Annotated in this window: 57 protein-coding genes, 4 tRNA genes and 1 pseudogene (1 of these 62 cut by a window edge); 25 read left to right on the forward strand and 37 right to left on the reverse strand. The window is 65.4% G+C overall.

Annotated elements, in window-relative coordinates; all coding sequences use genetic code 11:
* The 4 genes from A5785_RS04005 to A5785_RS23205 all read right to left on the reverse strand — a co-directional run.
* Positions 1 to 1401, reverse strand: a 1401-nt coding sequence (locus A5785_RS04005) for a hypothetical protein (RefSeq protein WP_064864680.1), incomplete at its 3' end; no start/stop codon positions are given.
* Positions 1395 to 1742: a hypothetical protein gene (locus A5785_RS04010; protein ID WP_064864682.1), complete on the reverse strand. Its 348-nt coding sequence runs from the start codon at positions 1740 to 1742 to the stop codon at positions 1395 to 1397. The genes A5785_RS04005 and A5785_RS04010, both read right to left, overlap by 7 nt.
* Entirely contained in the window at positions 1743 to 2315 is a 573-nt protein-coding gene (locus A5785_RS04015) for a hypothetical protein (RefSeq protein WP_064864684.1), read from the reverse strand.
* Positions 2312 to 2518 carry a hypothetical protein gene (locus A5785_RS23205; protein ID WP_156525439.1) on the reverse strand — a complete coding sequence of 69 codons (207 nt, stop codon included), beginning with the start codon at positions 2516 to 2518 and terminating at the stop codon, positions 2312 to 2314. The genes A5785_RS04015 and A5785_RS23205 overlap by 4 nt, the downstream gene beginning before the upstream one ends.
* A gap of 100 nt (positions 2519 to 2618) precedes the next feature.
* On the opposite strand from A5785_RS23205, the gene A5785_RS23210 reads away from it, so the two are divergent.
* On the forward strand, positions 2619 to 2882 hold the full coding sequence (locus tag A5785_RS23210) for a hypothetical protein (RefSeq protein WP_156525438.1): 264 nt from the start codon (positions 2619 to 2621) through the stop codon (positions 2880 to 2882).
* A gap of 53 nt (positions 2883 to 2935) precedes the next feature.
* On the opposite strand, the gene A5785_RS04025 is transcribed toward A5785_RS23210, so the two are convergent.
* On the reverse strand, positions 2936 to 3124 hold the full coding sequence (locus A5785_RS04025) for a hypothetical protein (RefSeq protein ID WP_064864691.1): 189 nt from the start codon (positions 3122 to 3124) through the stop codon (positions 2936 to 2938).
* A gap of 111 nt (positions 3125 to 3235) precedes the next feature.
* Here A5785_RS04025 and A5785_RS04030 point away from each other — a divergent pair, with 111 nt between their 5' ends.
* Positions 3236 to 3766 (forward strand): helix-turn-helix domain-containing protein, encoded by a 531-nt coding sequence (locus A5785_RS04030; RefSeq protein WP_082938004.1) that lies wholly within the window; start codon positions 3236 to 3238, stop codon positions 3764 to 3766.
* Positions 3753 to 4859, forward strand: a complete 1107-nt coding sequence (locus A5785_RS04035) for a tyrosine-type recombinase/integrase (RefSeq protein ID WP_064864695.1) — start codon at positions 3753 to 3755, stop codon at positions 4857 to 4859. The genes A5785_RS04030 and A5785_RS04035 overlap by 14 nt, the downstream gene beginning before the upstream one ends.
* A gap of 58 nt (positions 4860 to 4917) precedes the next feature.
* Here A5785_RS04035 and A5785_RS04040 read toward each other — a convergent pair.
* The 4 genes from A5785_RS04040 to A5785_RS04055 all read right to left on the reverse strand — a co-directional run bounded on the left by A5785_RS04040 (position 4918) and on the right by A5785_RS04055 (position 6502).
* Positions 4918 to 5008: transfer RNA gene (locus tag A5785_RS04040), tRNA-Ser, on the reverse strand.
* An 81-nt stretch (positions 5009 to 5089) separates the two neighbouring features.
* Positions 5090 to 5299 carry a CsbD family protein gene (locus tag A5785_RS04045; RefSeq protein ID WP_049700151.1) on the reverse strand — a complete coding sequence of 70 codons (210 nt, stop codon included), beginning with the start codon at positions 5297 to 5299 and terminating at the stop codon, positions 5090 to 5092.
* A gap of 172 nt (positions 5300 to 5471) precedes the next feature.
* A complete protein-coding gene (locus A5785_RS04050; protein WP_049700152.1) occupies positions 5472 to 5741 on the reverse strand; it encodes a hypothetical protein in 270 nt (89 codons plus the stop codon).
* 122 nt (positions 5742 to 5863) lie between these two features.
* On the reverse strand, positions 5864 to 6502 hold the full coding sequence (locus tag A5785_RS04055; protein WP_049700153.1) for a TetR/AcrR family transcriptional regulator C-terminal domain-containing protein: 639 nt from the start codon (positions 6500 to 6502) through the stop codon (positions 5864 to 5866).
* A gap of 337 nt (positions 6503 to 6839) precedes the next feature.
* Between A5785_RS04055 and A5785_RS23875 the strand changes: the two are divergent.
* Positions 6840 to 7175 (forward strand): annotated as a pseudogene (locus tag A5785_RS23875) (NAD-dependent epimerase/dehydratase family protein); the annotation flags it as partial.
* Positions 7176 to 7656: 481 nt separating this feature from the next.
* On the opposite strand, the gene A5785_RS22795 reads toward A5785_RS23875, so the two are convergent.
* Entirely contained in the window at positions 7657 to 8118 is a 462-nt protein-coding gene (locus tag A5785_RS22795; RefSeq protein WP_082938012.1) for a nucleoside deaminase, read from the reverse strand.
* 50 nt (positions 8119 to 8168) lie between these two features.
* Positions 8169 to 8711 (reverse strand): tRNA adenosine deaminase-associated protein, encoded by a 543-nt coding sequence (locus A5785_RS04070; RefSeq protein WP_005208124.1) that lies wholly within the window; start codon positions 8709 to 8711, stop codon positions 8169 to 8171.
* A gap of 115 nt (positions 8712 to 8826) precedes the next feature.
* On the opposite strand from A5785_RS04070, the gene A5785_RS04075 reads away from it, so the two are divergent.
* On the forward strand, positions 8827 to 9831 hold the full coding sequence (locus tag A5785_RS04075; protein WP_082938005.1) for a prephenate dehydrogenase: 1005 nt from the start codon (positions 8827 to 8829) through the stop codon (positions 9829 to 9831).
* Between the two features lie 4 nt (positions 9832 to 9835).
* On the opposite strand, the gene A5785_RS04080 is transcribed toward A5785_RS04075, so the two are convergent.
* The 5 genes from A5785_RS04080 to A5785_RS04100 form a co-directional block, all read right to left on the reverse strand.
* Positions 9836 to 10384, reverse strand: a complete 549-nt coding sequence (locus A5785_RS04080) for a putative glycolipid-binding domain-containing protein (RefSeq protein WP_049700292.1) — start codon at positions 10382 to 10384, stop codon at positions 9836 to 9838.
* Positions 10385 to 10535: 151 nt separating this feature from the next.
* A complete protein-coding gene (locus A5785_RS04085) occupies positions 10536 to 11285 on the reverse strand; it encodes a hypothetical protein (protein WP_049700293.1) in 750 nt (249 codons plus the stop codon).
* A gap of 134 nt (positions 11286 to 11419) precedes the next feature.
* Entirely contained in the window at positions 11420 to 12181 is a 762-nt protein-coding gene (aqpZ, locus tag A5785_RS04090; RefSeq protein WP_049700155.1) for an aquaporin Z, read from the reverse strand.
* Positions 12182 to 12391: 210 nt separating this feature from the next.
* Positions 12392 to 12467: transfer RNA gene (locus A5785_RS04095), tRNA-Arg, on the reverse strand.
* A gap of 40 nt (positions 12468 to 12507) precedes the next feature.
* A tRNA-Ser gene (locus tag A5785_RS04100) sits at positions 12508 to 12599 on the reverse strand.
* A gap of 189 nt (positions 12600 to 12788) precedes the next feature.
* Between A5785_RS04100 and hisC the strand changes: the two genes are divergently transcribed.
* Positions 12789 to 13862 (forward strand): histidinol-phosphate transaminase, encoded by a 1074-nt coding sequence (gene hisC, locus A5785_RS04105; RefSeq protein ID WP_049700156.1) that lies wholly within the window; start codon positions 12789 to 12791, stop codon positions 13860 to 13862.
* A gap of 215 nt (positions 13863 to 14077) precedes the next feature.
* Here hisC and A5785_RS04110 read toward each other — a convergent pair whose 3' ends face one another.
* Complete coding sequence (locus A5785_RS04110) at positions 14078 to 15124, reverse strand: alpha/beta hydrolase (RefSeq protein WP_231894224.1); 1047 nt, start codon at positions 15122 to 15124, stop codon at positions 14078 to 14080.
* Between the two features lie 276 nt (positions 15125 to 15400).
* Here A5785_RS04110 and A5785_RS04115 point away from each other — a divergent pair, with 276 nt between their 5' ends.
* The gene (locus A5785_RS04115) at positions 15401 to 15859 is read left to right on the forward strand and encodes an acyl-CoA thioesterase (RefSeq protein WP_049700158.1); all 459 of its coding nucleotides are present in this window, start codon (positions 15401 to 15403) and stop codon (positions 15857 to 15859) included.
* A gap of 11 nt (positions 15860 to 15870) precedes the next feature.
* Here A5785_RS04115 and A5785_RS04120 read toward each other — a convergent pair whose 3' ends face one another.
* Positions 15871 to 17112 carry a hypothetical protein gene (locus A5785_RS04120; RefSeq protein ID WP_049700159.1) on the reverse strand — a complete coding sequence of 414 codons (1242 nt, stop codon included), beginning with the start codon at positions 17110 to 17112 and terminating at the stop codon, positions 15871 to 15873.
* Between the two features lie 73 nt (positions 17113 to 17185).
* Positions 17186 to 18307: an acyltransferase family protein gene (locus A5785_RS04125; RefSeq protein ID WP_049700160.1), complete on the reverse strand. Its 1122-nt coding sequence runs from the start codon at positions 18305 to 18307 to the stop codon at positions 17186 to 17188.
* Positions 18308 to 18377: 70 nt separating this feature from the next.
* Here A5785_RS04125 and A5785_RS04130 point away from each other — a divergent pair, with 70 nt between their 5' ends.
* Both A5785_RS04130 and A5785_RS04135 read left to right on the forward strand, forming a co-directional pair.
* The gene (locus tag A5785_RS04130) at positions 18378 to 19481 is read left to right on the forward strand and encodes a magnesium transporter CorA family protein (RefSeq protein WP_049700161.1); all 1104 of its coding nucleotides are present in this window, start codon (positions 18378 to 18380) and stop codon (positions 19479 to 19481) included.
* A 99-nt stretch (positions 19482 to 19580) separates the two neighbouring features.
* Positions 19581 to 20180, forward strand: coding sequence for a hypothetical protein (locus tag A5785_RS04135; protein ID WP_049700162.1), 600 nt, complete (start codon positions 19581 to 19583; stop codon positions 20178 to 20180).
* Here A5785_RS04135 and A5785_RS04140 read toward each other — a convergent pair.
* Positions 20156 to 20443 (reverse strand): hypothetical protein, encoded by a 288-nt coding sequence (locus tag A5785_RS04140; RefSeq protein ID WP_156525437.1) that lies wholly within the window; start codon positions 20441 to 20443, stop codon positions 20156 to 20158. The genes A5785_RS04135 and A5785_RS04140 overlap by 25 nt on opposite strands.
* A gap of 8 nt (positions 20444 to 20451) precedes the next feature.
* A complete protein-coding gene (locus A5785_RS04145) occupies positions 20452 to 20916 on the reverse strand; it encodes an Rv2732c family membrane protein (RefSeq protein WP_049700163.1) in 465 nt (154 codons plus the stop codon).
* Between the two features lie 110 nt (positions 20917 to 21026).
* On the opposite strand from A5785_RS04145, the gene A5785_RS04150 reads away from it, so the two are divergent.
* Positions 21027 to 21386 (forward strand): ArsR/SmtB family transcription factor, encoded by a 360-nt coding sequence (locus A5785_RS04150; RefSeq protein ID WP_197494539.1) that lies wholly within the window; start codon positions 21027 to 21029, stop codon positions 21384 to 21386.
* A 4-nt stretch (positions 21387 to 21390) separates the two neighbouring features.
* Positions 21391 to 21876 (forward strand): SRPBCC family protein, encoded by a 486-nt coding sequence (locus tag A5785_RS04155; RefSeq protein WP_049700164.1) that lies wholly within the window; start codon positions 21391 to 21393, stop codon positions 21874 to 21876.
* Positions 21877 to 21884: 8 nt separating this feature from the next.
* Here the strand turns inward: A5785_RS04155 and A5785_RS04160 are convergent, their stop codons facing one another.
* From A5785_RS04160 to A5785_RS04180, 5 genes are all read right to left on the reverse strand, one after another.
* On the reverse strand, positions 21885 to 22241 hold the full coding sequence (locus A5785_RS04160) for a hypothetical protein (RefSeq protein WP_231895423.1): 357 nt from the start codon (positions 22239 to 22241) through the stop codon (positions 21885 to 21887).
* A gap of 129 nt (positions 22242 to 22370) precedes the next feature.
* Positions 22371 to 22455, reverse strand: a tRNA-Ser gene (locus A5785_RS04165).
* Between the two features lie 56 nt (positions 22456 to 22511).
* Positions 22512 to 23486 (reverse strand): NAD(P)H-quinone oxidoreductase, encoded by a 975-nt coding sequence (locus tag A5785_RS04170; RefSeq protein WP_049700165.1) that lies wholly within the window; start codon positions 23484 to 23486, stop codon positions 22512 to 22514.
* Positions 23487 to 23529: 43 nt separating this feature from the next.
* Positions 23530 to 24000 carry a MarR family winged helix-turn-helix transcriptional regulator gene (locus A5785_RS04175; protein WP_049700166.1) on the reverse strand — a complete coding sequence of 157 codons (471 nt, stop codon included), beginning with the start codon at positions 23998 to 24000 and terminating at the stop codon, positions 23530 to 23532.
* Positions 24001 to 24082: 82 nt separating this feature from the next.
* Positions 24083 to 25279: a cysteine desulfurase-like protein gene (locus A5785_RS04180; protein WP_049700167.1), complete on the reverse strand. Its 1197-nt coding sequence runs from the start codon at positions 25277 to 25279 to the stop codon at positions 24083 to 24085.
* Positions 25280 to 25417: 138 nt separating this feature from the next.
* Between A5785_RS04180 and A5785_RS04185 the strand changes: the two genes are divergently transcribed.
* The 5 genes from A5785_RS04185 (at position 25418) to A5785_RS04205 (ending at position 29781) form a co-directional block, all read left to right on the forward strand.
* Positions 25418 to 25975 carry a bacterial proteasome activator family protein gene (locus tag A5785_RS04185; protein ID WP_049700168.1) on the forward strand — a complete coding sequence of 186 codons (558 nt, stop codon included), beginning with the start codon at positions 25418 to 25420 and terminating at the stop codon, positions 25973 to 25975.
* 76 nt (positions 25976 to 26051) lie between these two features.
* Positions 26052 to 26921, forward strand: coding sequence for a galactan export ABC transporter permease subunit Wzm/RfbD (wzm, locus tag A5785_RS04190; RefSeq protein ID WP_049700169.1), 870 nt, complete (start codon positions 26052 to 26054; stop codon positions 26919 to 26921).
* A 3-nt stretch (positions 26922 to 26924) separates the two neighbouring features.
* On the forward strand, positions 26925 to 27764 hold the full coding sequence (gene wzt, locus A5785_RS04195; RefSeq protein WP_049700170.1) for a galactan export ABC transporter ATP-binding subunit Wzt/RfbE: 840 nt from the start codon (positions 26925 to 26927) through the stop codon (positions 27762 to 27764).
* Positions 27761 to 28708, forward strand: a complete 948-nt coding sequence (glfT1, locus tag A5785_RS04200) for a galactofuranosyltransferase GlfT1 (protein WP_049700171.1) — start codon at positions 27761 to 27763, stop codon at positions 28706 to 28708. The genes wzt and glfT1 overlap by 4 nt, the downstream gene beginning before the upstream one ends.
* 194 nt (positions 28709 to 28902) lie before the next feature.
* Complete coding sequence (locus A5785_RS04205; RefSeq protein ID WP_049700172.1) at positions 28903 to 29781, forward strand: TIGR03619 family F420-dependent LLM class oxidoreductase; 879 nt, start codon at positions 28903 to 28905, stop codon at positions 29779 to 29781.
* A gap of 127 nt (positions 29782 to 29908) precedes the next feature.
* Here the strand turns inward: A5785_RS04205 and A5785_RS04210 are convergent, their stop codons facing one another.
* From A5785_RS04210 to A5785_RS04230, 5 genes are all read right to left on the reverse strand, one after another.
* Positions 29909 to 31465 carry a glycosyltransferase family 39 protein gene (locus A5785_RS04210; RefSeq protein WP_082938008.1) on the reverse strand — a complete coding sequence of 519 codons (1557 nt, stop codon included), beginning with the start codon at positions 31463 to 31465 and terminating at the stop codon, positions 29909 to 29911.
* On the reverse strand, positions 31452 to 33356 hold the full coding sequence (locus A5785_RS04215) for a glycosyltransferase (protein ID WP_049700173.1): 1905 nt from the start codon (positions 33354 to 33356) through the stop codon (positions 31452 to 31454). Before A5785_RS04215 ends, A5785_RS04210 begins: the two co-directional genes overlap by 14 nt.
* Before the next feature lie 248 nt (positions 33357 to 33604).
* Positions 33605 to 35032, reverse strand: a complete 1428-nt coding sequence (locus A5785_RS04220) for a phytoene desaturase family protein (RefSeq protein ID WP_049700174.1) — start codon at positions 35030 to 35032, stop codon at positions 33605 to 33607.
* Between the two features lie 2 nt (positions 35033 to 35034).
* Positions 35035 to 35541 carry a GtrA family protein gene (locus tag A5785_RS04225; RefSeq protein WP_082938009.1) on the reverse strand — a complete coding sequence of 169 codons (507 nt, stop codon included), beginning with the start codon at positions 35539 to 35541 and terminating at the stop codon, positions 35035 to 35037.
* 35 nt (positions 35542 to 35576) lie between these two features.
* A complete protein-coding gene (locus A5785_RS04230) occupies positions 35577 to 36407 on the reverse strand; it encodes an aldo/keto reductase (RefSeq protein WP_049700298.1) in 831 nt (276 codons plus the stop codon).
* A 167-nt stretch (positions 36408 to 36574) separates the two neighbouring features.
* Here A5785_RS04230 and A5785_RS04235 point away from each other — a divergent pair, with 167 nt between their 5' ends.
* From A5785_RS04235 to A5785_RS04245, 3 genes are all read left to right on the forward strand, one after another.
* A complete protein-coding gene (locus A5785_RS04235; protein ID WP_049700175.1) occupies positions 36575 to 38245 on the forward strand; it encodes a phytoene desaturase family protein in 1671 nt (556 codons plus the stop codon).
* Between the two features lie 45 nt (positions 38246 to 38290).
* Complete coding sequence (locus A5785_RS04240) at positions 38291 to 39736, forward strand: FAD-binding oxidoreductase (RefSeq protein WP_049700176.1); 1446 nt, start codon at positions 38291 to 38293, stop codon at positions 39734 to 39736.
* Between the two features lie 99 nt (positions 39737 to 39835).
* Positions 39836 to 40597, forward strand: coding sequence for a decaprenylphospho-beta-D-erythro-pentofuranosid-2-ulose 2-reductase (locus A5785_RS04245; RefSeq protein WP_005208185.1), 762 nt, complete (start codon positions 39836 to 39838; stop codon positions 40595 to 40597).
* 27 nt (positions 40598 to 40624) lie between these two features.
* Here A5785_RS04245 and A5785_RS04250 read toward each other — a convergent pair whose 3' ends face one another.
* The 4 genes from A5785_RS04250 to A5785_RS04265 all read right to left on the reverse strand — a co-directional run bounded on the left by A5785_RS04250 (position 40625) and on the right by A5785_RS04265 (position 43757).
* Entirely contained in the window at positions 40625 to 41041 is a 417-nt protein-coding gene (locus A5785_RS04250; protein WP_049700177.1) for a VOC family protein, read from the reverse strand.
* A 66-nt stretch (positions 41042 to 41107) separates the two neighbouring features.
* Positions 41108 to 41464 carry a helix-turn-helix transcriptional regulator gene (locus A5785_RS04255; RefSeq protein WP_053117514.1) on the reverse strand — a complete coding sequence of 119 codons (357 nt, stop codon included), beginning with the start codon at positions 41462 to 41464 and terminating at the stop codon, positions 41108 to 41110.
* A 59-nt stretch (positions 41465 to 41523) separates the two neighbouring features.
* The gene (locus A5785_RS04260) at positions 41524 to 42762 is read right to left on the reverse strand and encodes a glutaminase (RefSeq protein ID WP_049700179.1); all 1239 of its coding nucleotides are present in this window, start codon (positions 42760 to 42762) and stop codon (positions 41524 to 41526) included.
* 299 nt (positions 42763 to 43061) lie between these two features.
* Positions 43062 to 43757: a lysophospholipid acyltransferase family protein gene (locus tag A5785_RS04265; RefSeq protein ID WP_049700299.1), complete on the reverse strand. Its 696-nt coding sequence runs from the start codon at positions 43755 to 43757 to the stop codon at positions 43062 to 43064.
* A 36-nt stretch (positions 43758 to 43793) separates the two neighbouring features.
* Here A5785_RS04265 and A5785_RS04270 point away from each other — a divergent pair, with 36 nt between their 5' ends.
* The 4 genes from A5785_RS04270 (at position 43794) to A5785_RS04285 (ending at position 48956) form a co-directional block, all read left to right on the forward strand.
* Positions 43794 to 44342 (forward strand): TetR/AcrR family transcriptional regulator, encoded by a 549-nt coding sequence (locus A5785_RS04270; protein ID WP_064864700.1) that lies wholly within the window; start codon positions 43794 to 43796, stop codon positions 44340 to 44342.
* A gap of 52 nt (positions 44343 to 44394) precedes the next feature.
* Entirely contained in the window at positions 44395 to 46101 is a 1707-nt protein-coding gene (locus tag A5785_RS04275; protein WP_231894227.1) for an HNH endonuclease signature motif containing protein, read from the forward strand.
* 108 nt (positions 46102 to 46209) lie between these two features.
* Positions 46210 to 48207 (forward strand): galactan 5-O-arabinofuranosyltransferase, encoded by a 1998-nt coding sequence (locus tag A5785_RS04280; RefSeq protein WP_064864702.1) that lies wholly within the window; start codon positions 46210 to 46212, stop codon positions 48205 to 48207.
* Positions 48204 to 48956, forward strand: a complete 753-nt coding sequence (locus tag A5785_RS04285) for an MBL fold metallo-hydrolase (protein WP_049700182.1) — start codon at positions 48204 to 48206, stop codon at positions 48954 to 48956. The genes A5785_RS04280 and A5785_RS04285 overlap by 4 nt, the downstream gene beginning before the upstream one ends.
* A gap of 67 nt (positions 48957 to 49023) precedes the next feature.
* Here A5785_RS04285 and A5785_RS04290 read toward each other — a convergent pair whose 3' ends face one another.
* Positions 49024 to 49884 carry an SAM-dependent methyltransferase gene (locus tag A5785_RS04290; RefSeq protein ID WP_049700183.1) on the reverse strand — a complete coding sequence of 287 codons (861 nt, stop codon included), beginning with the start codon at positions 49882 to 49884 and terminating at the stop codon, positions 49024 to 49026.
* Entirely contained in the window at positions 49884 to 50345 is a 462-nt protein-coding gene (aroQ, locus tag A5785_RS04295; protein ID WP_049700301.1) for a type II 3-dehydroquinate dehydratase, read from the reverse strand. The genes A5785_RS04290 and aroQ overlap by 1 nt, the downstream gene beginning before the upstream one ends.
* Positions 50346 to 50473: 128 nt before the next feature.
* On the opposite strand from aroQ, the gene A5785_RS04300 reads away from it, so the two are divergent.
* Together A5785_RS04300 and A5785_RS04305 are read left to right on the forward strand one after the other, a co-directional pair.
* Entirely contained in the window at positions 50474 to 53839 is a 3366-nt protein-coding gene (locus tag A5785_RS04300) for an arabinosyltransferase domain-containing protein (protein ID WP_049700184.1), read from the forward strand.
* 63 nt (positions 53840 to 53902) lie between these two features.
* Positions 53903 to 56197: the 5' portion of an arabinosyltransferase domain-containing protein gene (locus A5785_RS04305; protein ID WP_082938013.1), read on the forward strand. 1071 nt of this gene lie beyond the right edge of the window; 2295 of the gene's 3366 nt are visible here — the first part of the coding sequence; its start codon is at positions 53903 to 53905; the stop codon falls past the right edge of the window.

Genomic DNA, 56197 nt, shown 5'->3' on the forward strand with positions numbered 1-56197 from the left:
GAGGACGTGGAGCGTCTGCGGCTCGTGTGGGTGAGCCACAGACGCCTGACTTTCTGTTTTTTCGGGGGGTCCATCGTTGTTTTTGGGTCCATCGCCTCTGACCTGCGGTTTTGGGGGTCCATCGTCTGTGGCTGGACCTGCCGATGGACCCCTGTTTTCGCTGGTCAGGGGCGATGGACCGGGGTGGACCTCGATGGACCCCCCTGCTAACCGATATCGTGTGCCATTCGTCACAGAGATTTCGATGACCGAACCGTCGGCGATGAGGTCGGCAAGTGCGGGCGTGAGAGCGTCTCGCCAGTCCGATCGGGCGCGCATTCGGAGGTCTCGGGTGGCGAGTTCGCCGTCGCGTTCGAGCCATCGGAGGATGGCCGCGCGGGCGCGTTGCAGCTTGCGGTCGGCGATGACTTCGTCGCGTTCGGCGGCCGCGATCGCGCGTGCCTCGTTGACCTTGCGGGCGACCGCTCGCGCCTCCCGTTCGATGCGTGCGCGGGTGCGATCGGAGACCCGCATCAGCACGCCCGCGAGTTCCCAGTCGTCGAGGCTCACGGTGTGCATCCGGCCGTCGAGCACCATGAGTGCGGACGCAACTTTCGCCCGTATGAGCAACGCGTGACCGTCGAGTGGGTTGACGTCCGGGTCGTCGCGGAGCTTGCGGAGGTGATGAGTTTCCATCGCTCGGACGGCCTCGTCGGGCAGGGCGAGGCGAACCTGGCGGTCGGCCGGCACGAGGGTGCGGGGCACGGTCCACCGTTCAGGCTCGGTAGGTCGGGTGTCGGGTGCGTCGGGGTCGGCGACCGGGAGCCACAGGAACCGTTGCGCGGTGCCAGCGAGATCCGACAGCAGCGGCGCGGCGCGCTCGGGCTGCACTCCGACTGACAGGACGGCGCGGTAGGAGTGGGCCGGCACGATCAGGCGTGTGTGCTTCTGTGCGTTGGCTCCGCCGATCGACTCGCCGGAGTAGAGCTGACGAAGTGCCGACATGATGGTGGCGCCCTGGCGTGAGCCGAGAGCGGCAAGGCCGTCGACCTCGGACGCGGTGAACATGGCCCTGTTGGTCTCACGCTTGCCGTCTGCGTCGGCCGCGAACGTCCGTGCCAGCCCTTCACCGGACCCGATGGGAAGCTCGGGGAACTGCGGCAGGTTCGTCGCGTCACGCGCGGCAGCTTCGGTGGCGCCTTTGCCGTGACCCGATCGGCCGACGAACGCGACGAACACGTTGAGGCTCGCCACACCGCCGATCGTGGGTGGCAACACGACAGTCGGGTCCAGAGATGCGTTGGCGCGCAGGATCAACGAGCCGAGCAGTGCCCACGGGCCAACCATTCGGGCGCGGGCGAACGCGAGGATGTGGGCCAGGACGGGCCGGGAGTTCCAGAACTCGTCGGCGTCGGTCAGCATGCGGGTCTCCTTCGAAGGTCGGGGTGTTCGCGGTCGAACTCGGCGCGATCGCGGATCACCTTGGCTTTGGATGCCCAGCTGGTCGCGGCGGATAGGTCGTGACTCATCTCGCGCAGTCGTTGGCGGGCGAGTTTGTCGTCGGCGCGGAGCTGATCGGCCAAAGTCTCTGCCAGAGTGTGTGTTTCGTACGCCCAGGCGAGGGCGGCTCGCGCGATCGACGACCGCCAACGTGGGTCGGCGGGGTCGAGGTCGAGCCAGCCGGGGGTGGCGAACTGGGGCGAGGGCACCAGCAACCCGGCCCGCACGATGAAGGACCGGGTTGCTGGGTAGTTGACAGCCATCTACTGCGAGACCGCCAGTTTCGCGGCCGCAGTGAGGACGTCAGCGAGTTGCCGAGCCTCGTCGACCGTCAACGACACTCCGACATGCCCTCCGGCCTCAGTCGCCGGTTTCGCGAGCGTCAGCCCGACCATCGCGACGCCGTTGCCGAACAACTTGGCCGACACGTTGACCCGGGCGGTCACCCACTCTTGGTCATCCAGGAAGCTCCAGCCGACCGCGTGAGTCACCGGAACCGATGCGATGGTCGATCGGTAGCAGCTACCGGTCAGACTGGTGCCGATCTGATCACGTTCCCGATCCGCCCAGGTTGGCCGTGGCAGCGGCATCATCTTCTCGAGGTCGCCGCCATGCTTGATGAGCGTCTGGCTGTCTCCGGCCTTGGAAAGATGCGTCCACTCGGTCAGCTCGGCAGGCTCACCGCAGTGCATGTGTGCGGCGTTCCAGTCCTCGACGATCTGGTCGATGTCGTCGGCGGTGTCGTCGGGCCAGGCGCCGACGATCTGCGCTTCCTCGCCGCACTCTGCGCAGGTGAGGATCGTGGCGGCGCTGGTGTCCTTTGGCAGCGTGGTCATTCGGTCACCACCGTCTGCAGGACGAGACGGCCGTCGGCAATATCTCCGGCCAGTTCGGCGAGTGCCAGCAGATCCGTCACGTCGAAAGGCTCGATGTGCGCCATCGCGTCCAGCAGCGCGTCGCGGGCCAGATCGTCGTCGAGACCGAGCGGCATGGCTCGTCCCGTCGCTGTGAGGTGTCGCGGCAGGGGTGTAGCGTTCACGTCAGTTCTCCTCTTTCGTGGGGGTTGGAACGTCGCCCTCGGAGCCGGTGGCCGCCGGACCGGGGGCATCTTCTTGTCCGGGCCGATCAGCCCGAAGATCGTGGGATCGCGCGACATCGTCGGCGACATCCTTGGTGGCAAGAGCGAGGTCTCGCAGGCGACCGCGGTACTGGTCGGTCATGGGAGTCTCGAGCAGCACTTCGTGCAGCAGATCGGCCGCCCGCGTGAGCATCCCGACCCGGATCCGGATATCGAGGCGATCCTCGTCATCGCTGTGATCGGGACTTGCGAGCTGGGGCGCCGTCACAGCTACTCGACTCCGCTCCACCCTCTCGACCGGGCGCGTGAACCGGCGCATCTGTGATTCATCGGCACCGAGACCACAGTCTGAGTGCCCCTCGAACTGCTGGTAGCGATTCACGAAGCCGCCTGATCGGTGCGCTCGAGCGTGTTGGATGCAACCCACACGTCGATGTCCTCCTGGCGGTAGAACACCTTGCGGCCGACCTTCACGAACTTCGGCCCGTTGCCCTGAATACGGAGTTGTCCCCAGAAGCCGTCGGTCGTGCCGGGGAACCGCTCCTTCATTTCGCTCGCAGGAATCATGTCTGTTCAACTCTCCTCACCTGTGCGTGTTTCGTACCCACTTGTTTGGGTCTTGTTCAATCAGTACCGCACCACTCGACTGTTTACAAGTACCGAACTATTGTTTCGATCATGGCAACAAGACGGGTTGAGATCGGAGCTACAGGCGACACAGTGCGCCGCAACATCGCACGCATCAGAAATGACCAGCGACTGACACTGCGCCAACTCGCGGAACGACTGAACGAAACTGACCGACCACTGAGCTACACCACCCTCAGTCAGATCGAGAACGGAGCTCGCAGAGTCGACGTCGACGACCTCATGACACTGGCTGTGGCACTTGATGTTTCACCGGGCGCACTGCTAGTCAGCGAGTCCGACCAAACGACGTCGGCGACGGGACTGCCATCGGTGAGCAGCCGCGAACTCTGGCTGTTCCTCGAGGGCTACTGGTCGCCTCACGGAAGTGGCATCGACTTCGTACTCAGGTCAAGACCGGGCATGTTCCCCCGCATCAACCGATCGGTGTCCAGCACCGCGCGCAGTCTCGCTATCGAGCGGCGCGTACTCGTCGACCAGGACGCCGGGGTGCTCGAGAGCAACCGGATCGGCAATGCGGACTACATGCTCGAGGAGTGGGAGAACGATGGCGACGATTGAGGCGTACACGACGAAGGCCGGACGACGGTACCAAGTCCGTTACCGCACACCAGATCACACGCAAACGAAGAAGCGTGGATTCAAGACCAAGAGGCTCGCCGAGGCGTACGCCGCGACCGTCGAGGTCGAGAAGCTACGCGGTGAGTACATCTCGCCGACACTCGGGCGGATCACCGTAGGCGAACTCGCGCCGGCCTGGTTGTCACGCAAAGAATCCGACGTCGCGCCTTCGAACTACCGCACACTCGAATCTGCGTGGCGCACCCACGTCGAACCGCGATGGGGTCGTCGGCGCGTCACCGACATTGACGTCGGACAAGTCGAGCAGTGGATAGCCGACCTGAACCGAGATGGTTCCGGAGCGACGACAATCATTCGCGCCTACGGCGTTCTCGCCGCGATCCTCGATGACGCGGTGAAAGCGCGGCGCGTCGTAACCAATCCGGCCCGCGGCGTGGAGAACTTGCCACGCAAGACACGCAAACGACATATCTACTTGACCGCTGACGACGTCGCGCGTCTCGCCGAGGAGTCCGGCGATCACCGGGCAATCGTCCTGACCCTTGCCTACTGCGGACTGCGCTGGGGCGAACTCGTCGCGCTGCGGATCCGGGACGTCGAGTTCCTGCGGCGACGACTCACCGTCCACGACAACGCGGTACAGCTCGGTTCCGAACACGTCGTCGGCAGAACGAAGTCACGCAAAACCCGGTCGGTACCAGTCCCCCAGTTCGTTCTCGACGAACTCGCCGTCCAGTGCCGCGGACGCGATCTGACCGAACTCGTCTTCCCAGGGCCACGCGGCGGCTACCTCGCGCGACCGAAGTCAACGCGCGGATGGTTCGCCGGCGCGGTAAAGCGTTCAGGTGTCCAAACCATCACCCCGCACGACCTGCGACACACAACAGCAAGCCTCGCCGTATCAGCTGGCGTCAACGTCCTCGCGCTCGCACGGATGCTCGGACACACCTCCGCGAAGGTCACACTCGACGTCTACGCGGACCTGTTCGACGACGACCTCGACGCCGTGGCCTCAACATTGAACGCGCGTTACTCGCCGAGTGTGCCCAAAACGTGCCCACGCGAGGCCTGACAACTCCTATCCCAGGCAGCGAAACACCCCCTCATCTGCGTAGATGAGGGGGTGTTTCTGGCGGTGGCGGAGGGATTTGAACCCTCGGTACGGGGTTACCGCACACAGCATTTCGAGTGCTGCACCTTCGGCCGCTCGGACACGCCACCGCGGAAGACTGTACCGCAGCTGGCGTCTGACACTAAATCAGCAGGTCAGCGAAGCGCATGTCACTCACCGCGCCAAACGGCTCAGTGGCCGGTGAGCTTGTTCTTCAGGCCGTCGACGCCTTCTTTGACCTTGTCGGCAACCTCAGACACCTTCTGCTTGCCTTCGGCTACAGCCTGGTCGCCCTTGCCCTCATTCTTGAGGTCGTCGTTGTTTGTCAGGCTTCCGACAGCTTCCTTGCCCCGACCCTTGAGCTCTTCTGCCTTGTTCTGTGCATCATCAGTGGTTGCCATAGAACTCTCCTTCGCGTGTGCGAACCAGAGCGCGGTTTTCGCGTCTCCTGAAACCCACCGTACACACCGTCGAAGTACGCCTGTTAGATCGAAATCTGTCCGCGTCGAAGCCTGTCCGAATCACCCTCGCACACACCTGAACTCCGATGACGTTCTCGATCGAGGGCAGGTCTCACTTGCCGAGGAGCTTGTCCTTGATCTCGCCGAACTTCTCCTTCGCCGTGCCCACAGCGCCCTGAACTTTTTCGTTCTCGGTGAACTCGGTCAACTTCTCCTTCGCTGTGCCCACCGCATCCTGAACCTTCTCGTTCTCGGTGAACTCGGTCAACTTCTCCTTCGCTGTGCCCACCGCATCCTGAACCTTCTCGTTCTCCGTGAACTCGGTGATCTTGCCCTTGACCGACTCCACGGCCTCGTTGATCTTGTCGCTTGATTCACTCATGATGTCGACTCCTCGCCATGCAGAGCCCGATGCTCCACGCTCGGTTACCAACCTGCCACACCGCGGCGACTGTGTCTTTCGGTGAGAACCCTGGTTTGTGCACGTCTCGACACCCCCAGCGATCAGGTGGTAGCCCGCCGCAGCGCGTCGACGATGCCATCGAGGTTGCGCTCGAATCGCTGCTCACGATCGCCAAAGAGAACTCGACCGGCCTCCACGACCAGCGGGACGTCGTCCCCGAGCATCTCGGTCCGATCCGACAGTGAATAGCGCGGCTCCCCCGATTGAGCGCGCTCCTGCTCTTCGATGACGAATCCGACGACAAAAGCTGTCACGAATTCGACCGCGCTCACAGCCCTTTCCAGATCGACGCCCGACGCGACGAGTTGCTCGAGCCACGGTTCCTGCGCGCGCAGCACCTCCGGGTCGGTCAATCGCGTTCCGCTGAACGTGCGCGCTCCGTCGCGATGCGCGAGGTACTCGCGACGAAGTACGCGCGCGTAGGTCGCCACCGATTCGGGCCAAACCCCCATCGGTTGCGCACGGAGTTCGGCGATCACCCGACGTTGAATCTCGGTGCCCATCTCGTCGAGCAGCGCCTGCTTGTTCTCGACGTGCCAGTAGAGCGCGGGCGCCTTGACTCCGAGTCGGGTCGCCACGGCGCGGACCGTGACGGCGTCGATGCCCTTCTCGTCGAGGAGGTCCAACGCCGCTTGCACGATGTCGGCGCGGTTCAGCCCCTTGGGTCTTCCTGTTGGCACGGTTGACAGCTTAACAAAGTTAAGGGAGTCTGGATGCAGACCCGATTTAACAAAGTTAAGGAGACTCGTCATGAAGGCAGCAATCATCACCGACGCCGGACGGACCCCGGTGCCCGGAACATTCGACGAACCGCAGGTCGTCGCGGGAACCGAGCTCTTCGAGCTCGTGGGCGCAGGCCTGCACCAGATCGTCAGGTCATTGGCGGCGGGCCGCCACTACGGAAGTTCCGGCATATATCCCCAGGTACCCGGCATCGACGCCGTGGTGCGCGCAGCGGACGGTTCTCTGCGCTACACCGGACGCATCGCACCTCCGTGGGGCACGATGGCCGAGCGCATGGCGGCACAGGACGGATTTCCTGTTCCCGACGACGCCGACCCGCTCGCAGTGGCCGCAGGGGTCAATCCTGCGGGCTCCGGATGGCTTCCGCTGCACGCCCACCGCGACGCGCGCGGCAGTTTAGGGACCGTGCTGATCCTGGGCGCGACGGGGATGTCGGGTCGCCTGGCGGTTCAGAGCGCTCGGGCCCTGGGTGCCGAGCACATCATCGCCGCCGGCCGGAACCAGGCGGTGCTGCGCAGCCTGCGCGCGCCCGACGTCGACGTCGTCGAACTCGATGTCGACGATCCGGCAGGCGCGCTAGCTGAGGCCGTTGCCGCGTCGACGCCCGACCTCGTCCTCGACTACGTCTGGGGCCCGATCGCCGAGGCCACGTTCGCGGCACTCGGACGGCAGGGATTGCACGAAGACGACGCTCACATCTCGTACGTCCAGATCGGGTCGCTCGCCGGGGCGCATGCAGCCGTACCGTCGACGCTCCTGCGATCGCGGAACATCACCATCTCGGGCAGCGGGGCGGGTTCGGTGTCGGCCGAGCAGCAGATGCGCTCGATACCAGCGGTCATCGATGCGATCGCGTCCGGCGCCCTGCAGGTGCCCTACGCAGCGTTCGGGATCGACGACGTCGAGAAGGCGTGGAGCTACGACGGACCGGAGCGCGCCGTCGTCACGCCGGGACGGGAGCGGCCAGGGGCGCACCGTCGGCGGTCTCGAGCGCCCAGTCGACGGTCTCGAGCGCCCAGTCGACGGTCTCGAGCGCCCACTCGACGGTCTCGAGCGCCCAGTCGGCGGTCTCGAGCGCCCAGTCGACGGCTCAGCCCTCGCGACGCGTGTCGAAGAAGCCGACCATCAGCTCTCGACACTCCGCCTCCCGCACCCCGCCGCGGACCTGCGGGCGGTGGGCGAGGCGAGGGTCGCGGACGACGTCCCACAGCGACCCGACGGCGCCGGTCTTGGGTTCCCAAGCGCCGAAGACCAGTGAGTCGACGCGTGAGAGCGTGATCGCTCCGGCGCACATGGTGCATGGCTCGACGGTGACCGCGATTGTGCATCCGGGCAGCCGCCACCCGTCACCGAAGGCGCGCGCGGCGGCACGTAGCACGAGGATCTCGGCGTGGGCGGTCGGGTCGGCGTCGAGTTCACGGCGATTCCCGGCACGCGCGAGTTCGACGCCCGCCGGGTCGAAGACCACGGCTCCGATGGGGACGTCGTCGGGTCCGGAGGAGTCGACGGCAGCAGACAGCGCCTCACCGATCATCTGATCCCACAGGCTCATCTGATCCCGAACGCGCGACGCGTCACGCCCGCCGTTCACCTGCGGAGCCTTCAGTGTCCGAGCGAGTCGAGCACCTTCGACAGTTCGTCGGCGAATCCGAGTCGCGCGGCGATCATGCCGATCTGCTCGTCGGCGTAGAGGTCGGTATCGCCGACGATCACGCCCATCACCGCGTCGGGAAGTCCGAGGTCGGAGAGCACGCCGAGGTCGCCTTCCTCCCACGGGTCGATGTCGTCGAGCTCGTCGTCGTCGAGATCGGGGACGTCGACGTTGATGGCGTCGAGGACGTCGGCGGCGATGTCGTAGTCGATCGCGGCGGTCGCGTCGGAGATCAGCAGTCGCGCACCGCCGGGGGCCGGGCGGACGACGATGAAGAATTCGTCGTCGATGTCGAGGAGCCCGAACACGGCACCCGCTGCCCGCAGTTCACGCAATTGCGTCTCGGCGGCGGACAGGTCGGTCAGGGCAGACTCGTCGAGCGCCTTGACCTTCCAAGCGGCATCCTCGCGGACCACGGCTACCGCGAAACCCTCGATATCGTCGATCGCTTGCTGCTTGTTGGAGTCCGAAACCCCAGCGCCGGCACCTGCCATGACGCTCACGGTAGTCGAGAATCGACGCCCGCCCCAATCCCCTTCCGACTCAGGTCGCCTACACTCCGTCGCCACGCGCTCCGAGACCCGAGACCGATGTGCGAATCTGGACCTTGTGACCGAAGACAAGCAGGGCAGCCAACCGCAGACCGCGCAGGAATCACAGACGACGGCGACGACTCGACGACCGGTCTGCATCCTCGGCCTCGGACTGATCGGCGGGTCGTTCATGCAGGCCCTGGCGGCGGCCGGTCGTGACGTGTTCGGCTACAACCGCTCCGAGGCAACCGTCGACGCGGCGTCGAATTCTGGATACGACGCCTCGTCGGATCTGGTTGCGACGCTGCAACGCGCGGCAGCCGACGACGCGATCATCGTGCTGGCCACCCCGGTCACGACGATCGAGCCGCTGCTGAGTGCAATCGCCGAAACGGCACCGCGATGCCTGCTCACCGACGTCATCAGCGTCAAACAGGCTGTGGCGGAAAAGGTTTCGAGGCTTCATCCACACGCGCGCTACGTCGGAGGGCACCCGATGGCCGGGACGAGCCGGTCCGGATGGGACGCATGCGATCCGACGCTGTTCACCGATGCGATGTGGATGGTCACCACGTCCGACGACACGGACGCCGACGATTGGACCGCGGTGGCAGAGCTCGCGTTGGAGGTGTCAGCGGTTGTCGTCCCCGCGGCGCCGGACGCACACGACCGGGCCGTCGCGGCGATCTCGCACGTTCCACACCTGCTTGCCGCGGACACCGCCGCCGTCGGCGCGGGCGAGAGCAACCTTGCGTTACGCCTGGCAGCAGGCAGTTTCCGGGACGGGACGCGCGTTGCCGCGACCGAACCCACGCTGCAGCGCGCCATGATCGAGGCCAACGACATCGCCGTACTCAACGCACTCAGCGAGGCGATCGACCGTCTCGTCCAGGCACGCGACGAACTGCGCGACTCCGGCAGCGTTGCCGCTCTGATCGACGACGGACATCGCGCGCGCATGGCTTACGAGGAGATGGCGGCGCGGGGTCGGGAGCCGATTGTCGGGGTCAGCGTCGGCGCGCCCGGCTGGGCGTCGGACATGCGTAAACAGGCCCACGAGGGGCGAGTCTGGCTGGGGTGACCCCTCAGACGCGCTCGGCCAGTCCCGAGTAGTTCACGACGAAGCCGTTGTCGTCGACGGTGATCTTGGCCGTCGCGATCGGCGAGACGACGTCGATGCCGTCGGGTCCCGAGGTGTAGTGCATCTGCGCCGGCTTGACCTCGCCGGTCGGCAGGTAGACGTACGCCACCGGGATCTCGACGTCGGTCGGTGCTGTGTTCAGGCCGAATCGACGGATGGGCAGCGCGTTGAACATCGGCGACATGGCCAGGTCGACGTCCTGCGCGCCGTCGAAGTCACTGCGGATGGTGTCTCCGTTGGTGCGCACGAGCCAGAGGTTCTCGTCGTCGTGGGAGAGTCCGAGTTGGCTCTCGCCGCTCTCCCGGAGGAGGTGGATGGAGAGTCGCTTCGTCACGCCCGCGTCGTTGGTGATCAGCTCGTACGAGGCGGAAAACGCCTCCGAGTCGGCGGTAGCCGCCGAGATGATCCGACCGTATGCCTTGATGCGCAGCCCGGACACGTGCAGGCGTACCTGCTCGAGTCTGTCGACTCCGACACCACGCCAGGTGATCATCGTCTTGTACTCCCGAACCGGAGCGGTGTCGACCGATCCGCCGCTCGCTGCGGTGTCGTGATCAGGGGCTGGGGTTGTACTCACGCGTCTACGGTAGCGAGCGAGAGGCCGCTACACACATCGGATGCCGGTCTCCATCACTTCGTTACGGTCACGCGCGGCACGAAGCGGTCCGTCGGGCAGACCCTGCGTCGACCCGATCAATCGAGACGCTCTGGCCGTCGACCTTGATCTCACACGACGCCGAGCTGTTCTGTCCGGCGAGGACCAGCAGTCGTAGCGGCGCCGATCCCGCGGTGAACTCGAGGTGCCACGTGGGCGGTGGGGTGAACTCGCTGCGCAGGCCGACGTCGTCGACGTAGAGGATGGTCCCGCTGCCCTCGATGGTCGCGTCGTAGGTGACGGATCGGCCCGCGGTGTCGCTGTCGCGCGGTGCAGGCGTCGCGCCGGGCGGGAGCATCGGGTTGCCCGGCTGCTGTTGCTGGGTCGGGACGTCGGGAACGGTGGGGTCGACGATCGTCAGGGTCGCGGGCGCGTCCTGCGACTGTGCGCCGGATTGCCGTATCAGCGAGAATCCGTAGAAGACCAAACCGAGAACGACGGCTGCGACCAGCGCGAACACCACTCCCGTGCCGAACTTTCCCGGCGACTTCGGCTGACGCCGCTCGTCGTCGAAGTCCGTTGGGTCGGGTCCTGTTTCGTCGGGTGGGGGTCCACCGTGTGGGGGTGTCGCGCCTCCGGGCGCGGAGGTCTGGGGTCCGGCGGCAGTCTGCGAGGGCTGCTGGCCGGGCACGAACCGCGGCGTGCCGTCGGGGGCGAATCCGAGCGGCGGGTAGAGGCCAGGCATCAGCGGCGCGCGATAGAGGTCCTCGGGCCGCGGCCCCGCCTCCTGCTGTCCCATGCTGACGCTCCCGTCTCCACTGCCTGCCGACATCCCTGACGCCGCAATCCCTGATCCCGACGATACGGACCGCCACGACGACGCGACGGCCGGCCACGGGCATCGCGCCCGGGCCGGCCGTCGTGTGTGTTCGGTTAGACGGTGTTCTGCACGGGCGCGAACTTGAAGCGTCCGTCCTCGAACAGGAGCGGGTAGAGCAAGCCGCCGATGATGCCACCGACGAGCGGGGCAACCCAGAACACCCACAACTGTCCCGGTGCGCCGTTGCCGTTGAAGAAGGCGACGCCCGTCGAGCGTGCGGGGTTGACCGACGTGTTGGAGATCGGGATCGAGATGAGGTGGATGAGGGTCAGCGCCAAGCCGATTGCCAAGGCGCCCATACCCTTTGGTGCACGGACGTCCGTCGCGCCGAGCACGACGATCAGGAAGAACGCGGTCAGCAGGATCTCGGCCACGATGACCGCGACAAGCGTGTAGTTGCCGGGGCTGTGCTCGGCGTAGCCATTGGCAGCCATATTCCCCTCACGCGACCACCCCGGTTTGCCCGAGGCGATACCCCAGAGGGCGAGGCCCGCAAGCAGACCGCCGACGATCTGCGCGACCCAGTAGCCCGGCAGGTCGCGCCACGGAGTACGTCCGCCGACGCATGCACCGAGCGTGATGGCGGGATTGAAGTGGCCTCCGGAGATGTGACCGAGGGCGTACGCCATTGTGACCACGGTGAGACCGAAGGCGAGGGCGACGCCGAGGTAGCCGACACCCACCTGGATTCGGGTGCCGGTGTCGTCACCGACGGCCACCTCTTTCGCGGCAAAGATCGCGGTACCGCAACCGCCGAAGACCAGCCAGAACGTGCCGAACAACTCGGCAGTGATTTTTGCAATGGGCGAAGGCATAGAGTTCCTCTCGTCGTACGACTCGGGACCGGATGTCACATCAAGCACTTCTGCCACTTCAGTACATCACCGATGATTGCAGATTCTCAGTGTCCGATTCACAACAGTGACCTCGGCGAGACCATGTGCAGACCTGCGCTCCGGTCGACGCCGGACGCGATCCGTCGACGACAAACTCCCCGCCACCGAGTACCGGTGACGGGGAGTGTGTGGTGCGCCCGTAGGGATTCGAACCCCAAACCTTCTGATCCGTAGTCAGATGCTCTATCCGTTGAGCTACGGGCGCGTAGCGTTATTCAGTTCTCCGCGGTCGAGGCTGACTGCGGTGGCGGAGGCGAGAGGATTTGAACCTCCGGTCCCGTTTTAGCGAGACAACTCATTAGCAGTGAGTCCCATTCGGCCGCTCTGGCACGCCTCCTTGGCGGAGTCCTTTCGAACTGCCGAGTGGAAAGATTACACACGGTCATCAGTCCGAAGCAAACCGCGAGCTACGGGGCGCGACGACCTGCATGGACAGACCCTCGCAAAGGCGTCGTGGAGCACGGGCAGACGGCGTCTCGCATGAGCCGGTTTCGGCATGGGCACGCTCGCGTCCTACATTTGACGTGTGAGTTTCCGCCTTCGCCTTCACCTCGAAGAACTGCCCGTCTACGTGCCCGGTGCCACTTTTCCCGGCGCGATCAAACTCGCGAGCAACGAGGTGACGTTCGGGCCGCTGCCCAGCGTCGAGCAGGCCATCACCGACTCGCTGCAGACCATCAACCGCTACCCCGACAACGGCATGGTGGAGTTGACGGCCTCGCTCGCCAAGCGTCTGGGCGTGACCGAGGACGAGATCCAGGTCGGCTGCGGCTCGGTCAGCCTGTGCCAGAACCTCGTGACAATCACGTGCGAGCCGGGCGACGAGGTCTTGTTCGGGTGGCGGTCGTTCGAGACCTATCCCCTGGCGACCCGTCTCGTCGGAGCTGTGCCCGTGCAGATCCCACTGACCGACGAGCTCAGCTACGACCTCCCCGCGATGGCCGACGCGATCACCGACCGCACACGCCTGATCTTCGTCTGCAACCCGAACAACCCGACGGGGACCATCGTCGACGCCGACAGCCTGCGGACGTTCCTGGCGAAGGTTCCCAGCGACGTCGTCGTTGCTCTCGACGAGGCGTACTTCGAGTACATGCGACCGTCGCAGACGCAGGCGTACGACGCCATCGAACTGCACCGCGAGTATCCCAATCTGGTTGTGCTGCGGACATTCTCGAAGGCGTACGGACTCGCGGGGCTGCGCGTCGGATATGCGATCGCGCATCCCGAGGTCATCACCGCGCTCGGCAAGGCTCACGTACCGTTCTCCGTGAACTCGGTGGCCCAGGCCGCGGCCATCGCAAGCCTCGACGCCGACGACGAGCTGCTCGCGCGCACCGAGGCGATCGTCGAGGAGCGCACCAGAGTCGCAGAGCAATTGCGCGACATGGGATATCGCGTCCCGGCGACGCAGGCGAACTTCGTCTGGATCGAACTCGGCGACGCGACAACCGATTTCGCTGCCGCCGCGCGCGACGCAGGCGTGATCATCCGACCCTTCGCCGGCGACGGCGTGCGCGTGACCGTCACCGAGGCCGAGGATAACGACGCCTTCCTAACCTTCGCCACCCGCTGGGCCGAGGACCACTCGGCGGGATAAGGCGCACAGTCGACGGGATAAGACGCCCATTCGACGGTCTGGAGCGCCCAGTCGACGGTCCCGAGCGCACCGTCGACAGTCCCGAGCGCACAGTCGACGGGATAAGACGCCCAGTCGACGGTCCCGAGCGCCCAGTCGACCGTGCGGTCACCGTCGAGTGGGCGCCCCATACGGCCGAGTGGGCGCCTAAAACGGCCGAGTGGGCGCCGCGCGGCTCAGTACAGGCCGCGCGAGACGGTGCGCCAGGCGGCGGGGAGGTCTTGCTCCCAGTAGGCCCAGGTGTGCGTGCCGATCAGGCGGAAGCCGTCGGTGTAGCGCACGTTGTTGGCGCGCATCGTCGCGGCGAACTCCAGCGAGCAGCGGTAGGCCCCCAGCTCGAGCGCCGACGACGACGCCGTCACGGCCTCGGGTGGGCCCTCGTCGGGTTCGATCCGACGCTGCAGGTCGAGCGGGCCGATGGCGCCTGATCCGGCGGCCAAGAATATGTCCTTGCCGCGCAGTGCGTCGAGGTGCTTGGCCGGATCGTGAGCGTCCCAGCCTGCGGAGCCGAACGGGCCCCACATGTTCGTCGCGTCGCCGCCGTCGCGGCCGACCGTCGTGCGTACGTATGCCTCATTGGCAGCGCCGGAGACCGGCGGACAGCCCGACAGCGAGGCGAGTCCGCTGTAGGTCGACGGATGACGGATGGTGAGTGCGAAAGCCGCCTGGCCGCCCATCGACAGGCCGATGATCGCGTTGCGCCCATTGCCGTCGAATTTCTTGTCGACCAGCGGAGGGAGCTCCTTCGCCAGGAAGGTCTCCCACATGGGTTGTCCCACTTTGGGATCGCGCTTTTGCCAGTCGGTGTAGAAGCTGCCCTTACCGCCGGTCGGCAGCACCACGTTGACATTCTTGCCCGCGAAGAAGCGGCCCGCGTGGCCCTTGGTGATCCAGTCGCTCACGTCGCCCTCGGCTCCGGCGCCGTCGAGCATGTAGACGGTTGGTCGCGGACCCGACGCATTTGCGGGGGTCAGCACCGACAGCTTGATCTTCGTCTTCATCGACGGCGACGTGACCCAGACGTCGGTCCTGAGCGGTCCCAGCTTCTCAACCTTCGCGATCTTCGCGACGGGCACGGGTGCTGCGTCCGCCACGGCGGGAACGCCGGTGAGTAGCGCGGAGAATCCGACAAGCGCGGTCGCGAGCACGGCAGATCGTCGAATCACCGACCCACTACCTCCCGTGCGCCGACGCGCAGCCGTGATCCTCCAACGCCCACCCATGCAAGTGTCTCCTCGAACTCTTCGGAGTGCACCGACCATCCAGGTCGGGCACTCGCGATCGTGCGCATCTCATCGTCGTGCGCACATCTTGAAATGTCAGGACGGCCCGCATCAGTGGGTTCCCCTCCCACTGCGGCCGGTGTCGTCCACAGGGTACGTGTCGTTCCTGGCAACCAACATCCCCGAACCGTCTTCGCGCAACGTCGACATAAGGTTGTTATTGTGACGACACCAAAGGATCTGGATAGTTCGACGAAGTCCGCAGGTGAGCGCGGTATGGGTGTCGGAGATTTCGCATTCGTCGCCGAGGTCCCCGTGCGATGGTCGGACATGGATGCCTTTGGTCACATCAACCACGCGCGGATGGTCACCCTCATGGAGGAGGCCCGCATCCAATGGTTGGTCATGGCAACCACTCTGGCTGCTGAAGCCGACACACCGACCGGGTCCCAGGCGGAACTGATCAAGAGCGCGATGATCGTCCACGTCGAGATCAGATACCAGAGCCAACTACGGCACGACGATTCGCCGTTGCGGATTGGCATGTGGATCAAGGGTTTTCGATCGGTCGACTTCACCATCGGCTATGAGATCCGCGGCGCGCACGCCGAGGACGATTCCAAACCCGCCTGTGTCGCGAGCACCCAGATGGCCGTCGTCGACGTTGAGGCACACTCGCTTCGACGACTCACCGGCGTCGAAAAAGATCACCTGCGGTCCTGGTCACGCGCCTGAAGCGACGCGGGTCAGGACGGCTCGTAGCGGGCGGGTAGCTCCCGCGGCACGGCAGGCGAAATGCGTGCGATGTTGCCCTCGAGGACGTCGCGGTAGATACGCAACTGCTCCTCGCCGCTGCGCACCTGCTCGGTCAGACGTTTGGCGTTGTCGACGGAGATCTCCCGGTCGCCCGACCTGGCGATGAGCGCGTCGATCCGGTCGTCGATGGTTGCGGCCCTGTTGTATTCGGACAGGATCTGCAGTTCGACGGCGGCCGACTCGACGACGTACGCGACGTCGCCGAGCGCCTGCACACGGTCGATGAGCTCGGTCCAGACCGGCCGCAATACCGTTTCACGACGATCGATCTGGGCGGCGAACGAGGCGTCGAATCCGCCGTTTCGCTTGGCGCGGTCGAGGTCGATCCGCACCGAGCGCAGCGCGATGACGTCGGCGACGATCTCGGCGAGTTCGGCGTGCAGATTGACCTGCGTGCGCTGCACGGCGAAGTGGTCGGACCGCCACGCCGGATTGCGCATGATGCGGTCGTAGTAGTGGGCGGCGAGGAACATCAGCGTCTCGTAGCCGTCGACGAAGTTCGCCACACCGGACAGCGGTGAGGCGGGGTTTCTCGGCGAAGCGGGAGTTCCGTCGACGGCGGCGACGCGGTTAGCCCACTCCCCGGCCTGCGGATATCCCGAGCGGGCGGCGACCTGTCCGACGACGCCCGCGATCCGTTCGACAGCCGCCGTTCCCGCACGACGCATCGGGTTCGACGTGTTCACGTTCGGGGTCGGTGTGCAGAGCAGTCCGGCGAACAGGCGCTCCCGCTCTTCGATCTCGAGGTACACGTTCTCTCGACGTTCCCTACGGATGGCGCGCGTACTACCTGCGAAAACACCCTTCGCGGTCACGATCAGCTTGCGCGAGTCGTCGCGCCGACGCAGCAGCCCGTTGAGACGCCCGCGCATCAGCGTCACGACCATTCCGGGCACCATCGGGGCGTCGAGTTGGCTTTCGAGCTGGACGATCGCCCGCTGGAGTCGACGCAACTCACCGAAACCCGTGGGCAGCGTCGGTACAGGCAATCCGGAAGAGATTCGGCGGACCAGGATCGCCCGGCCTGCCGGGGTGAGATACCCCGACGCCACGAGCAGTGCGGCGGCATCGGAGAGTTCGGGGCGTTCACCGGCGACGGCCGATCGCTCACACCAGCTGCGGATCTGAGCACTGCTGTCGCCACCCCGCTGGGCCGCGCTCTTGTCGATCATCGTCGTAACGCCTTTGGTTCGGGACCGTCTTGCGGGCGAGAGTAGTCAGTTCACCCCGCCGCGTTCCCAGATTCTACCTGCGCAATTCGGGTGCCCGAGGCGTCGGCGCACGCCACAGCGGTCGGGTCGCGCGGTGCAGCGCCCACGCGACGGGGATGCTGATCGCGGTTGTCACCACGAACGCCACCACGACGTTGCCGCTGAACACGCGATAGTTCAGCAGGTCCATGACCACTTCGAGTACGAGTACGTGCACGAGGAAGAACTCGTAGGAGATCTCGCCGAGCCACACGACGGGACGGCTGCCGCACAGCCGAGCCCACGGCGACGACTGGTCGGTGGCGGTGAGCGGACCAACCATTCCGACGGCGATGACGAGGTAGAGCAGATGCTTGACGATGGTGGCCGACGCCGTGCTCGGCGTGATCGTCGGCTCTCCTGCCAGCGGCAGACCCGACACGAGGAACGCGACACCCGCGGCCGTGAGCCAGAACCAGGTGTTCCACTTGGCGACGAGCGGCGCACAGACCGCCAGGACCATGCCGGCGACGAACCATCCGAGGAAAGCAGGCGCCCAGAGTCGGGCTGTCGGATCGGCGTCGGGATTGCCGTCGACGAGCACCGACCACACCGGACTGACCAGCCCGATCACGAGCAGCCCACCGATGAGCAGATCGGGTCGCCAGCGACGTCGGCACACGACGACGATCAGCAGCCAGGCGATCACCGGCAGGAGCAGGTAGAACACGACTTCTGCTGCGAGACTCCACATCTGGGTCAGGCCGGCATGCAGGTGGCCGATGCCGTAGACCTGCGTCAGGGTCATGTTTCGCCAGAAACCCGACCAGCCAACGCCTGTCACCGCGGCCTCGCCACCCGGCGAATACCAGCCGTAGATGAGGTAGACCGCGATCACCGTGATCCAGTACGCGGGCAGGATTCGCCGTGCGCGATGCCAGAAGTAGCGTCGAGTCGACGGTGGGGCCGAGCCCTTCTGCAGCGGCCGAATCCACTCCGAGAACAGCAGAAACCCCGAGAGCACGAAGAAGATGGCGACGCCGACCTCGAACCGAGAGAAGAGGCGTCCGACGTAGTCGTCGGTGTAGTTGCCGGTCCAGAAGGCCGCATGTGTCAGGCAGACCGCGGCCGCAGCCAGCGCACGCACTCCGGTGAGAGACGGGATGCGGTGGGCCATGGGCCGATCCTGCCAGGTCGAGCGAGCGCGGCAGCGTCGAGGACCTCTCGTCGCGTGGCAGGATGACGTCATGGGAGACGAGCGCATCCAGGGCCAGATCTGGCGCGATGGCAAGAAGGTCGACGGATTCTCCCTCGAATCGGTCTCCGACCTCATCGGCGAGTCCGACACCGTCGTGTGGGCCGACCTGCAGTGCCCGACCCATGAGACGCTCTCTTCGCTCGCAGACGAACTCGGGTTGAACAAGTTCGCCATCGAAGACACGATCTCGGCCGCCGAGCGCGTCAAGACCGTCACCTACAGCGACCACACCTTCATCATGGTGTACGGCATCGAGATGAAAACGTCTGCGACACAGAATGTTCGACGCTCCGACAGCGATTCCGACGACGACGCTGACGACGACTCCGACGATCCACCACCTCCGAGGTCGGGGGTGGTCGCCAACAACGGGCAGAATCAGCGCGCCAAATCCTTTACATTGCACCGCATCTCGATCTTCATCAAGGACAACGCCGTCATCACGGTGCGTATGCATCCGGGCGACGGGATCAAGACCGTGGTGGAACGCTGCGAGGACACGAACGCCGCGTCGCTCGGGGTCGGCGGGTTGCTCTACGTGGTGCTCGACGTCGTGGTCGACGGCCACTTCGACGCGGTCCAGGTACTCGACGACCAGATCGAGGAGCTCGAGGACTATTTGTTCGACGAGTCCGTTCCCAACGTGAGTCTGCAACGTCGGACGTATGACCTGCGCAAGGATCTCGTGGTGCTGCGGCGGGTGGTGCTCCCGATGCGCGAGGTGGTCGGCACCATCCAGCGACACCGCTACCAGGATCGCGGAGAACACGCGGCCGAGCTCGACCCCAACTACTCCGACCTCTACGACCACGTGCTGCGCGCCGCCGAGTGGACCGAGTCACTGCGCGACATGCTCAGCAGCGTCTTCGAGACGAACCTCTCGTTGATGGACGCGCGGCTCAACACCGTGATGAAGAAGTTGACCGCGTGGGCCGCGATCATCGCTGTGCCGACCCTCATCACCGGCTACTACGGACAGAACGTGCTGTTCCCCGGATACAGCACGTCGTGGGGTGTCTGGGTCAGTGCGATCCTGATCGTCGGGTCTGTCATCGTGCTCTACATCAACTTCCGCAAGCGGGATTGGCTGTAGTCACGCGGGGTGTCGGTGTGCGACACGCTCGAATTGGAATCTGAAACCTCTTGTCCCGTATTGTTTTCGAACGTGCTCTCCAGAACTGCCGAAGCTGTCGTGACCGAAAACACTGCCACCCCGTGTGAGTGGTGCTCCTCCACCGATGACGTCGCGGACTTCCGTGACGAAGTGCGCTGCGGCAAGTGCCGCGAGCTCGAGGTGACGATCACCGAGGCGCGCAAGTTCTTGGGTTTCTACGGTCTGCGCCCGCTCGGCGGCTCCGTGGAATGCGACGACGAGGAGGAGCGCGAGCACCGTGTCGGCGCTCGCGACGCGTACACCGAGTTGAACCGGATCCGCACGAGCACCCCTGCTCCTCGACCCAAGCGATCCGCGTCGCGAACGTCTGCGGCCGCGGTGAAGTCGAGCGCTGTGAAGTCGGGCGCCGTGAAGAGCGCGGGCGACAAGGCGAGCACGGCAACCACGAGCCCGACACGACGCAACGACGTTTCGCGGCCCGACCGCGCGGAGCTTCTCAGCCGCGCCGAGGGTCTGCTGAACGAACTCACCGACATCGACGGGCGCCTGGCCGCCGCCGAGCAGGAATCGGGACTCTCCGCCAAGGCCCGCATCGCCGACCTGACCTCGCGTCGCGAATACGTACTACGCACCCTCGCCGCGCTCGAGAAGGCTCAGCGCGCCATGGCCCCGTCCTGACGACCGCCGGTACGTACACAACTCGTACCTGAGCGGACCGCCGAGGAGATTATTGTGATGGCGCCGCGCTCACGACCGAGTTGTGTAGGCGCCTCGCGCCGATCGAGCGGCCCCTCGCTGATCGAGCTCGTCGAGATCACCCCGCTGATCGAGCGCCCCTCGCTGATCGAGCGCCCTTCGCTGATCGAGCGCCCTTCGCTGAACGAGCCAAACCCGCCGATCGAGCGGCCCCTTCGCTGATCGAGCTTGTCGAGATCACCCACGGCCACAGCTACGAGGCGTGACCTCCGTTGTGCCCCGCCGGCGGGCGCACGCACTGCACCCAGTTGACCACGAGCGCGATGTGGCACAGCGCGGCCACCAACAGCCCAAGCGAAGTCTGTTGGCGCGCAGTCTGATCCGCCCAGTAGCCCAGAATCGAGATCGGCACCGCGACGGCGCTGACCGCTGCTGCGATCCAGCAGGGTGCGAAACGTCGAACAATCACCGCGACCATGGACAGCACCACGGCGGCGGCGCCGAAGATGACGGCGAGTTCCGAGAGCGGCGTCGACGTTCCGGTCAGGGCAGTCACGACGCTCATGCCCGCGAGTACCACGACGGCCACCCAGATGGCGGCGACCGCACGCCCGCGGAGCGGGACCTCTGCCATGACCCTGCGTTCGATTCCACGAAGGGAGTCCGCGAGCCGAGGGTCCAGTTCGTCGCGGTCTACACCTCTCCCGTCGTCGCGCATCCCACCAGTGTCCTCCGCTAGCGCTCGGGGCGCAGGACCCGGGGTGCGCAATACAGGCCAATTTCACGAAAGGGTAGACACGTACAACCAATCAGTTGTACGTTTGCATCGTGAGCACAACGGCAGAGGACCAGGCAGACGCACTGTTCCACGCACTTGCCGATCGAACCCGCCGCGACATCATGCGGCGCGTGCTCGCGCAGGAGCAGTCGGTGTCGACACTCGCCGCCGACTACGACATGAGCTTCGCCGCGGTACAGAAACACGTCGCCGTGCTCGAACGCTCCGGACTGCTGACAAAACGTCGCCGAGGGCGTGAACAACTTGCCTCCGGCGACGTCGAGGCCGTGCGCGCCGTGTCGGACCTACTCGACGAGCTCGAGCAGGTCTGGCGCGGCCGGATCGACCGAATCGACGCACTACTTGCTGTCGACGACACTCCGTCGACAGCTGCCGACAAAGAGGAGTAAGACAATGCCCGTCATCGACGTCACCAAGAATCTCGACGACCGATCCCTCACCATCACAGCCGAGTTCGCAGCTCCGGTTGAACGCGTCTGGCAGATCTACGCCGATCCGCGTCAGCTCGAGAAGGTCTGGGGCCCACCGGAATACCCCGCAACGTTCGTCGACCACAACCTGGCGCCGGGCGGGCGTGTCACGTACTACATGACCGGACCCGACGGCGAAAAGTACGCGGGCTACTGGCTCGTCGACTCCGTCGACAAGCCGTCGAACTTCAGCTTCCGCGACGGCTTCGCCGACGAAAACTTCACGCCGATCGATTCACTTCCGTTGTCGCACAGCACATACTCGTTCGCCGACAACGATGGCCGAACCATCGCCACCTACGTGAGTACGTACGAAACGGTTGAGGGACTGCAGAAGGTCCTCGACATGGGCATGGCCGAGGGCGCGACGCAGTCGCTCAACCAGATCGATCAGTTCCTGGCAGGTTGACCGCGCGCTCAGCGCTTGCGCGTCAGAACGAACTTGGCGATGACCTTGTTGCCCTGATACTGCGAGCCCGCATATCCGTTGCGCGTCTTGTACATCTTGAGTCCGTTGCCCTGGCCCATGTTGACGTACTCGTACTTGCCAACGGTTGTGATGGGGTAGCCACGGAAGCTTGGGGTGACCCCTAACCGGTGATTGCGAACCGTCATGTCCGAACACCACGGCACCGGAACGTGGAAACCCTGGAACTCGGTGTTGCAGTATCGATAGTTGCCAGGCGAGACGTCGGCGTGCGCCGCTCCGCCACCCACGAGAACTCCTGCGGCAGCGGCGCCGCCGATCATTACACTTGCTATCAGCTTCTTCACAGGCCGGAATTGTGCCATAAGGTCTCAGCGATTACTTGGACCCGTCGTTCGCCGAAATGAGGTTCAGTTGCGTGGGACGCAGGGGTACAAAAATGCCCCTCTGGATCCCACGCAACTCGGCCTCTTCTGCGGAAGCGGAGGGATTTGAACCCCCGGTGGTTTTACCCACGCTCGCTTTCAAGGCGAGTGCATTCGGCCGCTCTGCCACGCTTCCCTGCCGAAAAGGGTACGTGACCCGCAGCGCGAGACCACCATCAGCCCGTTCCCTCATCAACCAACGCGCAGCAGCACCTTGCCGATCGCGTCGCCGCTGTTGAGTCGCTCGTGGGCGGCCTGGGCGTCGGCGAGCTCGAAGACCGAGTCGGTCACCGGCACCACAGAGCCGGCCTCGATCAACGGCCAGGTTCGCGTGTAGGTCTTCTCGACGATCGACGCCTTGCCGTCGGCCCCGGTCACCGGCCTCGAGCGCAGCGCGGTGCCGTACACCGAGAGCCGCTTGGAAATCATTGCGCCGATGGGTAACTCACCCTTGACGCCGCCCTGCATGCCGATGATGACCAGGCGCCCTCCCGTGGCGAGAGCCTTGACGTTGCGCGGCAGATAGGCCGCGCCGATGATGTCGAGGATCACGTTGGCGCCACCGTGCCCGGAGATCACCTCGACGAAGTCCTCCGACGAGTAGTCGATGAGGATCTCGGCCCCGTACTCCGCCGAGCGCGCCAGCTTCTCCTTCGTCCGCGCCGTCACCGCGACCCTGGCTCCCAGCGCGCGACACAGCTGCGTCGCATGGGTGCCGATCCCGCTGGAGCCTCCATGAATGAGCACCAGCTCGTCAAGCTGCAGGTGCGCCGTGAGCAGCAGGTTCGAGACAACCGTGCACGCAACCTCCGGCAGTCCCGCTGCCTCGATCAGGTCCACATTCGACGGCTTCGGCAGCACCTGCACGGCCGGAACCACCACCAGCTCGGCGTACCCGCCGCCCGCGAGCAGGGCACACACCTCGTCGCCGACGGACCACTCCGTCACCTCTGGACCAAGTTCGACGATCCGGCCCGACACCTCGAGACCGAGAATCTCCGACGCCCCAGGCGGCGGTGGATACAGGCCCTGTTTCTGGAGTAGGTCGGCACGGTTCACGCCGGCTGCCGCGACCTCGATGAGCACCTCGCCGGGTCCCGGCGTCGGATCGGGTACTTCGGCGACAGACAATGTGGCGGTATCGGACTCGACGGTGATTGCACGCATGCCATCGATGCTGCCCGAAAGTGGCGTCGAACGGGCGTAACCGTCAGGACCAGGAGCCCCGGACCTTCCGCATGGCGAGGCAGATGGTGGTGAAGCCTTCCTCGCCCAGGACGTCGAAGACGTACTCGCGGATCACGCCGTTGCGCACCCGCGAGATCCGGGCCAACGTGCTGCGGCCGGTGTCGGTGATGCGGACGAGTCGGTGTCTGCCGTCGAGGTCCGAACGTACGCGGACGACGTCGCCGGTGTCGATCAGTCTGCCGATCTGACGGGACATGGTGCTGACGCCCATGTGCACGGTCGCCGCGAGTTCACTGATGCCGAACTGCTCACGCGTCGCGAGAACTTCGAGGATGCGCAGGTCGGTTGTAGTCCAGCCGTTTGCGCCGAACGTGCTGTTGACCTGAGCCATCAGCGCCCATCCGCCATCCACGAACGAGTTCCAGAGCGCGACCTGATCGGCGGTCAGCTCCGGTGTATCAGGCGCGGGAGGGCGGGGTTCGGGGTCGTTCACATTGGTCAACTTAGTATGCGTTGTAGCTAAATGCGAAACCGTGTGGATCGGTCGACCCACACGCAATACGCTGCGACGTTGCCTAACCGAGCGACCCGAGAGTTCTGACCAGATGGTCAACTTCGTACGGCGTCGAATAGGGTCCGAGACCGACGGTCACCGCGCCGCCGAAGTCGCTTGCACCCATGCGTGTCAGCGCTCGGCACGGGAGGTCGGCGAGCGCACAGATCCCGTTGTCGGAGAGGCGTCGAACCACCTTGTCCGCCGAGACCTGATCGAAGGTGAAGCTGAGCGTCGGGACGCGGTTACCAGGCGTCCCGACCACCGAGACCTGACTGAGCTGCTCCAGAGTCGTCGTGAGGTAGACCATCAGCCGGTCGAGATACTCGTTGACCGCGTCGAGGGAGGCGACAAGTCGTCGGCGCCGCTTGCCGATCGCGTCGGCGTCGAGCGAGGCGAGATGTTCGATCGACGCGACCAGCCCGGTCAGCAGTCCGCCCTGTAGCGGTTCGAGTTCGAGACGTGCGGGGCCGACCGCACGCGGGTCGACCGACATCGGGACGAGCCGATCGATGACCTTCGGATCCCGGAACACCATTGCCGCGACCCGCGGACCGCCCCACCGCTCGGCGGACACCACGAGCACATCCGCACCGAGTTCGGCGATGTCGAGCGGCATGTAGGGAGCAGCATTCGTCGCGTCGACGACGAGCATCGCACCACGTGCGTGTGCGAAGCGGGCGATCGCGGGGATATCGGTGATGGCACCGAGAGTCGACGACGCCAAGGTGACGGCGACGACTGCCGTTCGCGCACCGACGAGATTCTTGTACTGCCACGCGGGCAGCTCACCCGTCTCGATGTCGAGTTCGGCCCACCGCACAGAACCGCCATAGCGTCCGACGACCCGCAGCCACGGCACGATGTTCGGCTCGTCGTCGGCATGACTCACGACGACGTCGCCGCCGAGCCAGGTGTTGGGGGCGATCGACTCCGCCAGGGTCCACACGAGCGCCGATCGGGAGGGTCCCAGGACCACTCCCGCGGCCTGCGCGCCGACGAGATCGGCGACCGCTCGACGTGCGCCGTCGATGGCTTCGGTGGTGCGGACCGCACCCGGATAGACCCCGCCCGGCGCCGCGCCGAGCTGGCGGAATCCCGACGAGACCGCGCTGGCAACAGAGTCGGGGATGAGCATCCCGGCCTGCGCGTCGAAATGAATCCAGCCGTCGCCGAGCGAGGGGAACAGTCCTCGCACGGCGGCGACGTCGAGACTCATGCCAGCCACGATAGACGGCCCGCCCTCGACGAACGGACGGGTTGTCGCCGAACGCCGCGCGGCGACGGCGTCCCCTGGCGTCGGGAGCAATACCGACTACTGCTGACGGGTGTCGGCGGCTTTCGGCACAATGGGGACATGGCTAGCGAAGGCACATCGTCCGGAGCGTTTGATCCCCGCGGTTTCGGTTCTCCGGCAACCGCCGACGAGAACATCGTGGTTGTCGGGCCCGACGACCACGAGACCGGGAAAGACGCCGAATCCAAAGACAGTGTGGCCGACATGGTCGAGCAACCCGCCAAGGTCATGCGGATCGGCACGATGATCAAGCAGTTGCTCGAGGAAGTGCGGGCAGCTCCGCTCGACGAGGCGTCGCGCAACCGGCTCCGCGAGATCCACCAGACGTCGATCAGCGAACTGGAAGACGGCCTCGCCCCCGAGCTGCGTGAAGAGCTCGAACGCCTCGCACTCCCCTTCTCCGACGACTCGACGCCTTCCGATGCCGAACTGCGTATCGCGCAGGCACAGCTCGTCGGGTGGCTCGAAGGACTCTTCCACGGGATCCAGACAGCGCTGTTCGCCCAGCAGATGGCAGCGCGTGCGCAGCTCGAGCAGATGCGACAGGGCGCTCTGCCTCCCGGAATCGTGGGTCCAGGTGGTCCCGGCGGCGGACCGAGCACCGGTCAGTACCTCTGAGTATCGGGCCGCGGACTCCTCGCTCGACACCGCCCGTTCCGGATCGTCGAACTGCTCGCTTGTATGCTGAATCCCCGTGTCAGCGGTAGTCAACGAGCGGGAAGTTCCGCCACCACCCACGACGTCGGATTCGAGGTCGTTTCGGCGGGCGTTCAAGGACCTCTCGGACGGACTCCGCGCGAGGGAGCTCTGGGCGCTTCTCGGATGGCAGGACATCAAACAGCGGTATCGGCGTTCGGTGCTCGGACCGTTGTGGATCACGATCGCGACCGGCATCACGGCCGTGGCGATGGGTCTGCTGTATTCGCAGCTGTTCGACGAGGACATCACAACGTTCCTGCCGTACGTGACGCTCGGCTTCATCTTCTGGGGCTTCATCGAGGGATCGATTCTCGACGGCTCGGAGGTGTTCGCCAAGAACGAGGGGTTGATCAAGCAGATCCCGTCACCGCTGTCGGTGCATGTCTACCGACTCGCGTGGCGGCAGCTCATCATCTTCGCGCACAACATCGTCATCTACCTGGTGCTGCTGGCGATCTTCTGGAAGCACATCCACCTGAGCTGGACCGTCGTGCTGATCATCCCGGCGATGATCCTGTTCGTCATCAACAGCGTGTGGGTCGCGATGGTCTTCGGCATCCTGACCACCCGATTCCGCGACATCGGACAGCTACTCAGCACCGCCGTGCGCCTGGTGTTCTTCATGACGCCGATCATCTGGAGCGCGTCGTCGCTGCACAAGGTCACCGGAGAGGGCTCGTCGCGGGCACGGATCTTCGAGATCAACCCGATGTTCCACTATCTCGAGATCACGCGCGGTCCGCTGCTCGGCGAATCGGTCGCCTTCTATCACTGGGCGATCGTCATCGGCTGCACCGTCGCGGGATGCCTTCTCGCCCTGTTCATCATGCGCAATTACCGCGCCCGAGTTCCGTATTGGGTGTGAGTCGTGACCAGCTCCAGAGAACCTGAGATCAAGAACGACGCCGTCCGCGTCGACACCTGGGACGCCTGCGTCGACTTCCCCATCTTCGACGCCAAGACGCGGTCGCTGAAAAAGTCGGTGCTCGGTGCCGCGGGCGGCGTGATCGGCGCCAATGCGTCGAACGTGGTGGTTGTCGAAGCACTCAAGAACATCAACCTGCACCTCGAACACGGCGATCGCGTGGGGCTCGTCGGTCACAACGGTGCCGGTAAGTCGACGCTGCTGCGCTTGCTGTCGGGCATCTACGAACCGACGCGCGGCTCATGTCGGGTGAAGGGTCGCGTGGCCCCGGTCTTCGACCTCGGCGTCGGCATGGACCCGGAGATCTCCGGCTACGAGAACATCCTCATCCGCGGCATGTTCCTGGGCGTGAGCCGTAAGGAGATGCTGCGCAAGACCGACGAGATCGCGGAGTTCTCCGAGCTCGGCGACTACCTCAACATGCCGCTGCGCACCTACTCGACCGGTATGCGCGTGCGCCTCGCCCTGGGTGTGGTGACCAGCATCGATCCCGAGATCCTGATCCTCGACGAGGGCATCGGAGCCGTCGACGCGGAGTTCATGAAGAAGGCGCGTACGCGGCTGCAGTCGCTGGTCGAGCGCTCGGGAATCCTGGTTTTCGCCAGTCACTCCAACGAGTTCTTGGCCCAACTGTGCGACCGCGCGCTCTGGATCGACCACGGCGAGATCCGGATGGACGGCGGGATCGAGGAGGTGGTCGGCGCCTACGAGGGTCCGACCGCCGCAGCGCACGTGCGCGAAGTGCTCGACGAGATGCATCGGACCGACGGCAAGCCCGCATGAGCGACTCCACGGGCTCGACCTCGCGCGTCATTGCCTCGCGTGTCATTGCCGTTGTGGTGACCCATCGTCGAGCGGAGTTGCTCGCCGAGTCGCTTGCCGTGGTCTCCGCACAGTCCCGACCTGTCGACCACCTCGTCGTCGTCGACAACGGCAACGAACAACAGGTCGCCGACCTCGTTGCCGCACAACCCATTCCGACGACCTACGTGGGTTCGCAGCGCAACCTCGGGGGCGCGGGCGGGTTTGCGCTCGGCATGTTGACCGCGCTGTCACTCGGCGCCGACTGGGTGTGGTGCGCCGACGATGACGGACGCCCTGAGGACAGCGAAGTTTTGTCGACGCTGCTCGAGTGCGCCGCACGTCATCGGCTCGACGAGGTCTCACCCGTCGTCGTCAACATCGACGACCCCGACACCCTCGCCTTCCCGTTGCGCCGCGGCGTGGCGTGGCGGCGCAAGCGGTCGGAGTTGTTCGAGGGCGACGGCGAGCCCGACGGCGACGACGACCTGCTGCCGGGCATCGCGTCGCTGTTCAACGGCGCACTGTTCTCTGCGCACGCGCTCGACGTCGTCGGCGTCCCCGACCTCCGGCTGTTCTTCCGCGGCGACGAGGTCGAGGTGCACCGCCGCCTCGTGCGCTCCGGTTTACGTTTCGGCACGTGCCTGACCACGGCATATCTACACCCGTACGGCTCCGACGAGTTCCGCCCGATCCTCGGCGGCCGCATGCACACGCAGTATCCCGACAACTCGGTGAAGCGCTTCTTCACCTACCGCAACCGCGGCTTCCTCATGAACCAGCCCGGCATGCGCAAATTGCTCCCACAGGAGTACGCACGATTCGGCTGGTACTTCCTGGTGCAGCAGCGCGACGTCGCGGGCTTCCGCGAGTGGTTCCGGCTGCAGCAACTCGGCCGCCGCGAACGGTTCGTGCGGCCCGACTGACGTCGATTGGGCGCTTCGTCGCGTCGAGTGGGCGCTTCGTCGTGCCGAGTGGGCGCTCTAGCCTGCCGACAGTGCGCTTCGTCTCATCGACTGGGCGCTTCGTCGTGCCGAATGGGCGCAATTCGCCGACCACCCTCGCCGAAACTAGAACGTGTTCTACTCTGTGATCAGACACCGATCCACAGGGGAGACACATGCGGTTCACCTTCGCCGAGGCGATGACAGATCCCAGCTTCTACGCACCACTCGCCCAGGCGGCCGAGGAGGCCGGGTACGCGGGGTTCACGATTCCCGACTCGCTCGCGTACCCAGAGGAGTCCGACGCCACCTATCCGTACACGCCGGACGGCAATCGTGAGTTCCTCGACGGCAAGGCGTTCATCGAGACGTTCATCGAGGCCGCGGCGCTCGGTGCCGTCACGTCGACGATCCGCTTCACGCCGTTCGTTCTCAAACTCCCCGTGCGACCGCCGGCGCTGGTGGCCAAGCAGGCGAGTTCTGTTGCGTACCTGACAAACAACCGACTCGCACTAGGCGTCGGCACCAGCCCGTGGCCGGAGGACTATGAGTTCATGGGCGTCGACTTCGCGCGACGTGGCAAGCGCATGGACGAATGCATGGACATCTTCCGTGGCCTGACGTCGGGTGAATACTTCGAATTCCACGGCGAGTTCTACGACATTCCACGCATCAAGATGACCCCCGCACCCACAGAGCCGATCCCACTCCTCGTCGGAGGGCACGCCGACGCCGCGCTGCGTCGAGCCGTGATCCGAGGCGACGGATGGATGCACGGAGGCGGCCCCGCGGAGGAACTCGACGCCCTGCTCGACAAGATCACCGACATCCGCAAAGCGGAGGGAAAACTCAACGACCCCTTCGAGATCCACGTCATCTCACTCGACGCCTATACGGTCGACGGATGTAAGAGGTTGGAGGACAAGGGAATCACCGATGTGATCGTCGGCTTCCGCCTTCCGTACGTGATGGGCGACGACACCGAGCCGCTCGCGACCAAGATCGACCATCTGAACGCCTACGCCGAGAACGTGATCGCGAAGGTGAACGGCTGACGCACAGTCGGCACGCTGGAGCGCCCAGTCGGCACGACGTGACGCACGGTCGACGCGCTGGAGCGCCCACTCGACGGGATGAGGCGCCCAGTCGACGCGCTCAAGCGCCCAGTCGACACGCTCGACGTCAGCGGCGCATCTCGACGACCTGCGTGTTGTTGAAGGGAACCTGGCGCACGACGTGCAGTCCGGCGGCCGAAAGTTGTTGGTAGAGCGGCGTCGAGGTGAAGTGGCTGGGTGAGAACACCCAGTAGCCGATGGCGCCGGGGTAGGCGACGTAGCCGTGGTCGCGGTCCTTGTCGGTGATCACCCACATCACCTGGCACTGCTCGGCGAACCGTCGATAGACGGCGACGGGTTTGTCGCCGTCCCAGAGCACGTCCCCGTGGATCGCGTCGACCGAGGGGCCGACGTCGCGCAGTCCCACGAAGTCGTCGGGCTTGGCGCGCAGGACGACTCGCTGCGAGACCGGGCTCCACGTCGGCGCGGTGGAGAACGCGACGCAGTCGCCGGAATGTGCGTTCGAGCCGATGAAGTCGGCGGCCTCGGAGAAGTCGGTGCCGCCGAGTCGGCCGTACGCGCTGCGGTCGGCGAGGTACGTCGGCGTTGCGGCCGCGGCCAGAACCACGACGAGAAGCGCTGCCACCCACACACGGTCGCGAGCGATCTGACACACCGCCCACGCCAGGATCAGCGCCAGCCCACCGGCTGTGAAGATCAGGTAGCGGGGTGTGTAGACGGCGTCGACCAACCACGAGAACACGAACACCAGTGCCGCGGGCACGAAGACCCACAGCAGTCCGATGACCAGGGTCGACCATCGCCCGCGGGCACCGAGGACAGCAGCGGCGGCGAGTCCTGCCACCACGACGACAGCGCCGACGATGAGGAAAATGGTTGCGCCGTCGAAGAACTCGAATCGTGCATAGTTGCCGAGCGTCCGTGGCGACATCTGCTCGACCCACGAGATCTGCGCCCGTTGCGAGACGAAGACGCGCGCGAATGGCGCGACAAGTGCGCACACGATAATCGCGGAGATGACGAAAGCGCCTACCGTCCAGCGTAATCGCGACCTATCTCGCCCCCGACCCTTCATCAGCACGATCAGCAGGTGCACGGAGAGCAGCATGATGGTGAAGAAGAACCACACCACACCGACGACAGAGACCGCGACGTATGCCGCCCACCACCCCCAGCGTCGTCGCCGAGAGGCACCGTCGTCGACGTCGAGCGCGATAAGCAGGACCAGCGTCATGGCGATCCCGAAAGCGATTGTGCCGGCATAGGATCGGGCCTCAGAGCCCGCCCAGGTCGTGCGCGGCAGACACAGGAGCACCAGGCCGGCGATCACGCCAAAACGTGTGTCCCACAGTCGGGTACCGAGAACGACGAGCAGGCCTGCTGCGACACCGACCGCCAATGCGGACGGGAACCTCAGCGAGAACTCCGACAGCCCGAACACCTTGGTCCACACATGCATGCACAGGTAGTAGAGCGCGTGCACGGCATCGATCTGAGCGAGCAGATCCCACATCGCCGACAGTGGACGGTGCACCGCAGACACCGTCGCGGCCTCGTCGTACCAGAGCGACGGACGCCAGGAACCGTACGCGCACAACACCACTCCAAAGATCCCGACCACCAGTGCGGGTCGGGCGGAGCGGAGTCGTTCAGTCGCCGTCAAACAATCTCGTCCAGTTCTCGCGACTCGTCAGTTCGGGCATTGCCTGTCGCCACCCGTCGGCGACGTCGAGTCCGTCACGACGCAGTTCGAGGCACAACTGTGCGAGTTCTCGTCCGAGCCGGACCGCGATCTGCTTGTCGCGCCGCCTGACTCGTACACCCGTCTGCGACGAATCGGTGACGATGGCCGACGAGAAGAGCCCTACGTGCCACCACCGTCCGTCGTCGGCAGAAATGGAGACGGGTGCTGGCGATACCCGGCCGAGCCATTGCTGCACAGCACGTTTGACCAGCACGCGAGTCTCTTTGTCTTCGTCCGGCAGCGGTCCGCGGCGTGAGATCCTCGTGTTGGGATCGGCGTCGACGAACACGTCGGCGCTGTCGCGGATGACCGTGTCCGGATACTGCGCACGCAGTTCCTTCAACTCGGACAGCTTCGACATTCCGCCGTCGTCGAGGATCGACGGTCCGCGCAGGAAATCACGAACGGCCAGAAGGAAAGTCGCGGCGAGGCCGTAGCGCATGGAGACGATGTGCGCGCCGACCTCCTTGGCGATGACGGTCGCGAGGTGCTTCGGGTCGTACGGCCCGTGGATCGCCGCGACGATGAGCGCGTTACGCCAACTGAAGTAGCGCGACCAGTCGTCGTAGTCCTTGAGGTGGAAGTCGGCGTGCCAGACGCCCGCGTTGGGCAGCGTGACCGTCGGAAAACCGTTGCGGCGCGCGCGAATACCGAACTCGATGTCGTCCCACTGGAAGAACAGCGGCAGCGAGAGTCCAGCCGCATAGACAGCCTCGACCGGGAGCAGGCACGACCACCAACCGTTCCATCCGGCGTCGGTGCGCGCGTCCTGTTGCTTCTCGAGCGCGTTCAGTCCCTGCTTGCCGTACGCACCGGGACGTCCGGCCTTGAGCTCGTCGAGCGCTTCCCACTCGCCGGTCATGTGCACCCGGTAGGTCTCCGACGCCAGCAACATCTGCGAACCGACGAGCATCGGTCGCGCCGTGCTGTTGGCAAAGGAGGTCAGCCGGAGGATGGACTCGGGTTCGCACGTGATGTCGTCGTCCATCACGACGATGTCGGTGTCGTGGCTGCCGCCCTTGGTGACCTCGTGGATACCGCGGTTGAATCCTCCCGCGCCGCCGAGGTTGGGCTGAGTGATGTAGTGCAGACGGTCGCCGAGTACCGCGGTGACCTCGCTGAACCGCGCCTGGTCGGCGACACGGTCGGTGCCCTGGTCGACGACGTACACGGCGGCGACCCTCTCGAGCACGACGGGATCGGATGCGAGCGCCAACACTGTCGCCACCGCGTCGGCCGGACGGTTGTGCGTGCACATGACGACAGACACGGGCCGGTCACGGACCCGAGAGTCCACGCTCCACTCGACACCGGAGATGCTTGCCGGCCCGTCGATGGCGGTCAACTCGAACCAGAGGGCTCCACCGTCGATGAATCGCTTGACGTCGAGGTCGAAGCTCACATGGCCCTGTCCGGAGACCTCCGCGGTCTGCACCGGACGTTCGCGACCGCTGATGTCGGAGGCACGGATGTCGATCCGCAGCGTCGTGCCGGGTGCGCAGTCGTGGTCGAACTCGAGGCGGACGGACCGCACGCGGGTGTAGCTCTGCCAGAAGGCTGCGGGAAAACGTCCGAAGTAGGTGTTCGCCGACAGTCGCGCCCCGGGTCCGAGATGAGCTCTGCGGCGATCGAGTCGCACCCTGGAGAGGTCGGTGTCGGCGTACATCCCCGGCTCGATCCGGGTATCCGGACCGGTGAACAGCGTGCGCTGGACGAGCAGGCGGCCCGAAGGAGAATTGGTCATCTCGCGCAAATCAGACGGGTCCGTGTGCGGGGTATCGGTCGTGGTCGGCTGTGCTGCTGTCGACATTGCATCCCATTCATCTCTTCGGGGGCTCTCGCGCCACACGTGTCGGCCCCGACGGCCACAGTAACCCAAGGCCTGTGAACACCCTGTCACTGACACCTGAACACCACTGCTGCACAAGTCGGCGCCGTCGCAACGCATTCGGTCGAATCGGGCTGACCATCGCGACCGAACTCGCGTATCAGTTCTGTCGGGCCCTCGGACACACGCGTTACATGTCGTTCGTGCGACCGACAGCTACCGTCACGTCCTCAGCGGAGCCCGGCCAGCGCGGCCTGGGCGGCACCGAAGCCGCACATTCCATGCGCTCCACCACCGGGTGGCGTCGCGGCCGAGCACAGGTACACGCCGTCGGCTCCCGTCGAGTACGGCGACGGCGTGAGGCGTGGTCGGGCGACGAGGTGCACGAGGTCGTTGCGTCCGCCGCCGATGTCGCCGCCGGGATAGTTCGGATTCGACCGTTCCAGTTCGGCAGGCGTCGTCGCACGGACCGCGACGATCCTGTTGCGGAAGCCCGGAGCGAAGCGCTCGATCTGTGAGGTCACATACTCGGTCGCGTCGCCCGAATATCCCTGCGGCACATGGGCATAGGCCCACAGCGGCTTGAGACTCCCCGACGCTCGACTCTCGTCGGCGACCCACTGCTGCCCGACGAGGGTGAACGGACGACGAGGCATCCGTCCCGCGACGACGTCGACTTCGGCCTTCGCGATGTCCGACGCCTCGCCGCCGAGGTGCACGGTGCCCGCGCGAGCGCAGTCACGCGCCGTCCAGCCGACCTCGTCGTCGATCACGTAGTCGACCTTGAACGCCGCCGGGCCGCGCCGCCATCGCCGATACGACCGAGCGACGCGTGCGGGCTGGCGCGCACCGAGGATGTCGGCGGCTGAGCCCGGCATGACGTCGAGGATCACGATGTCGGCGGGGATCTGCGCAACGTCGGAGACGGTGTGTCCGGTCTCAATAGTGCCGCCGAGCGAGCGCAGCAGTCCGGCGAGCGCGGTCGTGATCGCCGACGACCCGCCGACCGCGACCGGCCAGCCACCGTGGTGGCCCGCTGCGGTCAGCATAAGTCCGGCAGCAGAGCTTCCCGGAAGGTCGAGGCGGGTGAAACCGTGCGCGGCCATGCCGGTGAACAGAGCGCCCGCATGCGGACCGAGGAAGCGGGCAAGGGCCGTCGCAGGCATCAGCGCGGGCAACCCGAAACGCGCCAGCAGCAGCGGGTGCTGCGGCAGCGCCAGCATCGGCGATAGCACGTCGTCGGCGACCTCGGGGAAGTGCGTCGAGACCTTGCCGAGCAGCCCGATCCATCGGTCGCCCGCCCCGGGGAATCCCGCGGCGGCGAAACCGGCGGCGGTGCGCTCGATGTCGCGGAACAGAAGTGCAGCGCTGCCGTCGTCGCGCGGGTGCGCACAGTCGATGTCGGGCCAGGACCAGCGCAGTCCGTGCTCGGCGAGGGGCAGGGTGCGCAGATAGGGCGACGACGTCCCCAGCGGATGGAACGCAGAGCAATGGTCGACGATGACCTCGGGAAACTCGTCGTCGAACGGACCCGACCGCGTGCCGCCGCCTATCGTGTCTGCACCCTCGAGGACCGTGACGTCGAGCCCCGCCTGCGCGAGTCGGACCGCTGCCGACAACCCGTTCGGGCCTGCGCCGACGACAACCGCGGTCGGCATGACTATGTGACTCGGAAGATGACGGTGCGCTGCACCACGAAGTTGATGACCGTCGCCGTGCCCTGCGCGATCACATAGGCAATGAGGCTGTTGAGGAACGTGTGCTCCCAGACGTGCGCCAGCCAGGTGTAGATGCCGACGTTGACGAAGAACGTGCAGCAGTAGAGCAGTGCGACCGCGATGAACCGAGCCGCACTCGGCGATGCGCGGAATGTCCAGCGACGGTTGATGATGTACGCACAGGTGGTGCCGCAGATGAAGCCGACGGCCTTCGACACCACGGGCGGCAACCCGAAACCGAACTGCAGGATCGTGGTCAGCCCGAAGTCGAGGATGCCGGAGATCACGCCGCTGATGACGAACCGAAGTATCTGGGTCTTCAGCGAAACGTCGGTCGAGGCCTCCGCATCGTCGACGGGTAGTTCGATCGGCGTCGGCGCGTGGCGCGTCTTGAAGTCTTCGTGCCGCGACTTGTGGTCGTGCCCGTCGTCGGAGGTTGCGTCTTGCACCCTGCCACCCTAGACGGTGCCCGGCAGGCTCTGTTTCAGAACTCCTCTTCGACGTCTGAGTCGCGGGCCGCCTTCTCGCCACGGTCGAGCGTTGCCAGTTCTGCCAGGTCGGCGGCGTCGAAGGAGAAGTCGAAGAGGTCGGCGTTCTCGAGTTGCCGACCGCGATGCGACGACTTGGGTACCACCGAGATGCCCTGCTGCACCGACCAGCGCAGCGCGATCTGCGTCGGCGACTTGCCGTACTTGCGTGCGAGTCTGATGATCACGGCGTCGCCGAGCATGCCTTCCTTGCGGCCCGTCGGGTGCCACGCCTGCGCGACGATTCCACGCTCGGACATGAACTCGCGCAACTCATCTCGTGCGAGTGCAGGTGAGCACTGGATCTGGTTGACCTGCGGCCAGACGCCCGTTTCGTCGTAGAGCATCTGCAGTTGATGCGCCTTGAAGTTCGACACACCTGGCACGGTGATGAACCCCTCGTCCGCGAGGGTCAGCAGCGCCTTCCAGGAGTCGACGGTTCGACCGAGGCTCGGGCAAGGCCAATGAATCAGGTAGATGTCGATGTGCGCGACACCGAGCCGTCGAGCGCTCTCCTTGGCCGCGTTGATCGCCTCGTCGAATCCCTGGTCGCCACCGCCGAGTTTGGTCTGCACGGCGACCTCGTCGCGCGCGACGCCCGATTCACGCAACCCCATCCCGACGCTGAGTTCGTTGGAGTACCTCGACGCGGTGTCGAGCAGGCGATATCCGGACCGGAGTGCGTCGGACACGGCATCGACGCAGGGCATGCCGAGCATGTCGTAGGTTCCGAGGCCGACGAGAGGTAACCGGAATCCAGACGAGAGTTCGACCGAGGGGATGTCCACGTCCACAAGGATATGGTCGCGACGACCGATCGTGCCCGGTGAACAACCCCCGTCGTTGACGCATCGTGACCATGACGTATCCGAAGTGCCCGACCCGACACCGCGTAGCGACCGGTCGGGTACCTCGACCCTCGACAACACGTCACGACGGTGGTCATGCTCGATGCATGGAACGCTTCGACGACATCATCATCGGCGCGGGTCACAACGGACTGACGGCTGCCGCGTACCTCGCGCGTGCGGGACGTCGAGTGCTGGTGCTCGAGCGTGCAGACCACGTCGGCGGTGCCACCGTCTCCGCGACGCCGTTTCCCGGTGTGCCCGCACATCTTTCGCGTTACTCGTATCTGGTGTCGTTGCTGCCGCGCGAGATCATCACCGACCTGGACCTGGACATTTCGCTGATTCGACGCCGCTACTCGTCGTACACGCCCATGCCCACCGACCCCACTCGTGGCCTGCTCGTCGACAACGCAGACGAGTCTGCGACCGCCGAATCGTTTCGACGCATCACCGGCGACGACACGGAGTTCGCGTCGTGGCAATGGTTTTACGGCCGGATGGGTGAAATCGCACGTCGCGTCTTCCCGACGCTGATCGAACCGCTGCGCAGCCGCGAGGAACTGCGAGACCTGGTAGCAGGCGCGACGCGTCCTGCCGGCCTCGACACCTCACTCGCCGAACTCTGGGAGATGCTCACCGAACGTCCACTCGGCGAACTCATCGAGCGCTACTTTGCCGACGACGTGGTGCGCGGTGTCGTCGCCACCGACGCGCTGATCGGCACCTTTGCCGACCTCCACGACGCCCGACTGCGCCAGAACATCTGCTTCCTCTACCACCTGATCGGTGGCGGCACCGGCGACTGGGACGTCCCGGTCGGCGGGATGGGCGCCGTGTCGGGCGCACTCTACGAGGCCGCCGTCGCCGCGGGCGCACGCATCGTGACCGGCGCGCGGATCACGGGCATCGACCCGGCCGATGGCACTGTCGAGTACGCGCGCTCCGCGCAGGCCGCGAGCAGCCCGTCCCCGCTGGTCGAGCCGGCCGATCCGGCCGCGAGCCGCTCCTCCCCGCTGGTCGAGCCGGCCGCGAGCGCAGCGAGCAGCCGAGTCGAGACCACCCTCCGCGCCTCGATGCTCTACGTCGCGTGTGCGCCGCAGTCGATCAACGACTGCCTCGATGTTCCGCTCGACGTCGAATCCGACACCGCCGGAGCACAATTGAAGATCAACATGCTGCTCAATCGGTTGCCGGCGCTACGTGATGGATCAGTGCTCCCCGACGCGGCGTTCTCCGGGACGTTCCACATCAACGAGTCATACGGCCAACTGCATGCGGCGTGGCAGCAGGCGAGCATCGACAAGGTCCCGAGCGTCCCGCCGTGTGAAATCTACTGTCACACACTGTCCGACAGGTCAATTCTCGGACCAGAGCTCGCCGGATGCCACACGCTGACGCTCTTCGGACTCCAGATGCCTCCGGCGGTTTTCGACGCGCCGTCGGCAACCAGCAGGGCCGTCGAAGCCACTCTGGACTCGTTGAATTCTGTTCTTGCAGAACCCATTCAGTCTGTGATCTGCACCGACGCCCACGGCAATCCATGTCTCGAGGCCAAGACGCCGCAGGATCTCGAGGCCGCACTCGGGCTGCCCGGCGGCAACATCTTCCATCGGAGCCTGCAGTGGCCGTGGGCGCCAGACCGGGACGCCGTCGGGCAATGGGGTGTCGAGACGCGGCACCCCCGCATGTTGCTTGCTGGTGCGGCGGCGCGTCGTGGCGGTGGTGTCAGTGGCATACCCGGACACAACGCGGCGGCGTTGGTGCTCGAAGGCTGACAAGCTGCGTCGGGCGTATCTGCCGTCGCGGTAAGATCCCTAACGATGTCTACTGAAGAGCTCCTGCCGATCACCACGCGCACGCTGGCCGGATGGTCACGTACCACCCCGATCACCGGGCATGTCCTGTCGACGCCATACCCCGAGGTCATCGCCGATGCGGTGGCTCGGGTCGCCGACGACAACGCGGACAAACCGGACTACCTCAAGCGTGGGGTCATCGCCCGTGGACTTGGCCGCTCGTACAACGAGTCGGCGCAGAATTCCGGTGGCCTGACCGTCGACATGACGCCGCTGACCAGGATCTATTCGCTCGACGAAGAGACCGGCATCGTCGACGTCGACGCAGGCCTCTCGATCGACCACCTGATGAAGGTCGTCGTGCCCCGCGGCTTCTGGGTGCCGGTGATGCCCGGTACGCGACAGGTCACGATCGGTGGCGCAATCGCGCACGACATCCACGGCAAGAACCACCACGCGACCGGCGCGTTCGGCGATCACGTCACCGAGATGCAACTGCTTGTTGCAGACGGTCGGATTCTCACCCTGACTCCCGACGGCTCGCCCGACGACCCCGACGGCTCGCTGTTCTGGTGCACGGTGGCGGGTATCGGCCTCACGGGCATCGTGCTGCGGGTGAAGATCAAGCTCAAGCGCACCGAGACGGCCTACTTCAAGGCAGACACCTTCACCACCAACAACCTCGACGAGACCATCGCGCTGCACCTCGAGGACAACTACGAGGACGGCTACGAGTACGCGTCCGGCTGGTTCGACACGATGAGCGCCGCCCCGAAGCTCGGTCGCGGTTCGTTCAGCCGCGGCAACCTGGCAACGTTTGACGAACTGCCGGACAAGCTCAAGAAGGATCCGCTCAAGTTCAACCCGAAGCCGCTGATCACGCTGCCGAACATCTTCCCGCGTGGACTCGACAACAAATTCGACTTCGGACTCATCGGCGAGCTCTACTACCGGGCCGGATCGAACAAGCGCGACGTCATCGAGAGTCTGCCGCAGTTCTATCACCCGCTCGATCTGATCGGGAACTGGAACAACGCCTACGGGCGCCCCGTCGCGTACGGCAAGGGCGGCGGATTCACGCAGTACCAGTTCATCGTTCCCAAGGGCAACGAGGACGAGTTCAAGAAGATCATCACCGACATCCAGGCGTCGGGTCACATCAGCTTCCTCAACGTGATCAAGCTGTTCGGCAAGGGCAATCCCAAAGCGCCGCTGTCGTTCCCGTTCGAGGGGTGGAACGTCTGCCTCGACTTCCCGCTGCGCGCAGGGCTCGCAGAGTTTCTAAACGACATGGACCGTCGGGTCATGGAGATCGGCGGAAGGCTGTACACCGCAAAGGATTCGCGCACGTCTGCCGAGCACTTCCACAAGATGTACCCGGAGATCGACAAGTGGATCGCCAAGCGTCGCGAGATCGATCCGACCGGCGTGTTCCTGTCCGACATGGGCCGACGACTTGAGCTCAACTGACGTGAACTCGGCTCGCCTGTACTGAATTGCGTTGCGGCCGAATTCGGTTGCCCGTTCAGACCACCATCTACTTCCCAACACCCGAGGAGACACCAACCAATGTTCAACGCCGTCGATTCGCCGCAGTCGATCCTGATCCTCGGTGGCAGTTCCGAGATCGGACTCGCCATTGCCAGCGAGTTCCTCGTTCGTGGACCCGCCCGCGTCATTCTCGCCGTCGTGCCCGGTGATCCGACGGCCGACGCCGCGGCCGACACCATGCGCAAGGCGGGTGCGACGTCGGTCGAGCTCATCGACTACGACGCGACGAAGCCCGAGACGCACCCCGAGACCATCGAGAAGGCTTTTGCCGGAGGCGATGTCGACCTCGCGATCGTCGCGGCCGGTGTGCAGTTCGACGACGAAGAGGTCTGGCAGGACCAGCGCAAGGCCGTCACCGAGGTGACCATCAACTACACCGCCGCGGTCAGCGTTGGCGTGCTGCTCGGCGACAAGATGAAGCATCAGGGTCGTGCGCAGATCGTCGCGATGAGTTCGGTTGCGGGCGAGCGTGTTCGACGCAGCAACTTTGTGTACGGGTCGTCGAAGGCAGGTCTCGACGGCTTCTACCTCGGCCTCGGCGAGGCGCTGGCCGACGACGGCGTGCACGTTCTCGTCGTGCGTCCCGGCCAGGTGCGGACCCGACTGTCGGCAAACGTCAAGGAAGCGCCGCTCACCGTCAACAAGGACGTCGTCGCCAAGGCCGTCATCAAGGCCGTCGACGACAACAAGGAAATCGTCTGGGTGCCTGGCACTTTCCGGTTCATCATGACCGTGCTGCGCCACATCCCGCGCAAGGTCTTCCGCAAGCTGCCGGTCTAGACGCACCCGAAGTCACGCTCGCGACACTCAGGGGCGAGACTTCATCTGTCCGATGCGGATTCGGTTGCCGAACGGATCGCGGATACCGAAATCGATGCCGTAGTCACGATCGGTCGGTTCATCGGTGAAGTCGACACCCTTGGCCAGAAGTGCGTCTGCGGTCGCATAGGCATCATCGGTTGACATCGAAAACCAGCCACCGCCAGCACCTTTCGTCAATAGGTCGCGGACCTGGGCTGCGGTCTCCGGGCTCAAAGACGGCGGCCCGGGGATCTCCAACATGAGTTGGCGGTCGGGGTCGGACGGCAGATTGATGGTGAGCCATCGCATGAAACCCATGTCGACATCGGAGTGCACCTCGAAGCCGAGGTTGCCGACGTAGAAGTCGAGGGCTTCATCGTGGTCGAGTACGTAGATCTGGGACAGGATGATCGTGTTGGGCATGGCGGGAACGCTACCGACGCTGCCCCGGTCTCACTTGTCCAAAACTGCTCTGTTCGTGACAGATGCTCACGCCGGCCGACGTAGCGCCTTGACCGCGCAGATCGGCGCACCGTGGTCCCCGGCGTGACGGCGATGCGCGGTGGGTGTCTCGCCCATGATCTGCCCGAAGGTCCTGGTGAAGGTCGCGAAACTGCTGAACCCGACTGCGGTGCTGATGTCGCTGATCGACAGCTGCGTCTCGCGCAGCATTGACGACGCTCGCTCAATCCGTCGTCGTTGGAGGTAGCGGTGCGGCGTTTCGCCGAAGGTCGCCTTGAACACGCGGCTGAAGTGCGACTCCGACACGTGCGCAATCGCCGCCAGCGCAGCAAGGTCCAGGGGTTCAGCGAACCGGCAATCCATCGCATCACGCGCGCGCAGCATTCGCCGATTCGTGTCCTCGGTGTGGTTCGTCCGCGCGCGTGCCTGCCGCGCATCACCAGTCATGATCTGTCCGGATAGCTTCCGTCGCCCAGATCGGGATCGGGCAGAGTGTCGTCGGGATCAATCAATACGACGCGGCGCCCGTCCTCGCGGACACGACGCATGCCCTCCAAGATCATCCGACGCCCGACGTCGGCGAAGTGGCTGACCTGACTGACGTCGAAAACCACAGTCGGGGTGCCTGTTTCGTCGGCAGCCAGATTGTCGAGGACGTACTCCGCGCCGCTGAACTGGATGACTCCCTGTAGTTCGAAGGTCGTCGAATCGTCGGAGGTTCGGACGTCGCGCAGCACGGTGGTTCCGTAGGGCTCGGCGTCGACCATGTGCATGTTCATGTCGGTCGACAGCCGGCGGAACGTCAACACGCCGCGCGTGCTGTTGCCGTGTTCGTCAAGCCGCGGCGAGAAGACCGCGATGCCGCATTGGCCGGGCAGCGTTCCCAGAAGTCCGCCCGCCACACCGCTTTTCGCCGGAATACCGACGGTGGTCAACCACTCGCCCGCGCCGTCGTACATGCCGCAGCCTGCCATCACCGACATCACCTGACGCGCGATCCGTCGACTCATCACCCGCTCGCCGGTGACGGGGTGCACGCCGCCGTTGGCAAAGCACGCTCCGATCACAGCAAGATCCTTGGCGGTCACCATGATTGAGCATTGTTGGATGTATCCGTCGACGATGTCGTGCGGCGCGTCGTCGACGATTCCGTAGTTGCGCAGCATGTGCGCGATCGCAAGATTGCGGTCGGCCGAGTCCATCTCGGACTTGTGTAGCGCTTGATCGACGGTCAGTTCGCGTCCGGCCAGCGTGGAGAAGAAGCTGCGCGCCCGCTCGACGCGCGACTCGACGTCGGCATCGTCGTCGACGAGCAGCCCGTGGGTGGTGATCGCGCCGGCGTTGATCATCGGGTTGCGCGGCCGGCAGGTACCGCTCTCGAGTGAGAGCTCGTTGAACGCCTCGCCCGACGGTTCGACGCCCACCTTCTCCAGCACAGTGTCGAATCCGCGGTCGGCCAGAGCTGCCGCGTAGGCGAGCGGCTTGGAGATCGACTGGATGGAGAACTCGACCTCGTCGTCGCCGACGCAGTACGTTCGGCCGTCGACGGTGGTGACTGCGATCGCGAACAGATCGGGGTTGGCCTCGGCCAGGTCCGGGATGTAGTCGGCGACGGCTCCGCCGCGCTCGGCATCGAGCGAATCGAGGACCTCGGTCAGATAATCGCGGACGGGTGACTGCATACAGGTAGACGCCTCCTTGCGCTTTGCTGTCCACGGTACCGACGACCGCGCCGCGGCTGATCCGTATGACAGTCGGCCCCGATTTTGGGGGTAAACGTCATACGGATCGCTGGGCGGTCGAGCACCACGCCGACCCGCCGCAGCGCTGCAGATCCGTATGACAATAGGCACCCATTTCCGGCGTCTACGTCATACAGATCGCCAAGCCGTCTAGCACCACGCCAACCTGACGCAGCGCTGCAGACTGCAGAACCCGGGGCCGACAACTCGACCGCGCGAGCCGCGCACGCGGACAACCATCACGCTGCGTCAGACTCTTCCACATGCGACTTCCACTCTCGCGCATACCTATTGACGCATGACTGCCCGGTCTGCGTCGAGATCCTGCGCATCAACTCGTCAGTCGCCGCCCTGATGCCAGCCGCTCCTTCGACGCGATACGGATCGAGTTCCAGTGGCTCGAGAATGTGAATAGAGACCCGCTGCTGCCACCAGCGCACCGCAGATCCCGGTCTCGTTCCCGTGATCGCGACTGGTATCAGTGGTGCGCCCGTGTCCATTGCGACTCGAACAGCACCGGTTCGGCCTCTATAGAGCCGACCGTCCGGCGAGCGTGTGCCCTCGGGATGAATGCCCCACGCCCCTCCGTGCGCGAGGATCGTCGTCGCGGCTCGCAGCGACGCCGACGACGCGCTACCCCCTCGCCGGTCGACGCCGATCTGCCCCATTGCCGCAAAGAACCATCGTTGCGTCCGGCCGAAAAGCCCTGGCTTATCGAAGTATTCGCGCTTCGCCAGAAACGTCACATGTCGCCTCGCAGCGAGTGTCAGATAGAACGAGTCCAGCACGGCGAGGTGGTTGGCCGCCAAGATCACCGGCCCGCATCGTGGGATGTGCTCGCGGCCCATGACCTTCGGCCGCCCGAAGACGTACAGCATTGGCCCGATCACAAGATGTCGGCACACGCGATAAACAAGTGCAGTCCACAAGCGCATAGACAGTGCCTACACGAGATAGGAGACACTGTCTACGTGACCGTCGAAGACACCAGATCCGCACTCGTACATGCGGGCATCGAATTGTTGGAGGAGACAGGCTCTGCCGACGTCGGATTGCGGGCGATCGCGAGGCGCGCCGGCGTGTCTCACGGAGCGCCCCGACGCTGGTTTCCGACGCACCGGAGCCTGCTTGCAGGAATCGCCGAAGTGGGCCTGCACGATCTAGCTGAAGCACTCAAAACTGCAGACCTGGCATCCGACCACGACCTCGTGGAGATCGGACTCGCCTACGTCGACTTCGCGCAACGCAGACCTGCGATGTTCACGCTCATCTTCCGTCACGACCTACTCGAGGGGTCGGGCGCTGAGCTTCGAAACGCGTCGCGCCCGCTGTACGAGTGGCTGGTGTCCGTCATTCGGGAGAGCGGTCGGACAACAGATCCCGAAAGAGTCGCAGCCTCACTGTGGGTCGCGCTACACGGGATAGCGGTCCTGTCGTCAACGGGCGCCCTCGAACTGACCATACCGGGATCGAACGTCGTCGAGATGATTCGTCACACCGTCCGAAACACCGGCTGCTAACGCTTTCACCTGGTCGGACAGAATTGTCAGACCTCGAATGTATGTTCTGACTATGGCATCGGAGAACCCCGACGGCACCGGCCCGCTGACACCCGACGAATCACCCGTCGTGCCCGCGGCCAACAGTCATGCGCATACGCCAGCAGTTGACGCACCGACCTCCGACGTCGAGACACAGCTGACACAGCTCGCCGACGACGAACGCCTCTACTCACGTGAACTCGTCGAGGTGCTTTTCCACACCAACGCGATCAAGGCGTGCGCCGACTATCGCATGCTGCAAGCCGCAATCCTGCTGTACGAAGAACGCGAGGCCGAATACCTCCAGCGCATCGACGCTGAAATCGGAACCGGCGAACACGCCGTCCCCGACGGCTGTACCGACCCCGAACAACTCGCCGCGCTCCTGACGCAGAACAACCAGAACCCGCTGGCCCGCTTCGGCCCCGATGGCCTGACCACAGCCATCGCCGAGCTCGGCGCCACCCTCTGCCTCACACCCGGCCAAGCCAAGAAGATGATCGAGACCGGCGCAGCCCTGCGCTACCGCATACCCCGAACCGCAGAACTGTTGGCAACCGGCCGTATCGACCTACCCCGCTTCCACGAAGTCGTTGCCCGCACCGACAACGTCGACGACGCGCATCTCACCGCGGTCGATACCGCACTCGCCGCAGCAATCAGCGCACGAGAACCCATGTCCATGACCAGGTTTCGCACCATGATCGACGCCACCGTCGAACGCGTCGATCCCGACGGCGCCGCCCGCCGCCGCGATACCGCCACCAGCCGCCGCTACCTCCGCATCCGCCCCCACCGCGACGAGCCCGGTCAGTCCAGAATCGACGGCCAAATCCCTGCCACCGCGGCAGCGATCCTCGATACCCGGCTCGAAGCGATGATCGCCGACATCCACCCCGACGACCCCCGCACGCACACCCAACAACGCGCCGACGCACTCACCGCCCTCGCGCAGGGCCACCAGACCCTCCCCTGCACCTGCCCCGACTGCGCCACCGTGTCCGATACTCCGCGCAGCGACAACGTCGACGACAAGCAGAACCCCGCAACCACAACCGTCACGAACCCGGTCGCAGCAACTCAGAGCTCCACCGCCCTCGCACCCCGGCCGATGTTCCACATCGTGGTCAACCTCTCGACTCTGCTCGGCCACGACAACAACCCCGCGTTCCTCGACGGCCATGGGCTCATCGACGCCGACACCGCCCGCCGACTACTCGCCGACGCCACCCGGAACTACATCCATCCCAACCGCGTCACCCCCAACAACAAAGCCGCCTACCGCTATCCCATCCCCGAGAAACTGCGAGTCCTGGTCAAGGCAGGCGAACTCTGCTGCACTTTCCCCGGCTGCACCAACAAAGTTGCCACCGCCGACGTCGACCATGCCAAGCCGTTCAACCACGGCAATCCGAAAGCCGGCGGACTCACCGAGCGCACCAACCTGCGCCCCTTGTGCCGCTTCCACCACCGCCACAAAACCTTCGCCGTCGGCTGGCGCGACCATCAGACACCCATGGGCCGCGCCATCTTCCGGTCCCCGGGCGGCTACCACTTCGTCGGCAACGCGTACAACGGTCGCGACCTCTTCCCCGACCTCGACGAACCCGATCGCCCAGACCGACGCATCCCCGGACGGCTCGCCTCCGCTCATAGCGCGCGCATCGGACAACACCGCGCCGACACCCGCGCCTGGCGGCTCGCCAACGACCCCAACACCGGCGACCCGCCCTTCTGACCCACGCCCGCGCGAGCGCCAGCCCCCAGACACGGTCTCGGGGGCCGCGCGCCGTCGAGCTGCGGCGTCCGGCGTGGGTCAGTACGGCCCCCTGCTAGAAATAGACGCGTGACGTCAACGCAGAGCCCGACCACCGACGACTCCAGTCCTCAGGTTGCTGCGACCCCTCAGCGTCGAGCCAATCGCCATGTCCGCACCCTGATCGACCTGGTCATCGCGGTGGTTGTCGGGGCGATCGTGGCATTCGTCGGCCTCAAGGCCATCGACTCGGTGCAATGGCCCGCGTTCAACTCGTCGAATGTCACCCGCTCGCTGACCACGGCGGGCCAGGTGGTGGCCGTGGCGATCCTGGTGATCGCGGCACTGCTGTACCGCTACGGCAAAGCGCGATGGCTGGTCACTCTGCTGTCGGCGGCGGGCATTTCCGGGCTGGTCACCGTCACGCTCGGTATGCCACTCGGGGCGACGCGCCTTTACCTCTTCGGCCTCTCCGCCGACCAGCAGTTCCGCACCGAGTACCTGACCCGGCTCACCAGCAGTCCGCACCTGGCGGACATGACCTATCTGCACCTCGCTCCCTACTATCCGGCTGGATGGTTCTGGGGCGGAGGCCGCTATGCGTCGTTGATGGGTCTGCCCGGGTGGGAGGCGTTCAAACCGTGGGCGATCCTCTCGATGGCGGTCGCCGCAGCGATCGGAGTAGTGCTCTGGGCTCGCATGGTACGCGCCGACCGCGGCATCGCGACAGCGCTCGCGGTCACCGTGGTGACGCTGATGTACGCGGGTCCCGAGCCGTATGCGGCGGTACTGATCATGGTCGGCGTCCCGATGCTGATCCCGATGCTCTACGGCCTGCGCGGTCGCTCACGCCACGCCGACGGCCCGACCGCCTCGCTCCGCTCCGGCACGAGCTGGGCGGCGGTAGTGGCGACCGGCCTCTTCCTCGGTCTGAGCGCAACCTTCTACACGCTCTACACGGGACTGTTCGCGGGCGTCGCGATCCTGATGGCATTGGCGCTCATCGTTCACGGCTGGGTCAACGCCTCCAACAAAGCGCTACCCAGCGACGAAGTATCGAAAATTCGACGCGGCGTCGTGCTGGCGGTAGTCGGGCGGCTGGTGGTGATGGGCGTCATCTCCGGCCTCATCGCATTGACCGTGTGGGCGCCCTATCTCCTGGCTCGAGCGCGCAGTGAGCCCGCGAGTGGCGGCACCGCCGAACACTATCTGCCAGAACGTGGTTCGTTCTTGCCGTGGCCGATGTTCCACCTCAGCCTCGTCGGTGCGATCACATTCATCGGACTCATCTGGATTCTGCTCCGGTTCCGTCAACGCACCATCGCCGCAGCCCTGGGCATCACGGTCGTCGGCATCTACCTGATGAGTCTGCTCTCGATGCTGGTCACCGCCGCGGGTACGACGCTGCTCGGTTTCCGACTCGAACCCATCCTCGTCGCGGTGCTCGCGGCGGCCGGAGTGTTCGGAGTCGTCGAGCTCGCCCACTGGGCAGTCGGCAGGTTCGGTGACGTGCGCGTCGTGGTCGGCGTACTCGCAGCGCTCGCGGCAATCGCTGTGGCACAGAGCATTCCGGCCTATCTCTCCAACGAGATCACGACCGCCTACACCGACACCGACGGCTATGGAGACCGCGCCGACAAGCGACCACCCGGCGCCGAGTCGTACTACCCGCAGATCGACAAGCTCATCGGCGAGAAGACCGGACGCCCGGCCACCGACAACGTCGTACTCACCGCGGACTACGGATTCCTCTCCGTCTATCCGTACTGGGGCTTCCAAGGGCTCACCTCGCACTACGCAAACCCGTTGGCGGAGTTCGACAAACGAGCAGCCACGATCGAGACCTGGTCCAAGGCGACATCGGCCGACGACTTCGTCCGCCAACTCGACGCCGCGCCATGGACACCGCCGAACGTCTTCTTGTTCCGCTACTCTGCGGACGGCTACGCACTGCGCCTCGCCGCAGACGTCTACCCGAACGATCCAAACGTCAAGCGCTACACGGTGACCTTCGACCCGAACCTCTTCAACGACCCACGTTTCGAGGTCACCGACGTCGGACCATTCGTCCTTGTGGTGCGCAAGTGAGCTCCTTCGAGATCACCGAGGTCGGCGCCGCGTCGTCGACGGCGTATCTGGTGCACACGGCCGCGGTGAATTGGGTTCTGCTGCGCGATGATTCGCGCATCACGCTGATCGACGGTGGATATCCGGGCAACGCCGACGACGTGGTGGCCTCGATCGAATCGATCGGCGCACACCCCACCGACATCAGAGCAGCACTGCTCACCCACGCTCACGTCGACCACATCGGAGGACTCGCGAAGCTGGTGGACCGCTTCGGCTTCCCGGTCTTCGTCGACCCCGCCGAAGTGGCACACGCACACCGCGACCTCCTGCAGCAGGCGGGCCCACTCGACATCGCTGCGGTCGCGTGGCAGCCACGCGCGTGGCGGTGGCTGGCGCTGGTCACACCTCTCGGCGTGCTCAACCGGGCCGGAATCGCCACCGCGCAACCCTTTTCGACCGACGGCACCCTTGACCTTCCCGGGCGACCACGGCCGGTCATTGCTCACGGCCACACGGATGGGCACAGCGCCTTCCTCGTCGCCGACGGCGCGGTACTCGTCTCGGGCGACGCTCTGATCAGTGGCCACCCGCTCTCCGGACACGAAGGGCCGCAGCTACTCCCGCGCTTCTTCAACCACGACGCTGCCGCGACCCGACGCAGCGTCGAATCGTTCACCGACCTCGACGCGACAGTGCTCTTCCCGGGACACGGACGTCGCCTCGACGGCCCAGTCGCCGAGCTGGCCCGAGAAGCCCTGGCTCGATAACACCCGACACGACAAGCCTCGGCACGATGAACCCAGCGCGAAAACTGCCGCCGCGCTGAAGAATCCGTCAGGAGCGGTCGATAGTCCCGTGGCCGCGTTGGCGTCGAACACCCGACAGCAGCGTCGCGGACTCTTGCGCGCCGGCGGCCTCGGACAGCGAACGCCCATGAGCGGCAAGCACTTCGCGCGTATCCGAAAGCTCACAGTCCCACCCGGCGGCGTCGACGTGCTGAGCGACGTCAACATCGCTGCGCCACAACTTCCGCACATCAGCGAACGGGTCAGCAGCAGAATCGTCGACAACCGACGACGCGGCGCGGCGCACGGTCACCCCGATCCGTGAGCCGGACTCGGATGCCGCGGTGATGCCCTCGATCACGCGCAGACCGAGCCCGTCGGGTAGGTACACGAACAGCCCCTCGGCGAGCCACGCCGACGGCAGGTCGGCCCGAAAACCCTTGCCCTGCAGGGCGCGCAGCCAGTCGTCGGCCAGATCGGAAGCCACCACACGACGTTCGACGGTCGGAGCAAGACCCGACTGCGCGACGAGATCCTCCTTGACCTCGACCACCGACGGCCTGTCGACCTCGAAAAGCTTTGCTCCCGAACCGAAATCGAGTCGAAATCCCCGACCGTCCAGCCCCGACCCGAGAATCACGAACTGCGTGATGCCGGCGGCGACTGCGGCCGCGAACACCTCGTCGAGAAACACCGTGCGCGCGACGATCCAGTCGTACATCGCTCGGATCTTGGCCGAACCACGTTCATCGGTGCCATCATCTCCGCCGAACTCGGAGCCGCGGGGCCGGATTCGCGCAATCGCCTCGGCCAGCGGGTCGTCGAACAATGCGTCGTCCCTCGACGATTCGGCGGCTCGCGCCCACGCGACACCCAGCGCCGTCAGTCCGAGATCGTCGAGATCGGCCATCAGCCCAGGACCTCCACGAGGCGTCGAATCGCGAACTCGTAGCCGCGGATGCCGTAACCGATGATCACACCCGAGGCCAGCGGCGACACGAACGAGTGGTGTCGGAACTCCTCCCGCTTGTGCACATTGCTGATGTGCACCTCCATGATCGGAACGTCGGGGATCACAAGCGCATCCGCGAGCGCGACTGAGGTGTGCGTCCACGCGGCCGGGTTGATGACGATCCCGCTGATGTTGCCGCGCGCCTCGTGCAGCCAGTCGATCATCTCGCCCTCGTGGTTGGTCTGCGCCGCACGCAGGCCGTAGCCGAGTTCACCAGCGGTGCGTTCGGCGAGTTCGACGACGTCGGCAAGCGTCGCCGAGCCGTACACCTCGGGCTGTCGAATCCCGAGCGTGTTCAGGTTGGGCCCGTTCAGCAGCAGGATCGGCAGCGGTTCGGTATCCGTGGCGTCGGTCGACATGGTTGCAAGCCTATCCACCGGCACCGGGCCCGCGTCCATACTCTCCGGCGTCCACACCCACGAGCCCGTCAGACCCACGAGCGACCGAGAGTTCGCGACGTCGCATCCGGCCGTTAGGATCACTGCTTGTGCAATCGCAGACCGTGAGACGAGCGAAACTCATCGCCATCGTCACCGGCCTGCTCGGAGTAGTCCTCGCGCTGGCCACGCCATTGATGCCGGTCAAGCAGACCACGGCGGAGATCAACTGGCCCTCCACCGGCAGCGTCGGATCCAGCGAGATCGGGTCGGTCTCGGCACCCCTCATTTCCTATGTCCCGATCGACCTCGACGTCTCGGTTCCGTGTTCGGCAGCCGAGCGGCTCGGCACCGACGATTCGGTCTTGCTGTCGACGACCCCCAAGCAGGCTGCCAAGTCGGCCGAGCGCGGCCTGTTCATCCGCCGCACCGGCAACCCTGCCGACTCTCCGGACAAGCAGAGCATCGAAGTCGTCGTCCGTAACGTGCCACTCGTCTCGGCCACGCTTGCCGACATGCGCTCGCAGGGGTGCCGCGACATCGTCGTCCACGCCGATTCCGAAGCCGTGACCGCCGAGTTCGTCGGCATGACCGCACCCGCCGACTCTTCCGAATCCGGCAACACCACGCTGATGGGGACCACCAAGGGACGCGAGTCGCAGAGTTACAGCTCCGACCAGCGCCCACAGGTGACAGGACTGTTCACCGACCTGTCCGGAGCGGCGTCGGAACTGCCCGGTCTACGCGCACACGTGACCATCGACTCGCGCTATTCGACGGCCCCGACAATCCTGAAATGGCTCGTCCTGATCGTCGGCATCGTGTGCACGCTGCTGTCGCTGTCGGCACTTGCCGTTCTCGATTCGACGGACGGCCGCAAGCACCGTCGAATCTTCCCTGCGAAGTGGTGGCGACTCAACGCACGCGACTATGTGGTGATCGGCGCCCTGATCGTCTGGCATTTCATCGGACCCAACACGTCCGACGACGGCTACCTGCTGACGATGTCGCGGGTGGCACAGAACAGTGAGTACACGGCCAACTACTTCCGTTGGTTCGGTGCACCCGAGGCGCCCTTCGGCTGGTACTACGAGGTCTTCGGCCTGATGAGCCACATCTCGCTCGCCAGCCCGTGGGTGCGTATACCGGCTCTGCTGTGCGGTATCGCGTCGTGGTTGATCGTCAGCCACGAGGTGCTGCCACGGCTCGGCCGTGCCGCGATCAGCCGACCGGTCGTCGGCTGGACGGCAGCCTTCGTCTTCCTCGCGTCGTGGTTCCCTTTCGACAACGGCCTGCGACCGGAGCCGATCATCGCGCTGGGCGCGCTACTGACCTGGTGTTCGGTCGAACGCGCAATCGCGACCGGACGGATCCTGCCCGCCGCGATCGCGTGTCTCATCGGCGCGTTCAGTCTCGCCGCCGGCCCAACGGGCCTACTCGCCGTCGCCGCGCTCATCGCGGGAGCGAGACCGATCATCTTGGCCCTGATCAAACGTGCTCGGGCGATCGGCGGCGGATTCTGGTCGTACGCAGCACTGCTCGCACCGGTTCTCGCCTCCGGTACGTTCGTCATCTTCGTCGTCTTCTCGAACCTGACCCTGCGCGCGTTCTCCGACTCGTCGAAGATGAAGACCGCACTGGGGCCGTCGGCGCACTGGTACAACGAGATCGATCGGTACTCGTCGCTGTTCGCGTTCTCTGCCGACGGTTCGATCGCACGACGCTTCGCCGTCCTCGCGATGATCCTGGGCATGGTGGTCTCGGCAGCGGTACTGATCCGCAAGTCGCGCATCCCCGGCACGGCCGTCGGCCCTGCTCGACGCATCGTAGGCATCACATTCGCATCGCTGGTCTTCCTGATGTTCACGCCGACCAAGTGGACGCACCACTTCGGCGTGTTCGCCGGACTCGCCGCGGCATTGGCTGCCATCGCCGCCATCGCCGCGAGCAACAAGGCCATGCATTCACGGCGCAACCGCACACTCTTCGCCGCACTCGTGCTCTTCATCGCGGGTCTGGCGTTCACGGCACCCAACTCGTATTACTACGCGTCGGCGTGGGGCATGCCGTGGGGCGTCGGCCAGGTCAGCTTCGGATTCTCGGTGAGCAATGCGCTGCTCTACGTCTCGCTGCTGCTGTTGTTGGTCGCGCTGTGGTTCCACTTCCGCGAACCGTTCACCGGAACCGACCCCCAGGACACGACGCTCGAAGAGACCGACACCGGACAGCGCTGGTATCGCAGGGCGATCGACTCCGTCGCGGGTGCACCGCTCGCATATGTGGCCGCCGCCGTGGTGATCTTCGAACTCGTCACCGCGGGATTCGCAGCGGTCAACCAGTCGTCGTCGTTCTCGGTTCCGCGGTCGAACATCGAGGCTCTCGCGGGCAAACAGTGCGGCATGGCCGACAAGGTGTGGGTGGAACGCAACCCCAACGACCACATGCTCTCGCCCGTCGACCCGACCCTGACCGACCCCCTCGCGGGTCCGTCGACCGTGGACCCGAACGCATCCCGGCCGCCGACAACCGGATTCACGTCGAACAGCGTTCCCGAAGACCTCACCACGCAGGCGAGCGCGGGTTCGCTCGGCGTGCTCGCAGGCAACGCGACGTCGACCAACGACGTCCTCACCGCCAACAGCGGCGGAACCGGCGGTGGAGAACTCTCGACGGCCGGGGTCAACGGCAGCCGCGCACGTCTGCCGTTCATGCTCGACCCGGCCCGCACACCTGTCGAGGGCAGCTACTCGACGACCGATCAGGTTCCCGCGCGTCTGACCTCCGGCTGGTACGCACTGCCTCGCGACTACAAGAAGCAGCCGTTGCTGACCTTCTCGGTCGCCGGACGCTACGACAATCCGAACCTCTTGCTGGAGTACACAACCGACCCCGTCGGGTCGTCGACCCGCGACGCCGACCTCAAGCCGACCGGCGAGACCGAGATGATCGACCCGGGGCCGCAACCGTCGTGGCGCAACGTCCGCATCACCACGTCGTCACTCCCCGACGACCTCACCGCGGTGCGGATCGTCGCCAACGACGACAATCTCTCGGCGGATCGGTTCATCGTGGTGACCCCACCGCGACTGCCCCACATGGAGACGCTGCAAGAGGTCGTCGGAAGCGAAGACCCGGTACACGTCGACTGGACGTCGGGTCTGGTCTTCCCCTGCCAGCGGCCGTTCACCCATCACTACGGCGTCGCGGAGATCCCGAAGTGGCGCATCAGGCCCGGCGCCGACCTCGCCGCGGCCGTCTCGGCGTGGCAGGACTCCTATGGTGGCGGTCCGCTGGGGTGGCTCGAGGTGTCGCAGCAGCCCGAGACCGTCGCGACCTACCTGCAGGGCGACATCGGCCGGGATTGGGGAGCTCTCGAGCGCTACGAGCCCTACGGAGACGTGACGACCCTCGCTCCCATCACCACGGGCACCGCAACGCGCAGCGGGTTGTGGAGCCCGGCCCCGATCAGGCACTGACCCGCAACCGCTGATCGCGGCACCGGGCGGGCGGCGCGACGTAATCGCCTAACATCAGTGACCGTGCCTGCGACAGCCCCGCCAGCCGAGTCCGATGCTTCGCCACCGGCCGACAATTCGACGATCGGCTCACGTCGCACCGTCGGGCTGGTCGCCACCGTCTCCGGACTACTCGGTGCCGTGCTGTGCGTGCTGATCGGATTCCTACCCGTACACAGCACCGACGCGTCGTTCTCCTGGCCGCAGGGTCAACAACTCGCGTCGACGACGTCGTCGGTGACCGCCCCGCTGATCGCGCAGACCTCGCAATCGCTGGACGTCCGCATCCCGTGCCGCGTCCTCGCCGACGTACCGGCGGGCAAGTCGACGCTCATCATGTCGACGATGGCCGTCTCCGCACAGGACTCCAAGGCCTCGGCCCTCTACGTGACCGCGGGCGACACCGTCACCGCGACCTTCCGCAACTCCGTCGCGGCGTCGGCGCCGAGAGCCGATCTGGGTCGCTGTAGCGAGTTGCACGTCTGGTCGTCGCCGGACGGACCCGGCGCGCAGTTCGTCGGCCTCGGTGCCGCCACAACCCTCGACCCCGACAAGCGCCCGCAGATCGACGGCGTGTTCAGCGACCTGACGCCCGACCAGGCTCGAGCAGCCGCCGACGCGGGGATGCGGGTCGACATCCGCATCGACAATCGCTACGAGAGCTCGCCGACGACACTCAAGACCGTCCTCATGGTTCTGGCAGTGCTCGCGGTGATCGTCTCGCTCGTCGCACTCTTCCTGCTCGACCGAATGAGCGACGACGTGCGGCACCGAGCCCGACGCCGCGCCGGGTGGCTGCGCATCCTGCGTCCCCGCGCCACCGATCTGACGGTCACCGCGGTACTGGTGATCTGGTTGTTCCTCGGGGCGGGCAGTCCCGACGACGGGTACATCCTCAACATGGGACGCACAGCGTCGTCGTTCGGCTATCTCGCCAACTACTACCGCTGGTACGGAATCCCCGAGGCTCCGTTCGACTGGTACTACTCGTTCCTCGCCCACTGGTCGTCGATCTCGCCGTCGATTCTGTGGATGCACATCCCCGCGCTGATCGCCGGACTCGCCTCGTGGTTCGTGCTGAGTCGAATCCTGTTGCCCCGACTGGGTTCTGCTATTCGAGGCAGCGGCTGGGCGCAATGGTCGGCGGCACTGGTCTTCACCGCGTTCTGGCTGCCGTTCTGCTCCGGTCTGCGTCCCGAGGGAATCATCGTGTTGGGCTCACTGCTCACGTGGTGGGCGGCCGAGCACACACTGGCGACCCGCAAACTGTTCCCCGGAGCCATCGCAGCGGGTCTCGCGGCATTCACTCTTGCCCTTGCGCCACAGGGCATCATCGGCGTCGCGATCCTCATCGCCTCCTCCCGCGCACTGCTGCACGTGCTGCTCGTGCGCAGACGCTCCGACGGTCTGCTCCCCCTGGTCGCACCAACCATCGCCGCCGGACTTCTCGTGTTGGTCGTCGTGTTCCGCGACCAGACGATTGCCGCGGTGATCGAGGCGATCCGCGTCCGCTACGTCGTCGGACCCGTCATCGGTTGGTATCAGGAGTATCTGCGCTACTACTTCATCTCAGTCGTGACCGACGACGGAGCGCTCACCCGCCGCGTCCCCGTACTGCTGCTGTTGGCGGGAATGGTCGTCACCGTCGCAGTGATGTTGCGGCGCGGACGAATTGCCGGTGTCCACGCCGGCCCGACATGGCGACTGATCGGCGCCGTCGGCGTGACCCTCGTGCTGTTCGCCTTCATCCCGACGAAGTGGACGATTCAGTTCGGGGTGTTCGCCGGACTCGCCGCCGCGATCGCAGCGATCGCGACTCTGGCTGTCGCGCAATCGGCCGCACGCTCGGCACGGAATCTGACGGTCTTCGTCTCGGGACTGTTCTTCGCCCTCGCCGCCGCAATGGCCGGCTACAACGCCTGGCCATTCGCCTACGAATACGGCATCTCGTGGTTCGACCGCGCCCCGATCATCGCGGGCAGACCGGTGTCGACCCTGTTCCTGATCCTGGCCGTGATCGCCGCCGGAATCGCGGTGTGGCAGCACCTGCGACTCGACTACGTTGAGAACAAAGGACTTTCGCATACGACGGACGGCCCCGGCGAGACGCGGGCTGATCGTCGACGACTCTTCCTCGCGTCGTCGCCCATCGCGCTCATCGCCGGACTCATGGTGATCGCGGAGCTGCTGGTGTTCGCCAAAGGGGCGGTATCGCGCTATCCGGCGACCACCGTGTTCGCCGAGAACGTGAACACGCTGCGCGGCAACAACTGTGGCATGGCCGACGACGTGCTCGTCGAATCCGATCCCAACACCGGC

Origin of the sequence: Gordonia sp. 852002-50395_SCH5434458, assembly GCF_001665905.1 — a bacterium.
Lineage (GTDB): Bacteria > Actinomycetota > Actinomycetes > Mycobacteriales > Mycobacteriaceae > Gordonia > Gordonia jacobaea.

What these genes read in the sequence shown, in the direction of transcription:
- A5785_RS04080 (WP_049700292.1), bottom strand. Translation starts at nt 10,384, where the DNA reads ATGATCACCTGGCGTGGTGTCGGAGTCGACAGACTCGAGCAGGTACGC.
- A5785_RS04215 (WP_049700173.1), bottom strand. Translation starts at nt 33,356, where the DNA reads ATGTCGACAGCAGCACAGCCGACCACGACCGATACCCCGCACACGGAC.
- A5785_RS04155 (WP_049700164.1), top strand. Translation starts at nt 21,391, where the DNA reads ATGCCCGTCATCGACGTCACCAAGAATCTCGACGACCGATCCCTCACC.
- A5785_RS04030 (WP_082938004.1), top strand. Translation starts at nt 3,236, where the DNA reads ATGGCAACAAGACGGGTTGAGATCGGAGCTACAGGCGACACAGTGCGC.
- A5785_RS04240 (WP_049700176.1), top strand. Translation starts at nt 38,291, where the DNA reads ATGTCTACTGAAGAGCTCCTGCCGATCACCACGCGCACGCTGGCCGGA.
- A5785_RS04015 (WP_064864684.1), bottom strand. Translation starts at nt 2,315, where the DNA reads ATGACCACGCTGCCAAAGGACACCAGCGCCGCCACGATCCTCACCTGC.
- A5785_RS04250 (WP_049700177.1), bottom strand. Translation starts at nt 41,041, where the DNA reads ATGCCCAACACGATCATCCTGTCCCAGATCTACGTACTCGACCACGAT.
- A5785_RS04110 (WP_231894224.1), bottom strand. Translation starts at nt 15,124, where the DNA reads ATGGGTGGGCGTTGGAGGATCACGGCTGCGCGTCGGCGCACGGGAGGT.
- A5785_RS04180 (WP_049700167.1), bottom strand. Translation starts at nt 25,279, where the DNA reads ATGAGTCTCGACGTCGCCGCCGTGCGAGGACTGTTCCCCTCGCTCGGC.
- aqpZ (WP_049700155.1), bottom strand. Translation starts at nt 12,181, where the DNA reads ATGCCTTCGCCCATTGCAAAAATCACTGCCGAGTTGTTCGGCACGTTC.
- A5785_RS04290 (WP_049700183.1), bottom strand. Translation starts at nt 49,884, where the DNA reads ATGGCCGATCTCGACGATCTCGGACTGACGGCGCTGGGTGTCGCGTGG.
- A5785_RS22795 (WP_082938012.1), bottom strand. Translation starts at nt 8,118, where the DNA reads ATGAGCCTGTGGGATCAGATGATCGGTGAGGCGCTGTCTGCTGCCGTC.
- aroQ (WP_049700301.1), bottom strand. Translation starts at nt 50,345, where the DNA reads ATGTCGACCGACGCCACGGATACCGAACCGCTGCCGATCCTGCTGCTG.
- A5785_RS04010 (WP_064864682.1), bottom strand. Translation starts at nt 1,742, where the DNA reads ATGGCTGTCAACTACCCAGCAACCCGGTCCTTCATCGTGCGGGCCGGG.
- A5785_RS04235 (WP_049700175.1), top strand. Translation starts at nt 36,575, where the DNA reads ATGGAACGCTTCGACGACATCATCATCGGCGCGGGTCACAACGGACTG.
- A5785_RS04245 (WP_005208185.1), top strand. Translation starts at nt 39,836, where the DNA reads ATGTTCAACGCCGTCGATTCGCCGCAGTCGATCCTGATCCTCGGTGGC.
- A5785_RS04145 (WP_049700163.1), bottom strand. Translation starts at nt 20,916, where the DNA reads ATGCGCGACGACGGGAGAGGTGTAGACCGCGACGAACTGGACCCTCGG.
- A5785_RS04260 (WP_049700179.1), bottom strand. Translation starts at nt 42,762, where the DNA reads ATGCAGTCACCCGTCCGCGATTATCTGACCGAGGTCCTCGATTCGCTC.
- A5785_RS04070 (WP_005208124.1), bottom strand. Translation starts at nt 8,711, where the DNA reads ATGGCAGGTGCCGGCGCTGGGGTTTCGGACTCCAACAAGCAGCAAGCG.
- A5785_RS04045 (WP_049700151.1), bottom strand. Translation starts at nt 5,299, where the DNA reads ATGGCAACCACTGATGATGCACAGAACAAGGCAGAAGAGCTCAAGGGT.
- glfT1 (WP_049700171.1), top strand. Translation starts at nt 27,761, where the DNA reads ATGAGCGACTCCACGGGCTCGACCTCGCGCGTCATTGCCTCGCGTGTC.
- A5785_RS04275 (WP_231894227.1), top strand. Translation starts at nt 44,395, where the DNA reads ATGGCATCGGAGAACCCCGACGGCACCGGCCCGCTGACACCCGACGAA.
- A5785_RS04120 (WP_049700159.1), bottom strand. Translation starts at nt 17,112, where the DNA reads ATGATCGACAAGAGCGCGGCCCAGCGGGGTGGCGACAGCAGTGCTCAG.
- A5785_RS04125 (WP_049700160.1), bottom strand. Translation starts at nt 18,307, where the DNA reads ATGGCCCACCGCATCCCGTCTCTCACCGGAGTGCGTGCGCTGGCTGCG.
- A5785_RS04255 (WP_053117514.1), bottom strand. Translation starts at nt 41,464, where the DNA reads ATGCTGCGCGCGCGTGATGCGATGGATTGCCGGTTCGCTGAACCCCTG.
- A5785_RS04035 (WP_064864695.1), top strand. Translation starts at nt 3,753, where the DNA reads ATGGCGACGATTGAGGCGTACACGACGAAGGCCGGACGACGGTACCAA.
- A5785_RS04220 (WP_049700174.1), bottom strand. Translation starts at nt 35,032, where the DNA reads ATGCCGACCGCGGTTGTCGTCGGCGCAGGCCCGAACGGGTTGTCGGCA.
- A5785_RS04050 (WP_049700152.1), bottom strand. Translation starts at nt 5,741, where the DNA reads ATGAGTGAATCAAGCGACAAGATCAACGAGGCCGTGGAGTCGGTCAAG.
- A5785_RS04185 (WP_049700168.1), top strand. Translation starts at nt 25,418, where the DNA reads ATGGCTAGCGAAGGCACATCGTCCGGAGCGTTTGATCCCCGCGGTTTC.
- A5785_RS04025 (WP_064864691.1), bottom strand. Translation starts at nt 3,124, where the DNA reads ATGATTCCTGCGAGCGAAATGAAGGAGCGGTTCCCCGGCACGACCGAC.
- A5785_RS04265 (WP_049700299.1), bottom strand. Translation starts at nt 43,757, where the DNA reads ATGCGCTTGTGGACTGCACTTGTTTATCGCGTGTGCCGACATCTTGTG.
- A5785_RS04205 (WP_049700172.1), top strand. Translation starts at nt 28,903, where the DNA reads ATGCGGTTCACCTTCGCCGAGGCGATGACAGATCCCAGCTTCTACGCA.
- A5785_RS04130 (WP_049700161.1), top strand. Translation starts at nt 18,378, where the DNA reads ATGGGAGACGAGCGCATCCAGGGCCAGATCTGGCGCGATGGCAAGAAG.
- A5785_RS04170 (WP_049700165.1), bottom strand. Translation starts at nt 23,486, where the DNA reads ATGCGTGCAATCACCGTCGAGTCCGATACCGCCACATTGTCTGTCGCC.
- A5785_RS04085 (WP_049700293.1), bottom strand. Translation starts at nt 11,285, where the DNA reads ATGGGACAGCAGGAGGCGGGGCCGCGGCCCGAGGACCTCTATCGCGCG.
- A5785_RS04115 (WP_049700158.1), top strand. Translation starts at nt 15,401, where the DNA reads ATGGGTGTCGGAGATTTCGCATTCGTCGCCGAGGTCCCCGTGCGATGG.